The sequence below is a fragment of the Streptacidiphilus sp. MAP12-33 genome (genome assembly GCF_041261265.1).
In the GTDB taxonomy this organism is placed as follows: domain Bacteria; phylum Actinomycetota; class Actinomycetes; order Streptomycetales; family Streptomycetaceae; genus Streptacidiphilus.
This window is the reverse complement of sequence record NZ_JBGCCA010000010.1, coordinates 1-55,229: the sequence shown is the minus strand read 5'-3', so window position 1 is coordinate 55,229 and position 55,229 is coordinate 1. Positions and strand designations below refer to the sequence as shown.

At 73.4% G+C, this 55,229-nt stretch carries 56 protein-coding genes (1 of these 56 running past the window's edge); 31 read left to right on the top strand and 25 right to left on the bottom strand.

Going from position 1 to position 55,229, the window contains the following annotated elements:
* The 7 genes in view from ABH931_RS12320 to ABH931_RS12290 are tightly spaced (at most 37 nt apart) and all read left to right on the top strand, a layout consistent with a single transcriptional unit that may run on beyond the window.
* Positions 1–100, top strand: partial view of a 3-oxoacyl-ACP synthase III family protein gene (locus tag ABH931_RS12320; RefSeq protein ID WP_370112426.1) — the 3' end only. The gene continues 914 nt to the left of window position 1, outside the view; 100 of the gene's 1,014 nt are visible here — the last part of the coding sequence; its start codon lies off the left edge, out of view; it ends in the stop codon at positions 98–100.
* An 11-nt stretch (positions 101–111) separates the two neighbouring features.
* The gene (locus ABH931_RS12315; RefSeq protein ID WP_370112425.1) at positions 112–1,179 is read left to right on the top strand and encodes an alpha/beta hydrolase family protein; all 1,068 of its coding nucleotides are present in this window, start codon (positions 112–114) and stop codon (positions 1,177–1,179) included.
* A 37-nt stretch (positions 1,180–1,216) separates the two neighbouring features.
* Complete coding sequence (locus ABH931_RS12310) at positions 1,217–1,465, top strand: acyl carrier protein (protein ID WP_370112424.1); 249 nt, start codon at positions 1,217–1,219, stop codon at positions 1,463–1,465.
* A gap of 30 nt (positions 1,466–1,495) precedes the next feature.
* A complete protein-coding gene (asnB, locus tag ABH931_RS12305; protein ID WP_370112423.1) occupies positions 1,496–3,349 on the top strand; it encodes an asparagine synthase (glutamine-hydrolyzing) in 1,854 nt (617 codons plus the stop codon).
* A 15-nt stretch (positions 3,350–3,364) separates the two neighbouring features.
* A complete protein-coding gene (locus ABH931_RS12300) occupies positions 3,365–4,432 on the top strand; it encodes a MupA/Atu3671 family FMN-dependent luciferase-like monooxygenase (RefSeq protein WP_370112422.1) in 1,068 nt (355 codons plus the stop codon).
* Positions 4,429–4,968 (top strand): flavin reductase family protein, encoded by a 540-nt coding sequence (locus tag ABH931_RS12295; protein ID WP_370112421.1) that lies wholly within the window; start codon positions 4,429–4,431, stop codon positions 4,966–4,968. The genes ABH931_RS12300 and ABH931_RS12295 overlap by 4 nt, the downstream gene beginning before the upstream one ends.
* Before the next feature lie 16 nt (positions 4,969–4,984).
* Positions 4,985–5,734, top strand: coding sequence for a sulfite exporter TauE/SafE family protein (locus ABH931_RS12290; protein ID WP_370112420.1), 750 nt, complete (start codon positions 4,985–4,987; stop codon positions 5,732–5,734).
* Positions 5,735–5,792: 58 nt separating this feature from the next.
* Here the strand turns inward: ABH931_RS12290 and ABH931_RS12285 are convergent, their stop codons facing one another.
* From ABH931_RS12285 to ABH931_RS12265, 5 genes are all read right to left on the bottom strand, one after another.
* Positions 5,793–7,055: an amidohydrolase family protein gene (locus tag ABH931_RS12285; RefSeq protein WP_370112419.1), complete on the bottom strand. Its 1,263-nt coding sequence runs from the start codon at positions 7,053–7,055 to the stop codon at positions 5,793–5,795.
* Positions 7,052–8,362: an amidohydrolase family protein gene (locus ABH931_RS12280; protein WP_370112418.1), complete on the bottom strand. Its 1,311-nt coding sequence runs from the start codon at positions 8,360–8,362 to the stop codon at positions 7,052–7,054. The genes ABH931_RS12285 and ABH931_RS12280 overlap by 4 nt, the downstream gene beginning before the upstream one ends.
* A 195-nt stretch (positions 8,363–8,557) precedes the next feature.
* Positions 8,558–9,445, bottom strand: a complete 888-nt coding sequence (locus ABH931_RS12275; protein WP_370112417.1) for an SDR family NAD(P)-dependent oxidoreductase — start codon at positions 9,443–9,445, stop codon at positions 8,558–8,560.
* Between the two features lie 2 nt (positions 9,446–9,447).
* Positions 9,448–10,257, bottom strand: coding sequence for an acetoacetate decarboxylase family protein (locus ABH931_RS12270; RefSeq protein WP_370112416.1), 810 nt, complete (start codon positions 10,255–10,257; stop codon positions 9,448–9,450).
* 92 nt (positions 10,258–10,349) lie between these two features.
* Entirely contained in the window at positions 10,350–11,279 is a 930-nt protein-coding gene (locus ABH931_RS12265) for a DMT family transporter (RefSeq protein WP_370112415.1), read from the bottom strand.
* Here ABH931_RS12265 and ABH931_RS12260 point away from each other — a divergent pair.
* Positions 11,278–12,708 (top strand): PLP-dependent aminotransferase family protein, encoded by a 1,431-nt coding sequence (locus ABH931_RS12260; RefSeq protein ID WP_370112414.1) that lies wholly within the window; start codon positions 11,278–11,280, stop codon positions 12,706–12,708. The two genes, ABH931_RS12265 and ABH931_RS12260, sit on opposite strands and share 2 nt — an antisense overlap.
* A 235-nt stretch (positions 12,709–12,943) precedes the next feature.
* Here ABH931_RS12260 and ABH931_RS12255 read toward each other — a convergent pair whose 3' ends face one another.
* Both ABH931_RS12255 and ABH931_RS12250 read right to left on the bottom strand, forming a co-directional pair.
* A complete protein-coding gene (locus tag ABH931_RS12255; RefSeq protein ID WP_370112413.1) occupies positions 12,944–13,948 on the bottom strand; it encodes an alpha/beta hydrolase in 1,005 nt (334 codons plus the stop codon).
* Between the two features lie 57 nt (positions 13,949–14,005).
* The gene (locus ABH931_RS12250; RefSeq protein ID WP_370112412.1) at positions 14,006–14,656 is read right to left on the bottom strand and encodes a GntR family transcriptional regulator; all 651 of its coding nucleotides are present in this window, start codon (positions 14,654–14,656) and stop codon (positions 14,006–14,008) included.
* A 158-nt stretch (positions 14,657–14,814) separates the two neighbouring features.
* On the opposite strand from ABH931_RS12250, the gene ABH931_RS12245 reads away from it, so the two are divergent.
* Entirely contained in the window at positions 14,815–15,786 is a 972-nt protein-coding gene (locus ABH931_RS12245; protein WP_370112411.1) for an asparaginase, read from the top strand.
* Positions 15,787–15,797: 11 nt separating this feature from the next.
* Here the strand turns inward: ABH931_RS12245 and ABH931_RS12240 are convergent, their stop codons facing one another.
* On the bottom strand, positions 15,798–16,472 hold the full coding sequence (locus ABH931_RS12240) for an NAD(P)-dependent oxidoreductase (RefSeq protein WP_370112410.1): 675 nt from the start codon (positions 16,470–16,472) through the stop codon (positions 15,798–15,800).
* 99 nt (positions 16,473–16,571) lie between these two features.
* Between ABH931_RS12240 and ABH931_RS12235 the strand changes: the two genes are divergently transcribed.
* Positions 16,572–17,027, top strand: a complete 456-nt coding sequence (locus tag ABH931_RS12235; RefSeq protein ID WP_370112409.1) for a MarR family transcriptional regulator — start codon at positions 16,572–16,574, stop codon at positions 17,025–17,027.
* Positions 17,028–17,086: 59 nt separating this feature from the next.
* The gene (locus ABH931_RS12230; protein WP_370112408.1) at positions 17,087–17,776 is read left to right on the top strand and encodes a TetR/AcrR family transcriptional regulator; all 690 of its coding nucleotides are present in this window, start codon (positions 17,087–17,089) and stop codon (positions 17,774–17,776) included.
* A 42-nt stretch (positions 17,777–17,818) separates the two neighbouring features.
* Here the strand turns inward: ABH931_RS12230 and ABH931_RS12225 are convergent, their stop codons facing one another.
* Complete coding sequence (locus ABH931_RS12225) at positions 17,819–18,586, bottom strand: GntR family transcriptional regulator (protein ID WP_370112604.1); 768 nt, start codon at positions 18,584–18,586, stop codon at positions 17,819–17,821.
* Positions 18,587–18,847: 261 nt separating this feature from the next.
* Between ABH931_RS12225 and ABH931_RS12220 the strand changes: the two genes are divergently transcribed.
* The 3 genes from ABH931_RS12220 to ABH931_RS12210 all read left to right on the top strand — a co-directional run bounded on the left by ABH931_RS12220 (position 18,848) and on the right by ABH931_RS12210 (position 20,806).
* A complete protein-coding gene (locus ABH931_RS12220) occupies positions 18,848–19,333 on the top strand; it encodes an NUDIX domain-containing protein (RefSeq protein WP_370112407.1) in 486 nt (161 codons plus the stop codon).
* A 143-nt stretch (positions 19,334–19,476) separates the two neighbouring features.
* A complete protein-coding gene (locus ABH931_RS12215) occupies positions 19,477–20,262 on the top strand; it encodes an SDR family NAD(P)-dependent oxidoreductase (protein ID WP_370112406.1) in 786 nt (261 codons plus the stop codon).
* Positions 20,263–20,335: 73 nt separating this feature from the next.
* Positions 20,336–20,806: a MarR family winged helix-turn-helix transcriptional regulator gene (locus tag ABH931_RS12210; RefSeq protein WP_370112405.1), complete on the top strand. Its 471-nt coding sequence runs from the start codon at positions 20,336–20,338 to the stop codon at positions 20,804–20,806.
* A 51-nt stretch (positions 20,807–20,857) separates the two neighbouring features.
* Here ABH931_RS12210 and ABH931_RS12205 read toward each other — a convergent pair whose 3' ends face one another.
* Together ABH931_RS12205 and ABH931_RS12200 are read right to left on the bottom strand one after the other, a co-directional pair.
* Entirely contained in the window at positions 20,858–22,468 is a 1,611-nt protein-coding gene (locus ABH931_RS12205) for an amidohydrolase (protein WP_370112404.1), read from the bottom strand.
* 41 nt (positions 22,469–22,509) lie between these two features.
* Positions 22,510–24,000, bottom strand: a complete 1,491-nt coding sequence (locus ABH931_RS12200; protein WP_370112403.1) for an APC family permease — start codon at positions 23,998–24,000, stop codon at positions 22,510–22,512.
* 126 nt (positions 24,001–24,126) lie between these two features.
* On the opposite strand from ABH931_RS12200, the gene ABH931_RS12195 reads away from it, so the two are divergent.
* The 5 genes from ABH931_RS12195 to ABH931_RS12175 all read left to right on the top strand — a co-directional run bounded on the left by ABH931_RS12195 (position 24,127) and on the right by ABH931_RS12175 (position 30,099).
* Positions 24,127–24,762: a TetR/AcrR family transcriptional regulator gene (locus ABH931_RS12195; RefSeq protein WP_370112402.1), complete on the top strand. Its 636-nt coding sequence runs from the start codon at positions 24,127–24,129 to the stop codon at positions 24,760–24,762.
* A gap of 123 nt (positions 24,763–24,885) precedes the next feature.
* Positions 24,886–25,797, top strand: a complete 912-nt coding sequence (locus ABH931_RS12190; protein WP_370112401.1) for an Lrp/AsnC family transcriptional regulator — start codon at positions 24,886–24,888, stop codon at positions 25,795–25,797.
* Positions 25,798–25,956: 159 nt separating this feature from the next.
* Positions 25,957–27,417 (top strand): APC family permease, encoded by a 1,461-nt coding sequence (locus tag ABH931_RS12185; protein ID WP_370112400.1) that lies wholly within the window; start codon positions 25,957–25,959, stop codon positions 27,415–27,417.
* On the top strand, positions 27,414–29,063 hold the full coding sequence (locus tag ABH931_RS12180) for an amidohydrolase (protein WP_370112399.1): 1,650 nt from the start codon (positions 27,414–27,416) through the stop codon (positions 29,061–29,063). The genes ABH931_RS12185 and ABH931_RS12180 overlap by 4 nt, the downstream gene beginning before the upstream one ends.
* Positions 29,064–29,259: 196 nt before the next feature.
* Positions 29,260–30,099, top strand: a complete 840-nt coding sequence (locus ABH931_RS12175; protein WP_370112398.1) for an aldo/keto reductase — start codon at positions 29,260–29,262, stop codon at positions 30,097–30,099.
* Between the two features lie 28 nt (positions 30,100–30,127).
* Here ABH931_RS12175 and ABH931_RS12170 read toward each other — a convergent pair whose 3' ends face one another.
* From ABH931_RS12170 to ABH931_RS12155, 4 genes are all read right to left on the bottom strand, one after another.
* A complete protein-coding gene (locus ABH931_RS12170; protein WP_370112397.1) occupies positions 30,128–31,399 on the bottom strand; it encodes an MFS transporter in 1,272 nt (423 codons plus the stop codon).
* Entirely contained in the window at positions 31,396–31,965 is a 570-nt protein-coding gene (locus tag ABH931_RS12165; protein ID WP_370112396.1) for a helix-turn-helix domain-containing protein, read from the bottom strand. Before ABH931_RS12165 ends, ABH931_RS12170 begins: the two co-directional genes overlap by 4 nt.
* A gap of 97 nt (positions 31,966–32,062) precedes the next feature.
* Entirely contained in the window at positions 32,063–32,581 is a 519-nt protein-coding gene (locus ABH931_RS12160; protein ID WP_370112395.1) for a DUF664 domain-containing protein, read from the bottom strand.
* A 12-nt stretch (positions 32,582–32,593) separates the two neighbouring features.
* The gene (locus ABH931_RS12155) at positions 32,594–33,823 is read right to left on the bottom strand and encodes an MFS transporter (protein ID WP_370112394.1); all 1,230 of its coding nucleotides are present in this window, start codon (positions 33,821–33,823) and stop codon (positions 32,594–32,596) included.
* 94 nt (positions 33,824–33,917) lie between these two features.
* Between ABH931_RS12155 and ABH931_RS12150 the strand changes: the two genes are divergently transcribed.
* Both ABH931_RS12150 and ABH931_RS12145 read left to right on the top strand, forming a co-directional pair.
* A complete protein-coding gene (locus ABH931_RS12150) occupies positions 33,918–34,460 on the top strand; it encodes a CGNR zinc finger domain-containing protein (RefSeq protein ID WP_370112393.1) in 543 nt (180 codons plus the stop codon).
* A gap of 53 nt (positions 34,461–34,513) precedes the next feature.
* The gene (locus ABH931_RS12145; protein ID WP_370112392.1) at positions 34,514–35,275 is read left to right on the top strand and encodes a trans-aconitate 2-methyltransferase; all 762 of its coding nucleotides are present in this window, start codon (positions 34,514–34,516) and stop codon (positions 35,273–35,275) included.
* 16 nt (positions 35,276–35,291) lie between these two features.
* On the opposite strand, the gene ABH931_RS12140 is transcribed toward ABH931_RS12145, so the two are convergent.
* The gene (locus tag ABH931_RS12140) at positions 35,292–36,218 is read right to left on the bottom strand and encodes a LysR family transcriptional regulator (protein WP_370112391.1); all 927 of its coding nucleotides are present in this window, start codon (positions 36,216–36,218) and stop codon (positions 35,292–35,294) included.
* A gap of 181 nt (positions 36,219–36,399) precedes the next feature.
* Here ABH931_RS12140 and ABH931_RS12135 point away from each other — a divergent pair, with 181 nt between their 5' ends.
* Positions 36,400–36,963: a DUF6817 domain-containing protein gene (locus tag ABH931_RS12135; protein ID WP_370112390.1), complete on the top strand. Its 564-nt coding sequence runs from the start codon at positions 36,400–36,402 to the stop codon at positions 36,961–36,963.
* A 7-nt stretch (positions 36,964–36,970) separates the two neighbouring features.
* On the opposite strand, the gene ABH931_RS12130 is transcribed toward ABH931_RS12135, so the two are convergent.
* Entirely contained in the window at positions 36,971–37,510 is a 540-nt protein-coding gene (locus tag ABH931_RS12130) for a PadR family transcriptional regulator (RefSeq protein WP_370112389.1), read from the bottom strand.
* A gap of 106 nt (positions 37,511–37,616) precedes the next feature.
* Here ABH931_RS12130 and ABH931_RS12125 point away from each other — a divergent pair, with 106 nt between their 5' ends.
* Complete coding sequence (locus ABH931_RS12125; protein ID WP_370112388.1) at positions 37,617–38,399, top strand: alpha/beta fold hydrolase; 783 nt, start codon at positions 37,617–37,619, stop codon at positions 38,397–38,399.
* Between the two features lie 74 nt (positions 38,400–38,473).
* Here the strand turns inward: ABH931_RS12125 and ABH931_RS12120 are convergent, their stop codons facing one another.
* Positions 38,474–40,075 carry an MFS transporter gene (locus ABH931_RS12120; RefSeq protein WP_370112387.1) on the bottom strand — a complete coding sequence of 534 codons (1,602 nt, stop codon included), beginning with the start codon at positions 40,073–40,075 and terminating at the stop codon, positions 38,474–38,476.
* A 135-nt stretch (positions 40,076–40,210) separates the two neighbouring features.
* Here ABH931_RS12120 and ABH931_RS12115 point away from each other — a divergent pair, with 135 nt between their 5' ends.
* Entirely contained in the window at positions 40,211–40,585 is a 375-nt protein-coding gene (locus ABH931_RS12115) for a DUF488 domain-containing protein (RefSeq protein WP_370112386.1), read from the top strand.
* 139 nt (positions 40,586–40,724) lie between these two features.
* Entirely contained in the window at positions 40,725–41,360 is a 636-nt protein-coding gene (locus tag ABH931_RS12110) for a SnoaL-like polyketide cyclase (protein ID WP_370112385.1), read from the top strand.
* Between the two features lie 278 nt (positions 41,361–41,638).
* On the opposite strand, the gene ABH931_RS12105 is transcribed toward ABH931_RS12110, so the two are convergent.
* On the bottom strand, positions 41,639–43,186 hold the full coding sequence (locus ABH931_RS12105) for a long-chain fatty acid--CoA ligase (RefSeq protein ID WP_370112384.1): 1,548 nt from the start codon (positions 43,184–43,186) through the stop codon (positions 41,639–41,641).
* 195 nt (positions 43,187–43,381) lie between these two features.
* On the opposite strand from ABH931_RS12105, the gene ABH931_RS12100 reads away from it, so the two are divergent.
* Positions 43,382–43,642, top strand: a complete 261-nt coding sequence (locus ABH931_RS12100) for a hypothetical protein (RefSeq protein WP_370112383.1) — start codon at positions 43,382–43,384, stop codon at positions 43,640–43,642.
* On the opposite strand, the gene ligD is transcribed toward ABH931_RS12100, so the two are convergent.
* Positions 43,630–44,667: a non-homologous end-joining DNA ligase gene (ligD, locus tag ABH931_RS12095; protein ID WP_370112382.1), complete on the bottom strand. Its 1,038-nt coding sequence runs from the start codon at positions 44,665–44,667 to the stop codon at positions 43,630–43,632. The two genes, ABH931_RS12100 and ligD, sit on opposite strands and share 13 nt — an antisense overlap.
* 75 nt (positions 44,668–44,742) lie before the next feature.
* Here ligD and ABH931_RS12090 point away from each other — a divergent pair, with 75 nt between their 5' ends.
* Complete coding sequence (locus ABH931_RS12090) at positions 44,743–45,813, top strand: ATP-dependent DNA ligase (protein WP_370112381.1); 1,071 nt, start codon at positions 44,743–44,745, stop codon at positions 45,811–45,813.
* Here the strand turns inward: ABH931_RS12090 and ABH931_RS12085 are convergent.
* The gene (locus ABH931_RS12085; RefSeq protein WP_370112380.1) at positions 45,774–47,078 is read right to left on the bottom strand and encodes an MFS transporter; all 1,305 of its coding nucleotides are present in this window, start codon (positions 47,076–47,078) and stop codon (positions 45,774–45,776) included. The two genes, ABH931_RS12090 and ABH931_RS12085, sit on opposite strands and share 40 nt — an antisense overlap.
* Before the next feature lie 86 nt (positions 47,079–47,164).
* On the opposite strand from ABH931_RS12085, the gene ABH931_RS12080 reads away from it, so the two are divergent.
* Positions 47,165–47,605 carry a protein-tyrosine phosphatase family protein gene (locus ABH931_RS12080; protein ID WP_370112379.1) on the top strand — a complete coding sequence of 147 codons (441 nt, stop codon included), beginning with the start codon at positions 47,165–47,167 and terminating at the stop codon, positions 47,603–47,605.
* Here ABH931_RS12080 and ABH931_RS12075 read toward each other — a convergent pair.
* Positions 47,572–49,923 (bottom strand): ArnT family glycosyltransferase, encoded by a 2,352-nt coding sequence (locus ABH931_RS12075; protein ID WP_370112378.1) that lies wholly within the window; start codon positions 49,921–49,923, stop codon positions 47,572–47,574. The genes ABH931_RS12080 and ABH931_RS12075 overlap by 34 nt on opposite strands.
* 301 nt (positions 49,924–50,224) lie before the next feature.
* Here ABH931_RS12075 and thrS point away from each other — a divergent pair, with 301 nt between their 5' ends.
* On the top strand, positions 50,225–51,481 hold the full coding sequence (gene thrS / locus ABH931_RS12070) for a threonine--tRNA ligase (RefSeq protein WP_370112377.1): 1,257 nt from the start codon (positions 50,225–50,227) through the stop codon (positions 51,479–51,481).
* A 32-nt stretch (positions 51,482–51,513) separates the two neighbouring features.
* Here thrS and ABH931_RS12065 read toward each other — a convergent pair whose 3' ends face one another.
* The gene (locus ABH931_RS12065; protein ID WP_370112376.1) at positions 51,514–52,005 is read right to left on the bottom strand and encodes a copper-binding protein; all 492 of its coding nucleotides are present in this window, start codon (positions 52,003–52,005) and stop codon (positions 51,514–51,516) included.
* 287 nt (positions 52,006–52,292) lie between these two features.
* Between ABH931_RS12065 and ABH931_RS12060 the strand changes: the two genes are divergently transcribed.
* The gene (locus ABH931_RS12060) at positions 52,293–53,270 is read left to right on the top strand and encodes a serine protein kinase RIO (protein ID WP_370112375.1); all 978 of its coding nucleotides are present in this window, start codon (positions 52,293–52,295) and stop codon (positions 53,268–53,270) included.
* A 142-nt stretch (positions 53,271–53,412) separates the two neighbouring features.
* Positions 53,413–54,207, top strand: a complete 795-nt coding sequence (locus ABH931_RS12055) for a hypothetical protein (RefSeq protein ID WP_370112374.1) — start codon at positions 53,413–53,415, stop codon at positions 54,205–54,207.
* Between the two features lie 6 nt (positions 54,208–54,213).
* On the opposite strand, the gene ABH931_RS12050 is transcribed toward ABH931_RS12055, so the two are convergent.
* Both ABH931_RS12050 and ABH931_RS12045 read right to left on the bottom strand, forming a co-directional pair.
* Positions 54,214–54,762 (bottom strand): histidine kinase, encoded by a 549-nt coding sequence (locus tag ABH931_RS12050; RefSeq protein WP_370112373.1) that lies wholly within the window; start codon positions 54,760–54,762, stop codon positions 54,214–54,216.
* Positions 54,759–55,019, bottom strand: coding sequence for a hypothetical protein (locus tag ABH931_RS12045; RefSeq protein ID WP_370112372.1), 261 nt, complete (start codon positions 55,017–55,019; stop codon positions 54,759–54,761). Before ABH931_RS12045 ends, ABH931_RS12050 begins: the two co-directional genes overlap by 4 nt.
* Between the last annotated feature and the right edge of the window lie 210 nt (positions 55,020–55,229).

Sequence of the window (55,229 nt, the reverse complement as noted above, 5' to 3'; positions counted from 1 at the left end):
CCTGTACGACCAGCGGGGCGAGCTCGCCCCGGGCGACCTGGTGGCGCTGGCCGGCCTGTCCGGCGGAATGCAGTGGTTCTGCAGCCTGGTCCGGGTCTGAGGAGGACGACCATGACCGACGACACCACCCCGGAGCGCACTGACGAGCGCGTCGACGCGCTCCCGCTCGACCAGGGCCGCACCGCCGACCTGCGGCTGCCGCACGAGGCCGGGCCCGACCGACCCGTCCCGGCGGCGGTGCTGCTGCACCCCTTCGGCTGCTGGGACAAGGACGCCTTCCTGCCGGCCGAGGCGTCCGGGACCGTCCCCGTCCGTCTCTTCGGCGACCTGGGCACCGCCCTGGTCGGGGCCGGGATCGGCGCGGCCGTCTTCGACACCCGCTTCCTGACCGAGGACCCGGCCGGCGGCGCGGGCTCGGACCGCTTCACCTTCACCGGCCTGGTCGACGACGCGGTCCGGCTGGTCGAGGAGCTGCGCGCCCACCCCGACGTGGACGGCGACCGCGTGGTCCTGCTCGGCGTCTCGATGGGCGCCGAGGTGGCCCTGGCCGCGGCCGAGCGCCTCGGTGGCGACAGCCGGCTCGTGGTCGTCGCGCCCAGCGCCGAGGCGCGCCCGGTGTTCCAGCGCTGGATGGGCCTGGACCGGCGCCTGGAATGGCTGGTCGCGGGCGGGTTCACCGCCCCCGACGGCAAGGTCGACCTCGCCGCCGCGCGGGCCGACACCACGGGGCGCAGCGGCTGGTGGGACGAGTTCGACCTGGCCGACCGCTTCGGCGACAGCGCCGACCTCGAAGTGCTGCGCGCCGAGCTGGCGTTGGAGTACGACACCTGGGAGCGGCAGGCCCGGTCCCAGGGCGAGGAGTCGGCGCCCGCCTCGTACTGGAGCGACTGGTTCGCCCAACCCGCCCCGTACCTGCGGCTCGCCGGGATCACCGGCGCGATCAGCATCCACGTCGGCGCCGAGGACTGGACGACGCCGCCGCGCCAGGCCCACCTGCTGCACCACCAGGCCCAGGCCCACGGCCTGGACTCGCAGCTGACGATCCATCCGCGGCTGGGACATCTGATGTCGCCCCGCACCGCCGAGGGCCTGCGCACCTACGGGCCGTTCGACCCGGACTTCCAGCGCGCCCTCGTCGAGTCGGTCGACCGGGTGCTGCGTCCCGGCGCGTCCGGCTGAAACCCCTGAACCCCACCTGAGAACGAAAGGCCCTCCGATGGACAAGCTCACCCTTGAGGCCCTGATCGAGCTGCTCAACGAGTGCAACGACTGGGAGGACCCGATCGAGCCGTCGCCCGAGGTGCTCGACGCCACCTTCGACGCGCTCGGCTACGACTCGCTGACGCTGCTCAACGCGGTCTCGAAGCTGGAGCGCCAGTTCGGGATCGAGCTCCCGGAGACGGTGACCTCCGAGGCGAAGACCCCGCGCCAGCTGCTCGCGGTCGTCGACGCCTGCCTCGCGTAACGACGACTCGAAGAACGGAGAACACACGACGTGTGCGGAATCACCGGCTGGTTCGACCGCGAGCGCGGGCTCGAAGCCGATCACGAGCTCGTGCGGCAGATGACGCGGACCATGGAGTGCCGCGGGCCGGACGAGGAGGGGATGTGGATCTCCGGTCCGATCGCCCTGGGCCACCGGCGGCTGTCGATCATCGACCTCGAGGGCGGCAAGCAGCCGATGGTCGCCGACCACGACGGCGATCGCACCCTCGCGGCCCTCACCTTCTGCGGTGAGGTCTACAACTACCGTGAGCTGCGCGCGGAACTGGTCGCGCACGGCCACAGCTTCCGGACCGACAGCGACACCGAGGTCGTGCTGCGGGCCTACCTGCAGTGGGGCACGGACTTCGCCGCCCGCCTCAACGGCATGTTCGCCATCGGCATCTGGGACGCGGTGCGCCAGGAGCTGGTCCTGGTCCGGGACCGGATGGGCGTGAAGCCGCTGTTCTACTACCCCACGCCCGGCGGGGTGCTGTTCGGTTCCGAGCCCAAGGCGATCCTGGCCAACCCCCAGGCGCGCCGGACCGTGGACCGGACCGGCCTGTGCGAGGCCCTGGACATGGTCAAGACGCCCGGCGTCGCGGTGTTCAGCGGCATGCACGAGGTCGTCCCCGGCGAGATGCTCCGCGTCGACGCGAGCGGCATCAAGAAGTCCCGCTACTGGACCCTGGAAGCGGCCCCGCACACCGACTCCCGCGAGCAGACCATCGGCCACGTCCGGGAGTTGCTCGAGGACATCGTCGGCCGCCAGCTGATCTCGGACGTGCCGGTGTGCACCCTGCTCTCCGGCGGCCTGGACTCCTCGACGATCACCGCGATCGCCGCCCAGGTGCTCGAGCGCGAGGGCCGCGGCCGGGTGAAGTCCTTCTCCGTGGACTTCAAGGGCTCCGTCGACAGCTTCGAGCCCGACGCGGTGCGCGGCGCCCCCGACGCGCCGTTCGTGCGGGACCTGTCCGCGCACGTCGGCACCGACCACCGCGAGATCCTGCTGGACAGCGCGGAGCTGTCGCGTCCCGAGGTCAGGGCCGCCGTGCTGCGGGCCACCGACGTCCCGCCCGCGTTCTGGGGCGACATGTGGCCCTCGCTGTACCTGCTGTTCCAGGCGGTCCGCCGGCACTCGACGGTGGCCCTGTCCGGCGAGTCCGCCGACGAGCTGTTCGGCGGGTACCTCTGGTTCCACCGGCCCGAGGCCGTGGACGCGACCACCTTCCCCTGGCTGACCTCGGGATCGGCACGCTACTTCGGCGGGACCTCGCTCCTGGACGGCGGCCTGCGCGAGAAGCTCGACATACCCGGCTACCGGGCCGAGCGGTACGCCGAGGCCGTGGCCCAGGTGCCCACGCTGCCGGGCGAGAGCGACGTCGACCGGCGGATGCGCAAGGTGTCGTACCTGAACCTGACGCGCTTCGTGCAGACCCTGCTCGACCGCAAGGACCGGATGAGCATGGCCGTGGGCCTGGAGGTCCGCGTACCGTTCTGCGACCACCGCCTGGTCGAGTACGTCTTCAACACACCGTGGGAGACGAAGACGTTCGACGGCCAGGAGAAGAGCCTGCTGCGCGCGGCGGCCCGGGACCTGCTGCCGGCGTCGATCCTGGAGCGCAAGAAGACCCCCTACCCGGCGACGCAGGACCCTGGCTACGAGGCCGCACTGCGGACCGAGCTGGCCGAGGTGCTCGCCGACCCGAACGCGCCGGTGCTCCCGCTGCTGGACCGGGCCAAGATCGGCAAGGTCCTGGACCGCTCGCTGAGCGCGACCAGCCTGCCCTATAGCCGCGGCGGCCTGGAGATGGCGCTCTGGCTCAACCGCTGGCTGTCGGCCTACGACGTGACCCTCGACATCTGACGGGACGGCAAGACGATGGAGTTCAGTCTGTTCTACTTCGCCAACGAGCAGGAGGCGGAGACCGGCTCGACGGACCGGTACGGTCTGCTGCTGGAGGGGGCGAGGTTCGCCGACACCCACGGCTTCACCGCGGTGTGGACGCCGGAACGTCACTTCCACGAGTTCGGTGGCATCTACCCCAACCCGTCCGTGCTGGGCGCGGCCGTCGCGGCCGTCACCGAGCGGGTCGGCATCCGCGCGGGGAGCGTGGTGGCGCCGCTGCACCACCCCGTGCGCATCGCCGAGGAGTGGGCGGTGGTCGACAACCTCTCCGGCGGGCGGGTCGGCGTGTCCTTCGCCTCCGGCTGGCACCCGCAGGACTTCGCGCTGCGTCCGGAGAACTTCGCGGACCGCAAGGAGAAACTGACGCAGATCCTCGAGGAGGTGCGCGAGCTGTGGCGTGGCGGCGCGCTCGCCGTCCTCGACGGCGCGGGGGAGACGCAGCAGGTGCGCTCCTACCCGCGTCCGGTCCAGGCCGAACTCCCGGTCTGGGTCACCAGTTCGGGCGGTCCGGAGACGTTCCGGGCGGCCGGCCGGGCGCGGGCCGGGCTGCTGACTCACCTGGTGGGTCAGGACCTGGACGAGCTGGCGGAGAAGGTCGCCCTCTACCGCGAGGAGTACGCGGCCGCCTCCGGCTCCGAGCAGGACCGCGGCCACGTCGTGCTGATGCTCCACGCGTACCTGCACGAGGACGAGGAGGTCGCCAGGGAGACGGTCCGCGCGCCGCTCTCCGCCTACCTGCGCAGCTTCGCCGGGCTGACCATGAGCTCCGGTCCGAAGGGCCGCAAGATCGACCCCGCGACGCTCAGCCCGAGGCACTTCGACGCCATGGTCGACCGCTCCTTCGAGCGGTACTTCGACGAGGGCGGCCTGCTGGGCACGGTCGACAAGGCCGTCGACGTCGTCGAGCGGGTCAGCAAGGCCGATGTCGACGAGATCGCCTGTCTCATCGACTTCGGCGTGGCCAGGGAGAAGGTGGTGGCGGGCTTCGGCCTCCTGGGCAGGCTGCGCGAGGCCACCGCCACCGGCCAGGACCGCCGATGACCCGTACCGAGAGCGCGGACCTGGTGCGGCTGCCGGAGCACCCTCCGGGTGAGTTCCGGCGGTCGGCCGGCCGGTTCCCCACCGGCGTGACGGTGGTGACCTGCGTCCGCGACGGGGAGCTGCACGGCATGACGGTCAACGCCTTCGCGACCGTGTCGCTCGACCCGCTGCTGGTCCTGGCCGTCCTCAAGACCGGCTCCCGGACGGCCGGTCAGGTGCTCCGCGGCGACGGGTTCGCGGTGACCGTGCTCGGCTCCGGCCAGGAGCAGACGGCACGGTCGTTCGCGGACCCGACCCGGGCCCGGGGCAGCAGCGCGTTCTCCGGTGTCGCCCACGCACCCGCCCCCGGCACCGGCTCGCCGGTACTGGTCGACGGGATCGCCTACTTCGACTGCGTCGTCGAGTCCACCCACACGGCCGGGGACCACACCGTCCTCGTCGGCGCCGTGCGGGCCTTCGGCCAGCTGTCGCAGGAGCCCGCGTTGCTGTTCAGCCGCAGCCGCCTGGGAGCTGAACCGGATCTCGGGTGGGCATGAGGAGCGCGCGACACCCATGAACGGACTGGATCTCGGACTGCTGACCGTCGCCGCGACGGGGGCGGGCGCCGTGAACGCGGTGGTCGGCTCGGGGTCGCTGATCACCTTCCCCGCGCTGGTCGCGATGGGCTACCCGCCGATCCTGGCGACGGTGTCCAACAACGTCGGGCTGGTACCGGGCATGGGCAGCGCGGTGTACGGCTACCGTCGCGAGCTCGCCGGCCAGGGCGGGCTCCTGCTGCGGCTCGTGGTCGCCGCCGCCGGGGGCGCGCTGATCGGCAGCCTGTTGCTGCTCGTCCTGCCGAGCGCCTGGTTCCGCACGGTCGTGCCGGTGCTCATCGGCCTGGCCTGCGTCCTGGTGCTGGTCCAGCCGCTGCTGGCCCGCCGCCCGGCCACCGGGCGGCGGCACGGCGGCGCCGGGTTGTGGATCGGCGTGTTCCTCACCGGCATCTACGGCGGCTACTTCGGTGCCGCCCAGGGCGTCGTGCTCATCGGGCTGCTCGGTGCGCTCACCACCGGGCACCTGCAGCGGCTCAACGCCGTCAAGAACGCGCTGGCGCTGACGGTGAACCTGGTGGCCGCCGTCGTCTTCGTCAGCGTCACCACCGTCGACTGGGAGGTGGCGATGGTGATCGCCGCCGGCTCCACCGTCGGCGGACTGCTCGGCTCCCGCTACGGCCGCCTGCTGCCCCCGGCGGCCCTGCGGGGCGTGATCGCGGCGGTCGGTCTGCTGGCCATGGCCGACCTGATCGCCGGTTCGCGCTGAGGCGCGCGGGGCCGCTCCCTTCGGGGCGGCCCGGCGCGCATCCGGTCCTGGCGCTACCTCACCACACGCGCACCGAGGAGCCCTTGGCGAAGACCGGGCTCGTCGCGCCCGCCGGGACCTCGGTGAGCGGCCGGGCCACCTCCTCCACCAGCGGGCCGACCTTCGCCGCGAGCGCGTCGAGCGCGTCGAGGTCGAAGCCGTAGACACGGGCGGCATTGCCGCCCACCATCGCGGCGACCTCCTCGTACGGGACGCCCGCGAAGGAGGTCCGCAGCGCCTCGGTCGTGTACGGGAAGGTGCCCTCGTCGTGGGGGAAGTCGCTGCCCCACATGATCTTGTCGAGGCCGATCCGGTCCCGCAGCGGCACCTCGTGGGCGCGCATGAAGCTCGCGCCGACGAAGCAGTTGCGGTCCCACGCCGCGCGCGGGCCGTCGCCCATCAGGTCCGCCAGGCCCGCGCCGAACTTGGACTCCGCCGTCGCGGCCCGCGTCGCCGCGCCGACCAGGCGCCGGTGGTAGTACTCCAGCATGTCCAGCACGCCGGGGATCCAGCCGGATCCCTGCTCGGTGAGGACGAGCCGCAGCTCCGGGTTGCGCTTGAAGACCCCGCCGAACACCAGGTGCCACAGTGCCCGGTGGGAGAACCACGTGGTCTCCACCATGAACACCGCACGCGCCGCCGGCTCCTCGCCCAGCTGCGGACTAGCTGAGCCCGCATGGTGGTTGACGGGGACGCCCAGCTCCGCGCAGACCTGCCAGAGCGGCTCGTAGACGCCCGACCACAGCTCCGGCACCGGGGACCCCGGCGGCACGCCGGGCAGCACCAACCCGCCCGTCAGCCCGGCCGCGTGGCAGTGGCGGACCTCGGCGACGGCTGCGTCCATGTCGCCCAGCAGGATCTGGAAGGTTCCCGCCCGGCGGCCCGGGGCCTTGGCGCAGAAGTCCGCCATCCAGCGGTTGTGCGCCTGGAGCCCCGCCCAGCGCAGCTCGAACTCCTCCGCGGTCGGCTGCACCGCCGAGAGCGAGGTGCTCGGGAAGAACGGCGGCACGGTGTTCGGGAAGACGACCTCGGCGACGATCCCGTCCTGCTCCAGCTCGGCCAGGCGGCGGTCGGAGTCCCAGTTGCGGGTGGCCTCCGGCGCCATCAGGTCGGTGAACGGGTTGACGTACTGCGCCGCCCAGGCGTCGAACGCCTCGTGGTGGCGGCTGGACAGGTAGGGGCGGTAGTCGAGCAGGTCCGCGCCCGCGTGGCAGTCGGCGGAGACGATCGTGTACCGCTCGGGTCTGCCCGGGGTCTGCGGGGTGTCCGGCGTGGCAGTCACAGGGTGAGTCCCTCCGTGGGTGCGGCGGTGCCGAGGAACGGGAAGTCGTGGCCCGTCAGCCAGTGCCGGCCGACCTCCCGCGCCGGCGCCCACGCCGCCAGCACGGCGGACTGGTCCTCCGGCTGCCCGAGGTCCGCCGGACGTGGCCCGATCCGCTCCGCGATCGGTGCCAGCCTCGCGGTGTCGAAGCCGAACACCTCCGCGCAGTTGAGACCGAGCATACGACGGGTCTCCTCGATCGGGATGTCGTGGAACGTGGTGCGCATCCACTGCCGGGTGTTGGGCCAGGTGCCCTCCGGGTGCGGGTAGTCGCTGCCCCAGCAGATCGTGCCGACGCCGATCTCGTAGCGGTGCGCGAGCTCGCGCCGCTTGGTGTTGGTGGCCGCGATGAAGCAGTTGCGGTCCACGTAGGAGCTCGGCGCCATCGTCAGCTCGCTGAACGGCGAGAGCTTCTTGCCGCCGTGCGCGCCGAGGTAGAGCCGGTCCATGAACCACAGCAGGTTCGGCAGCCACCAGCACCCCGACTCCGCGACGCCGAACCGCAGCCCCGGGAACCGCTCGAACACGCCGGACCACAGCAGGAACCACAGCGGCCGGGACGGCCAGAACGTCACCTCGGTGACGTAGATGCCGAGATGGTCCCCGTACTCGTGGCGCGGCGCCGCGCCGGAGTGGGTCACGATCGGCATCCGCAGTTCCTCGCACACGGCCCAGACCGGGTCGTAGCGACGGTCGTGGTACGGCGCCTTGTCCACCCACATCGACGGGATCATCACCGCTCCGAGCCCGTCCGCGTGTGCGCGCCGCACCTCGGCGACCACGAGCTCCGGCTCCGCCGTGATCGGTAGCAGCGCGACGCCGCAGCGTCGTTCCGGGCTGCCGCCGGTGCGGATGAAGTCGGCGAGCCACCGGTTGTGGGCGCGCGCTCCGGCGAGACCGAGCACCGGGTCCTGGTCCCCGCTGAGCCCCAGGCCCACCCCGAACGGCGCGGCGGTCCGCGAGTCGACGGCGTCGGCGTCCGGGAACACCACCTCGGCGGCGACGCCGTCCCCGTCCAGCTCCTTGTCCCGCTGGGCGGCGTCCCAGCCGCCGCGCAGGCCCTCCTCGTGTTCCTCGAACCACTTCTGCGCGAACGCCTCGTTCCTCACCCCGAGCCGCGTCGCCTCGTCGCGCCGGGCCTGCGCCTGCGCGAGGAACTCGTCGAACGCACGGTGATGTGCGGCCTCCAGGTACGGCCGGTACTCCTCGGTCGGGAGCCCGGCGTGGCAGTCGGAGGAGATGACCAGGTACGGATCTTCGTAGGACATGAACTTTCCTCCCCTCAGAAGTTGCACTATGTGGGGGCGCGAGGCTCTGCCGATGTGCGGCTCCTCCCCCAGCCTTCGGCCGGGAGGTGCCCCCTGCGTGGGCGCGAGTAACCACCCTGTGCGGACGGCCCTGCTCAGTGGGGACCATCCGCACGTGGGTGGCTTGTCGCGCAGTTCCCCGCGCCCCTGCGGGGGCTAGTCGCCGAGGATGAACTTCTCCAGGTAGCCCGGGTTCTCCCGGTCCAGCATCGACTGCGAGCGCGCGCGGATCTGGCGGTCGCTGTGCTCGCTCGGCGGCAGCAGCCAGAAGCGGTCGGCGCGGATGCCCTCGGCGACGAACTCCGCGACCTCCTCCACCGGCGTGAACTCGATCTTCTGACCGGAGGCCTCCATCGCCGCCTCCCATTGCGCCAGCGACCGGTACGGCGTGCGGCGCGGCCGCTCCTTCGCGTAGCGGTCGGGGCGGTTGCGGTGGGACTCCCACAGGCCCGTGCGGAGCATGTGCGGGCCGGGAAAGAGGACGGACGCGCCGATCGGCGCGCCCTCGGCGCGCAGGTGGGCGTAGAGGGACTCGGTCATGGTGACCACCGCCGCCTTGGTGACCGCGTAGACGGACGCCGTCGGCAGCGGGGCGATGCCGCCGTCCCCGGACGAGGTGTTGACGACGTGCCCGGGCTCCCCGCCCGCCAGCATGCGCGGCAGGAACGCCTGGACGCCGTGGAAGACACCCCACACGTTGACGGCGAAGGCCCACTTCCAGTCGTTGGGCTCGTGCTCCCACATGCGCCCCTCGGCGCCCGAACCGACGCCCGCGTTGTTGCACAGCACGTGGACCGCGCCGAAGGCGCGGTACGCCGCCTCCGCGAGGGCCTCGACGCTGTCGCGCTCGGACACGTCCGCGAGCTGTCCGACAGCCTCCGCGCCGCTCTCCCGCAGCCCCGCGACGGCCTTGTCCAGTGCCGACTCCTCGACGTCCGCGAGGACGACCCGCAGGCCCTCGGCGGCGAAGCGCCGCGCCATCGCGAGCCCGATCCCGCTCGCCGCGCCCGTGACGACGGCGACCTGACCTTCCCTCAGTTCCACGCTCACGCCCCCCTCGAGGTCGGCGGCAGGGGTACCGAGTCCAGCACCTGGGCCGGGTCGTCGTAGCGCTGGTGCACGAACGGCAGCAGCGCCTGCGCGCTGACCCGCTCGACCACGCGGCCGCGCTGGTCGGAGGTCTTCTCGCCGATGGTGATCTCGACCAGCCGCCGCACCGGCAGGTCCGCGACCGGGTCGAAGGCGGACTCGCGCAGGATCACCTCCCCGCTGACCGCCTCCAGCTTGCGGACGCGCTCGACGCGCGTGCAGTACACCAGGACCGGGTCGAGGTCGAAGCCCTCGCCGTCCACCGCGGGCAGGAACTTGAAGTAGAAGTCCACCTTCTCGGCCGGCGCGGGCACCTCCAGTGCCCCACTCACGCGCCCGCTCACCTCGACGAAGTCGATGCCGTGGCGGCCCAGTCGGGCCGTGACCGCGTCGCCGTCCCGGGCGACCTCGACCTCGCCGAGCTTCTTCGGCTCGCCGAAGACCTCGCGGCCACCGATCAGCGCCCGTTCGGTGGTCATCGGCATGACCAGCGGGTACCAGCCGCTCTGCCCGCCGTGCTGCGCGGCCACCGCGAAGGAGCCGGCGCCGAGCGGGCTGCCGAAGATGTCGACCTGGCTGATGTTGACCCGTACCAGTGGCCGTTCGGTGGGCTTGAGCGGCGCGGGGAGCACCTGGGCGACCGCGTCGGGATCGCTCTCCCACACGGCCACCACCCCGGTGGACCAGATGTCGGGCAGGACCGATCGGGCCTGTTTGGCCGCGCGGATCTCGTCCTCCGTGCGCGGGCCGTAGCGTACGCGTGCCATGGCGGTGCCGTCCCTTCGCTCGTGCCGGTTCTCTGTAACGGTGTTACTTACTACTCCGAACCATGCGAAGGGTGAAGAGTCATGACGATGATTCAGTTCCTGTGTGCGGCACGCTGGGTGGCCGCGATGCAGGCGAGGACGAGCAGTGCGGCGACCGGCGCCGCGGCGGGTATCGCCTCGTGGAGCAGCAGGGCCGCCCACAGCAGGTTCAGCAGCGGTTGCGCGAGCTGGACCTGCGCGGCCCGCTGGACGCCGATCAGGGCCATGCCCCGGTACCAGGGGATGTAGCTGACGAACTGCGAGGCGCCCAGGAACAGCACGCCCGTCAGTGCCTGCGGGCCGAGGTGGACGGGCTCACTGCCCAGGGCCAGGAATGCCATCGTCGCCGTGACGGGCAGGACGGCCACCAGTGCCCAGGCGATCACCTGCCAGCCCGGCAGCTCCCTGGCCAGCCGGCCGCCCTCCGCGTAGCCGGCCGAGCAGACCAGCAGCGCGGCGAACAGGTACAGGTCGGCGCTGCTCGGAGCGCCGCCGTGCTGGAGCAGGGTGAACGCCGCGACGACGACCGCGCCCGCGACCGCGGCCAGCCAGAACGCGCGCGGCTGGCGGCTGCGGGTGCGCACGGCGGAGTAGCAGGAGGTCGCCAGCGGCATCAGCCCGATGACGACCGCGGAGTGCGCGGTCGTGGCGCTCCGCAGGGCCAGCGTGGTCAGCGCGGGGAACCCGACGACGCAGCCCAGGCCGACCGTCAGCAGTCCGGCCCAGTGCCGCCGTTCGGGCAGGCGGACCCGCCACGCTGCGAGGCAGACGGCGGCGATCAGGGCGGCGAGCGCGCCGCGCAGGCCGACGGTGCTCCAGGGGCCGAAGCCGCGCAGCGACCACTCGGTGGCGGCGAAGGAGAGCGAGAACAGCCCGACGCCCGACCCGGCCAGCGCCAGGCCCCGTCCGGTGCGGACGGGCGAGCCGGCGGACTCGGCGAGTGCTACCGGCCGAGAGATGATAGCGCTATTATGTACCTTCATGAACGACAGTAGCAGTGCCGCTGACCTTGTGGAAACCCTGCGCCGGGAGTGGGAGCGCTACCCGGGCGGGGAGAAGCTGCCGTCGAGCCGCGCGTTGATGGAGCGCTACCGAGTCAGCCCGGTGACCGTCTCCCGGGCCATCGGCGCGCTCGCCGCCGAGGGGCTGGTCGTCAGCCGTCCCGGGGCCGGGGTCTTCCGCGCCGAGCGGCGCGTCACGCACGCGGTGGCCGGGGACGTTTCCTGGCAGGAGGTCACCCTCGGCGCCCACGACGCGCTCGCCGAGCCGCGTGCGGACGCGGGCGGGCTGCTGGCCACGCTCACCCTGCCGCCCGCCGACGTGGTCGACCTCGGCAGCGGGTACCCGCACGCCTCACTGCTGCCCGAACGGGCTCTCGCCGACGCCCTCACCCGGGCCGCGCGCCGGCCCGAGGCGTGGGGCAGGCCGCCGGTCGAGGGTCTGACCGAGCTCCGCTCGTGGTTCGCCCGGCAGGTCGGGGGCCCCGAGGCCGGCCTGTCCGCGGCGGACGTGCTGATCACCGCGGGCGGCCAGGCCGCGCTCACCACCGCGCTGCGGGCCCTGGCCCCCTCGGGCGCGCCGGTGCTGGTCGAGTCCCCGACGTACCCCGGCATCCTCGCCGCCGCACGCGCCGCGGGCCTGCGGCCGTTCCCGGTGCCGGTCGACGGCGACGGCCTGCGCACCGACCTGCTGGCCGACGCCTTCGCGGTCACCGGCGCCCGACTGCTGGTCTGCCAGCCGCTGTTCCAGAACCCCACGGGCGCGACGCTCGCGGCCGACCGCCGCGGGGAGGTGCTGCGCCTGGCACGGGCCGCGGGGGCCTTCGTCGTCGAGGACGACTACGCCCGCCTCCTGGTCCACGCGGATGCGCCCGCGCTGCCGCGGCCGCTCGCCGCGGACGACCCCGACGGCGTCGTCGTCCATGTCCGCTCGCTCACCAAGGCGGCCTCCCCGAGCCTGCGCATCGCCGCGCTGACGGCGCGCGGCCCCGCGTTCGAGCGGCTGCGCGCCACGCAGACGGTCGACAGCTTCTTCGTGCCCCGCCCGCTCCAGGAGGCGACTCTCGCCCTGGTCTCCTCCCCGGCCTGGCCGCGCCACCTGCGTGCGCTGTCCGCCGCGCTCCAGGAGCGCCGCACCACCCTCGGCGCGGCCCTGGCCCGCCACCTCCCGGACCTTCCGCCCGCGCCACTGGCCCCCGGCGGCTACCTGGCCTGGCTCCGCCTCCCGCCGGGCACGGACGAGCGGGCCCTGGCCGCCTCGGCCTTCCGCGCGGGCGTCGCCGTCACCCCGGGCGCCCCCTACTTCGCCGCCGAACCCCCGGCCCCCCACCTCCGCCTGAGTCACGCCGCCGCCGTCAGCCCGCCCCAACTGGCCGACGGCGTCTCCCGCCTGGCCGCCGCCTGGCCCGCCTGAGTCACGCCGCCGCCGTCAGCCCGCCCCAACTGGCCGACGGCGTCTCCCGCCTGGCCGCCGCCTGGCCCGCCTGAGTCACGCCGCTGCCGTCAGCCCGCCCCAACTGGCCGACGGCGTCTCCCGCCTGGCCGCTGCCTGGCCGCCGCCTGGCCCGCCTGACCCGGCGGTCGCCGCGGTCGCATCCGCGCACCGGGCAGGGAGCAGGGCCGCGCCGCGCCTCGCGCCCGGGCCGAGGTCAGCGTTCCAGCAGGCGGCGGAGCCAGTGGGTGCGGGCGTCCTGGGCGGTGCGGCTGACCGCGGCCTGCGGGGCGATCGAGTCGAACCCGTGGCAGGCGCCCGGCCAGACGTGGAGTTCGGCGTCGCCGCCCGCGCGCCAGAGCGCGTGCGCGTAGGCGACGGCCTCGTCGCGGAAGGTCTCGGCCGAGCCGACCTCGATGTAGGTGGGCGGCAGACCGCCCAGGTCCGTCGCGCGGGCGGGCGCGGCGTAGGGGGAGACGTCCGCGCGGCCGTGGCGCTCGCCCAGCAGGGCGCGCCACGCGGTCGCGTTGGAGGTGCGGTCCCAGGTGTCGTGACCGGCCAACTGCTGCGCGGAGAAGCTGTCGTTGCGGTCGTCCAGCATCGGGCTGAGCAGCATCTGGCCCAGCGGCGCCGGTCCGCCGCGGTCGCGGTTCAGCAGGGCGAGCCCGGCCGTCAGGCCCGCGCCCGCGCTCTTGCCGCCCAGGACGAGGCGGTCCGCGTCCAGGCCGAGCGCGGCCGCGTGCTCGACCAGCCAGAGCAGTCCCGCGTGGCAGTCCTCCACCGGCTCCTGGTACTGCGCCGCCGGCGCCAGCCGGTACTCGACCGAGACCACCGCGAGCCCCAGCGGCAGCGCCCACTCCCGCAGCAGTCGGGGGAGCACCGACCAGGCGTTGCCCATGACCATCCCGCCGCCGTGGACGTAGTACACCACCGGCAGCGCGGTCGCCGCCGTCCGGGCCGGGCGGCCCTCGACGAGGACGACCTGGTGGCCGTCCTCCGTCGGCGCCTGCAACTCCCGTACGTCGAAGAGTCCATCGGCCCGCAGCGTCCCGAGCGTCGGCCGCGGCCGCGTCGTCACGTCCCGCTGCTGCCACGCGGCGAGGTTCTCCGCCGTCATCGGCTCCCCGGGGGCCCGGTTCGCCCCGCCGAGCGCCACGGCCAACTCCGCGTCGAGCGGCGGCACCCGCCGCCCCCTCGCCTCCCCACCCACCGGCACCACCACGACGTCCCCCTCTCCCGCAGGGCACCGGTCGGCGCCCGCGCGGACAGCCTGCCCCACCTACACCGCGGTGAGGTGCTCGATCATCTGCTGCCGGACCCGATCGAGATGACGTGCCATCACCTCGGCGGCAAGGTCGCCCCGGCCCTCCGTGATCGCCTCGGTGAGCTGCTCGTGGTCGGCGATCGACGCCTCGGTGTGCGAGACCGGCACGTTGTGCCGACTGCGCAGCACGCTGATCTGCTGGTGCACCCGTTCCACCTGCTCGGCGATGCGGGGGCTGCGGGCCGCGTCGAGCAGCGCGTGGTGGAAGTCGAGGCTGCTGCGGTGGGCGTACCGGCGCCCGCCCGCCATCAGTGCCCGGGACTGTTCGCACGCCCGGCGCAGGGCGGTCACGTCCTCGGGCTCGCGCCGCGCGGCGGCCAGACGGACGGCGGCGGTCTCCAGCGCCGTCCGCAACTCGAAGAGCGCCTCCACCTCCTGCGGTCCGGCCTCGAAGACGACGGCGCCCTTGTTGGGCACGTGCACCAGGAGGCCCTCGCTGACGAGCTGCCGGATCGCCTCGCGCAGCGGACCGCGGCTGATGCCGAGCTCGCGGGCGACCTCCACCTCGTTGATCCGGCTCCCGGACGGCAGCTCGCCGGTGAGGATCCGCTCGCGGAGCGTCCGCACCAGTTGGACGGGCAGTCCGCGCTGGAGGGTGTCGGGCATGCGTGGCGTCCGTCCGTTCGGGGCTGACCGCTGCTCTCGCCCGGCCAGGGGAAGTATCCCACCCCGTGGTGGCCGTCGACGCGGGCCACGCCAAAGTGATAACTGTTGACACTTGGAATGTCGATTCGGCCGCCGGCCGACGAGAAGGGGAGTGCCCTGTGTACGAGATCGTGGCCGAGGTCCGGCGAGGCGACTTCCTGGAGTCCGTGCACCACGGGACGGTGCTGGCGACCGGACCGGGCGGGCGGACCGTCCTGGACGTCGGCGACACCGCTCGCCCGATGTTCCCCCGGTCGTCCAACAAGCCGCTCCAGGCCCTCGGGATGCTCCGCGCCGGACTCGACCTGGACGGCGAACTGCTGGCCCTGGCCTGCGCCAGCCACTCCGGCGAGGCCTTCCACCTCGACGGTGTCCGAGCGATCCTCGTGCGGGCCGGCCTGGACGCCGGCGCCCTGCGGTGCACAGCAGGACTGCCCATCGGGGAGGCCGCGCAGCGGGAGTACCTGGCGGCCGGGGGCGTCCCCACCCCGCTGACGATGAACTGCTCGGGCAAGCACGCCGCGATGCTCGCCACCTGCGTCGCCAACGGCTGGGACACCGCCGGCTACCTCGCCCCCGGCCATCCCCTGCAACTCGCCCTGCGCGAGACCGTCGAGGAACTGGCCGGGGAGAAGGTCGCCACGACCGGCGTGGACGGCTGCGGCGCGCCCCTGTTCGCCCTCGGCTACCGCGGCCTGGCCCGGGCGTTCGCCCGGCTGGCGACGGGCCGCGCCGGAACGCTGGAACACCGGGTCGGCCAGGCCATGAGCCGCCACGCCGAGTACGTCGGTGGGACCGGTCGGGACGTGACCCGGCTCATGCGGGCCCTGCCCGGGGCGGTGGCCAAGGACGGAGCGGAGGGCGTCTACGCCCTGGGGCTCCCGGACGGCTCCGCCGTCGCGCTGAAGATCGCGGACGGCTCCACCCGGGCCCGCGCCGTGGTGATGGTCGCGGCCCTGCGGCGCCTCGGGGTCCCGGTCGACGCCCACGAGACCCTCACCGAGCTGGCCACTGTGCCCGTCCTCGGGCACGGCGAGCCGGTCGGCGCGGTGCGCCCGGCCGCGATCCTGCTGGACCCCTCGCGGGCCTGAGCCGGGCGGCGTCAGTACGCGACGCCGACCACCGCGCGCTCGGTCTCCGGCATCCCCACGGTGCGCAGCATCAGATCCGCCACGTCGGCGCGGGAGACGGTGAGGCCGCGGCGCAGGTTGTGGCCGAGGGCGGTGCGGTAGGTCCCGGTGTGCGGCTTGTCGGTGAGGCGGGGCGGGCGGACGACCGTCCAGGCCAGGCGGCTGGCGCGGAGCTCGTCCTCCATGGCGGCCAGGTCGGCGTAGTGGTCCCGCAGGGCGCGCTTGACCACGGGGTTGAGCAGGTGGCGCATGGCGAAGCCGTCGCCCTCGTCGTAGCGGGGCGGGTTGGGGCGCGCCGGGGAGGGGACCGTGCCGATCGGCGCGGCGCTGACCACGACCAGGCGCGCCGTGCCGACCGCGTCCATCGCCGCGATCAGCGCGCGGGTGCCGCGCCGGGCCACGCCGTGGTCGGCCTTGGTGCGGGCGCCGAGCCCGGAGAGCACCGCGTCGGCACCCGCGACGGCGTCCCGCAGCGCGGCGGCCTGTGCCTCGTCGGTGGAGGAGAGGTCGACGGCGACGGCGTTCACCTCGACGTCGAGCCGGGCGGGGTTGCGGACCACGGCGGTGACCTCGTGTCCCGCCGCGAGCGACTGCGCCAGGATGTGCCGGCCGATGCCGCCCGTGGCGGCGACGATGGTGAGCTTCATGGGACTTCCCCTGCCGGAGTGTGGTGTGGGTAAGGTTCCTTTGTAAGCCATACTCTATGGGGACAATAACCTATGAGTTCCAAACTACCTAGGAGTGAGATGCGCGACGGCCGACGCGAGGTCCGCGAGGGACTGCGCGAACTGGGCGTCCAGCTCGCACAGCTCAACCGCCGCGTCGGCGGGCGCCTCGGCCTGCGCGACGCGGACCTGGACTGCCTGGACCTGATCAGCCGAATCGGCCCGGTCGGCGCCAGCCACCTCGCGAAGGCGGCGGGCCTGCACCCCGCGACGCTGACCGGCGTCCTCGACCGTCTGGAACGCGCGGGCTGGATCGTCCGCGAGCGCGACACCGAGGACCGCCGCGCGGTCCGGATCCGCGCCCTCCCCGACCGCGGCAAGGAGGTCCTGGCCCAGTTCGCGGGCATGAACGGCGCGGTCCAGGAGATCTGCTCCCGCTACGACGAGGCCCAGCTCTCGGTCATCGCCGACTTCCTGACCCGCGTGGCCGAGGCCGGCCGGGTCGAGGGCCTGGCCCTCGAGGAGAGGAACCAGTAGCTCCCATCTGTGGCGCGTCAGTGCACAATTGGCTGTCCATCGGAAAGGGGCGCCCGGCGATGACGGTGAAGGACGGACTCAGCCGCACCGCGGTGCTCGACGCCGCCGCCGACCTCGTGCGCGCCGGCGGCCCGGGGGCGCTGACGATGCGCCGGCTCGCCGCGGAGCTGGGCTGCGCGGTCACGGCGATCTACTGGCACGTCGGCAACCGCGAGGCCCTGCTGGACGAACTGGTCACCCGGACGGTCAAGGAGATGGGCGAGATCCGCGCCGAAGGCCGGACCCCGGCCGAGCGCGCCGAGTCCGTCGCGCTCGCCCTGCGCCGCAAGCTGCGGGCCCGCCCGCACCTGATCGCCCTGGTGCACGAGCGCGGCCTGACCGAGGTGATGATGCTGCCCGCGCAGCGCGCCCTCGTGCACGAGGCCCACGCCGCCGGGCTGCGCGGGGTGGCCGCCGCGGAGGCGGTGCGGGCCCTGCAGTTCCAGGTCGTGGGCTTCGTCCTGGTCGAACGCAACCGCGAACGTGCCCCCGCCCAGCACCCGGGCGAGCCCGACCTGTGGACCGCTGCCACGGCCGAGCAGGATCCCGCCCTGGCCTCGGCGTTCGCCGCCGCGCCGGATCTCGACGCCCTCTTCCGCGCCACGGTGCGCGGACTGGTCGCCTCCCTGTGGCGCACTCCGGTGGTCGGGCCGGTGGTCGGGCAGGTGGTCGACGGGGTGGCCGGAACGCTGCCCGGGGCCCGAGGATGACCGACCTCAGCTACGACGTGGACCCGGCGGACCCGGCGGGCGTTACGCCTCGTCCGCCGTCAGGTGCGCGGTGAAGCTGAACCGGTCGCCGCGGTAGAGCGAGCGCACGCACTCGACGGGCCGGCTGTCGCGGTCCCGGGTCACCCGGTTCAGCAGCAGCATCGGCAGCGCCGGGGTGGTGCCGATCAGCTGCACCTCGCGGGGGGAGGCCAGCACGGTCTCGATCCGCTCGTCCGCGTCGGCGAAGACCACACCCGCCGCGCGCAGGTACGCGTACAGGGAGGTGCGCGGGTCGAAGTCGTCCGCGAGCGCCGGGAACCGGTCCGCCGACAGGTAGGTGCTCTCCAGGCCGACCCGCTCGGCGTCCGCCAGCAGCACCCGCTCCAGATGGATGACCGGTGCGCCGACCGTCACCTGCAACCCCGCCGCGAGCGCCTCGTCTGCGGCGATCCGCTCGAACACCACCAGCTCACGTCCGGGGCTGCGCCCCTGTCGGCGCACCCCCTCGGTGTAGCTGGCGAGGATCAGCGGCTGCACCATCTTCGGCCCGGCCGCCACCGTCGACCGCCCGCTGCGCCGGACCCGCCCCTCGAGGCGCAGCTCGCGGATCGCCTGCCGCACCGTCATCCGCGACACGCCGAACCGCTCGGCGAACTCCCGCTCGGTGGGCAGCGGAGTGCCCTGCCCCAGCTCGTCGAGGACCGCGTCGATCTTCTGCTTCACCTGGAAGTACTTCGGCGGCCGCCCGTGCTCGGGCACGCCCGCCCGCACGGCGGACAACGTCGCGGGCGGATCCACGGGCGGATCCACGCGCGGTTCCGGCGGCGAGGGCACGGGCTGCGGTTCGACGGGCATGCTGCTCACGGCCGCGAGCCTAGCCGAGGCGTCCTCTCCTCTCCGCGCCACCCGTCCCGCGCCGCCGGAGCGCTGCGCGTCGCCCCGCGCGCCCTCCGGGTGCGCCCGCACCCCGGCAGGTCCCGCCCGACCCGCGCGGACGGCGTCGCCTCCGGCCCGGGTCGGGCGCCGATACTGGCGGAACCGGCAGACCCAGTGCAGGGAGGGAAGCCCACGATGCTGGCACCGGAGCAGTTCGCCGCCCGGCTCCCCAGGCACGTCATGTCGGCGTGCGTCCTGGTCACCGATCCGGCCGACCGCATTCTGATGCTGCACCAGGCGCACGGCTACCCCGGCCACCCGCCCTGGTGGCAACTGCCCGGCGGGCTCGCCGACCCGGACGAGCGGCCGCACCAGACCGCGGTGCGCGAGGCGTTCGAGGAGAGCGGGATCGCCCTGCCCCGGGTGCCGCGCCTGCGGGCCGTGGACTACCGCTCGCCGGCGGACGGCTGGCCGCCGGTCATCGACTTCTGCTTCGACGCCGGCCACGTCCCGCCGGACACCCCGGTCGTCCTGAGCTCCGAGCACGACCGCGCCGAGTGGCGCCCTTTCGCCGCCTGGCAGTCCCACCTCCAGCCCGAGCAGCGCGACTGGTTCGCCTCGGTCTGGCGCGCCCGCACGGCGGGGACAGTACTGCACCTGAACGACGGCAGGGAGCCGTAGCGCTGTGCGGGCCGGCTGACCCTGCGTCAACACCCCTGCGTGTCGATCACCCTCGTCTCCCCGCACCGCGCCCCCGGCCTGGTTCGTTGAGCGAAGGACGGCCGGACGGCCGGATGGCCGGCGGCGTGCGAGGGAGCGGTGCGGTGACGCTGGTGGAGCTGACGGGGCGGTCGTGTCTGGTGACCGGTGCGGCCAGCGGGATCGGGCGGGCGACGGCGGAGCTGTTCGTGCGGATGGGTGCCCTCGTCGTCGGCTCCGACGTGGACGAGGCGGGCCTGGCCCGGCTCGGCGAGCGGCTCGCCGCCGAGGAGGCGCCCGGGCGGCTGGTGCCCGTCGTGGGAGACGTGTCCGTCCCCGCGGACGGCCAGCGGATGGTGGACGCGGCGGTCGCGTCCTTCGGGCGGCTGGATGTCGCGGTGGCCAACGCCGGCATCCTCCCGCTCTCCGACGTGCTGGAGACCGGCCCCGAGGACTGGGACAGGGTGATGGCCGTCGACGGTCGCGGCATGTTCCTGACCTGCAAGTACGCCATCGAGGCCATGCTGTCGACCGGCGCGCCCGACGGCGGCGGCGCGATCGTCTGCGTCTCCTCGATCTCCGGCCTGGCCGGCCAGGCCCGGCAGGCCGCCTACGGTCCCGCCAAGTTCGTCGCCTCCGGTCTCACCATGCACCTGGCGGTGGAGTGGGCGCCCCGGGGCATCCGCGTCAACGCGGTCGCGCCCGGCACCATCACCACGGAGCGCGTCCGCGCCCTCCAGGACGAGCCGGGCGGCCCGGAGTACCTGGAGGAGATGGCCAGGGCCCACCCCCTCGGCCGTCTGGGCCGCCCCGAGGAGGTCGCCCGCGCCATCGCCTTCCTCGCCTCGGACGCGGCCTCGTTCGTCACCGGCGTCGTCCTGCCCGTGGACGGCGGCTACCTGGCCCGCTGAGCGGCGGCGCCGCCCGACCCCTTCCGGTCCTGAGATACTGACCTGCAGGGACGAGGAATCGGAGACGGGCGCGATGGACAAGGCGGGGACGCCGGGCAGGCCCACGGAACTGATCGAGTACGAGATGATGGTGCTCGGCCGGCACGTCCACATGGGTGCGCCGAGCAAGCGCACCAGCGCGAACCTGGAGCGCAGCGCGTACATCCTGCTCAGCCGCCTCCAGGGCCAGGGGCCCATGTCCATCGGCCAGCTGAGCGAGGCCTTCGGCCTGAACGCCTCCACCCTCAACCGCCAGACCGCCGCGCTGGTCGCGGCAGGCCTCGCCGAGCGCATCCCGGACATGGACGGCGGCATGGCCCGCAAGTTCCGCATCACCGCCGAGGGCACCCGCCGCCTGGACGAGGCCCGCGCCGAACTGGTCTCCGGCCTCGACAAGGTCCTCGCGAGCTGGGACCCGGCGGACGCCGCCGCGTTCGCGGACTATCTCAAGCGCTTCAACGCCTCCATCGAGCACATCGACGGCCGCCCCTGGCCCCGCCCGTAGACCGACCGCGCCAGCCAGTGTGCCGTGGCTGCCCGGGCCCGCCGGTGGTGATCAACCCTGCCGGTGGGTCACCACCCCGTCCGACATGGTCAGCGCGACCGGAGCCTCGGCCAGTTCGTCCGGGTCCGCCGTGAGCGGGTCGAGCGTGAACGCGGTGAGGTCGGCGCGCAGGCCCGGGGCGATGCGGCCGGTCGTCTCCGCCTCGCCCGCCGCGATCGCGGCGTGGGTGGTGAAGCCCTCCAGCGCCATCAGCGGGGTGAGCGCCTGGTCCACGGCGACGGGCGGGGTGTCGGTGCCCGCGTGACGGCGCAACTGCGCGTAGGCGAGGATGCCGCGCGCGTCGAAGTGGGCGATCGGCCAGTCCGAGCCGAGCGCCAGGACCGCGCCCGCGTCGCGCAGGCTGCGGCAGATCCAGGCGCGCTCAGCTCGCTCGGTGCCGAGCCGCTGGGACCACTGGTCGGTGTGGTCGGCCCGGGTGTACGCGGAGTGCGTGGGCTGCATCGAGGCGATCACGCCGGCCTCGCGGAAGCGGGCGGCCTGGGCGTAGGGGAGGGTCTCGATGTGCTCGACGCGGTGCCGCATCCGCCCCTCCGTGCCCAGCGCGGCGACGGTGTCGAGGACGTGGCGGACGCCCGCGTCGCCGATGGCGTGGGTGGCCGTGCGCACGCCCGCGGCGTGCAGGTGGTGCACGGCCTCGGAGTAGGCGGCCGGGTCGAGCCAGAAGCTGTCTCGGCTCTGGCCGTGGCAGTCCGGGTGCTCCAGCCACGCGGTGCCGCCCTCGACGGTGCCGTCCATGAAGAACTTCACGCCGCCGACCAGCCAGTTGCGGCCCGCCTCGCGCTGAAGCGCGATCAGCTCGGCCAGTCCCTCCTTGTCGGTCCCCGGCATGCACCACGGGGCCAGCCGCAGGCGCAACGGCAGCGGCCGCTCCGCCTCGACGCCGCGCAGCAGCTCCAGCACGTCGCCGCCCGCGTCCATCACGTGCGCGCCGGTCAGGCCGGTCGCGGCCATGCCGGACAGCAGCGCGAGCAGCGCCTCGCGGCGCTCGGCGAGCGGGCGGCGCGGCATGACGTCGACGACCAGGTCCATCGCGGCGTGCTCGATCAGGTGGCCGGTCGGGGTGCCGTCCGGCTCGCAGACGACCAGCGCGCGCTGCGCGAACGCGCGCGGTCCGTCGACGCCGGCCAGGCGCAGCGCCGCTCCGCTGGCCAGGGCGGAGTGGCCGTCGTAGAGGCGGACGAACGCGGGGGTGTCCGGGCCGAGCACCGCCTCCAGGAGCTCGCGGTGGACGGGTCGGCCGCCGAAGACGTTGTGGTCGAGGCCCCAGCCGATCACCCACCCGTCCGTGCGCGGCGCGGCGGCGAGCGCGGCGCGCAGGCCGTCCAGGTCGCGGACGGCGCTCAGGTCGGCGCCGGTGGCGAGGTCGAGGCCGAGTACCGGGTGGCTGTGACCGTCGGTCAGGCCCGGCGTGAGGGTGGCGTCGCCGAGGTCGATCACCTCGGTGTCCTTGCCGCGCCACGCCCGCGCCTGCGCGGCGTCGCCGACCGCCGTGATCAGGCCGTCCTTGACGGCCACGGCCGTGACGGGCGAGCCGGGGGCAGGGTCGGGGGAGAGGGTGTGGATCCGTGCGGCGAGGACGACGGTGTCGGGCGCGGAGGACAAGGGTGTCTCCTTGGGTGAGGGAAGGCTGGGGAGAGGGCGGCTCAGGAGGTCGCGGCGGGTTCGGCCTCGGGGGCGGGCGCGGCGTCGGGTGCGGTCTCCTCGGTGGGTTCCGCCGCGAAGCGCGCGTACACCCCGGGCCGCCCCGCGCGCACCCGCAGCGCGTAGCCCAGGCCCAGCGCGAACGCCGCCGGGACGATCAGGACGAGTGTCAGGTTCACCGTCGCGGAGGCGCCGGTCAGCAGGCCGACGTTCGCGATCACCAGCCACAGCGCGGCACCCAGCAGCAGCGTCGCGACGGCGGGGGCGACGACGGTGCGCAGGACGCCCTCGCCGTGGGTGACGCGCCGGAAGTAGAGCGGCACGGCCACGGCCGCCAGCAGTTGCAGCGCGACCAGGGCGAGCATGCCGGGGGTGTTCACCCACAGCAGCAGCTGCGTGTAGGGGTCGGCCCCGGCGACGGCGAAGGCCACGACGACCACGACGGCGAGCACGCTCTGGGCGACACCGGCGACGTAGGGGGAGCGGTGCCTCGGGTGGATCCGCCCGAGCGCGGCGGGCAGCACGCCCTCCTCGGCCATGGCCAGGCCGTAGCGGTTGGTGGCGTTGTGGAAGGCGAGCAGCGAGGCGAGCAGGCTGGTGACGATCAGCACGTGCATCACGTCGGCGGCCCAGGGGCCGACGTAGCTGCCGATGGCGGAGAAGAACAGGCCTGTCGGGTCCTTGGCGGCGGCCGCCACCACGTCCTTGTCGCCGTAGGCCTGGATGATGGTCCACACGATGAAGGCGTAGAACAGGCCCAGGAACGCGACGGCGATGTAGGTGGCGCGCGGGATGGTCCGGGCCGGGTCCTTGGCCTCGCGCCGGTAGATCACGGTCGACTCGAACCCGGTGAAGGCGGCGAACGCCATCGCCAGCACGCCCGGCATGCCGCCGGCGCTGATCCGGCTCGGCGCGAAGGAGCTCAGCGAGAGGCCGTGGGCGCCGCCCTTGGCCAGTACGGCCACGGCGAGCAGGACGAGGATCGCGGTCTCGGAGAGCAGCAGCACGCCCAGCACCTTGGCCCCGAAGTCGATCGACCGGTACCCGCCGAACCAGATCACCGCGACGCCGAGCAGGGCCAGGACCGGCCAGGGCACGTTCCAGCCGACGAGTGACCGCAGGGTGTCGTGCGTGGCGGAGCCGAGCAGGCCGTAGACGCCGATGTTCATCGCCAGATAGCCGAGCAGGGCGAGCAGCGCCGCGCCGAAGCCGGCCGGACGGCCGAGCCCGCGGGTGATGTAGGCGTAGAAGCCGCCGCCGTGCCGGACGTGCCGGCTCATGGTGGTGAAGCCGACGGCGAAGACCGCGAGCGTGATGCCCGCCGCGAGATAGGCGGCGGGCGCCCCGATCCCGCCGACCAGCAGCGCCAGCGGGGCGACGCCCGCCATGACGGTCAGCGGGGCGGCGGCGGAGACGACGAAGAAGGCGATGTCGGCGGTACCGAGGGTGCCCCGGCGCAGGGTCGGTGCCGGGGGCGGTGTTGTGTCGGTCATGGGGGTGGTGCCTGCCTTTCTGCGGCGACAGCCATAAACCTAAAGGCTGATGGTTTCGGCACCTTAGACCGCGCGGCTACCCTCTGGGAAGACCCGAATCTCTCGATCACGCGGAGGGGATCCGCCATGGGGCGCCCCAGCAAGGCCCTGCTCGACCGGGAGCGGATCGCCGCGACCGCGCTCGACCTCGTCGACGCGGAGGGCGACTTCAGCGTGCCCAAGATCGCCCGTCGGCTCGGCGTGCAGACCGCCTCCGTCTACCACCACGTCGAGGGCCGCGCCGGGATCGTCGAACTGCTGCGGGTCCGCATCGCCGAGGACATCGACGCCACGACGCTCGACCTCCGGCCGTGGGACGCCGCGTTGGAGGCCTGGGCCCGCAGTTACCGCGCGGCGTTCGCCGCGCACCCGCGCGCCATCCCGCTGCTGACGACCTCCCAGATCAACGCGCCGGAGGTGCTGGCGCAGTACGAGCGCGGCGTGGCCGTGCTGTTGGCCGCGGGGTTCGCACTCCCGTCGGTGATGCCGGTGATCACGGCCCTGGAGAACATCGTCCTCGGCTCCGCGCTGGACCTGGCGGCACCGGAGGTCATGTGGGAGCCGGCCCCGGACGGCTCCACGCCGCTGCTGGCCCAGGCGCTCTCGGCCGCGCCGGGCCCTGGCCGTGCCGACCAGGCTTTCGAGATCGCGTTGCAGGCGTTCCTCGATCACGTCAGAGGGACGTTGCACTCACCCCAGGGGCGCGGGGAACTGCGCGAGTAGCCACCGGCGTGCGGATGCCCCGCGCGTTGCTGACCATCCGCATGTGGGTGGCTACTCGCGCAGTTCCCCGCGCCCCTGGGTAGTGCAACTGCCTGGAGGAGCAGATCCGAAACGGAGTTGCCCATGCTGGACGCCACTGACGCGGCACTCGTTGCCGCGCTGCAGCGGGATGGACGCGTCAGTTTCCAGGAGCTCGCCGTGCAGACGGGCATCTCCCGGGAGGCCGCGCGGGCGCGCGTGACGCGGTTGCTGGAGCGGCGGGAGGTGCGGGTCGTCGGGATCGTCGCACCGGACGTGCTGGGGCTCGGCGCGCTCGCGCACGTCTCGGTGGAGGTGGCCGGCGACAGTGCCGTGGTCGCGCGGGCGCTCGCCGGGCGGGACGCGGTGATGTTCCTGTCCCGCACCGCCGGCCGGCGCCAGCTCGTCGCGGACATGCGGGCCCGGGACGCGGCCGCGCTGGACGGCGAGCTGACGGCGATCCGGGCCGTGCCCGGTGTGCGCGGGATCGAGGTGTTCCGCTGCGTCGAGCTGGTCAAGGACGCGTACTCCTCGGCGGGTCCCGAAGTGCCGCCCCGCTCGTCCGCGGCCGCGCCGCCGGACGACCGGGACCGCGCGCTGCTCGCGCTGCTCCAACGCGACGGGCGGATGAGCTACACCGATCTCGCCGAGCGCGTCGGCCTCTCCCAGGCGGCCACCCGGGCGCGCGTGCTGCGGTTGATCGAGTCGCGCGCGGTGCACGTGACGGGCCTGGTCGCCTCCGCCGCGGTCGGAGTGCGGGAGGCCGCCGGGATCGGGCTGGGCGTCGACGGCGCCGCCGCGCCCGTCGCGCGCGCCGCCGCCGCGCTGGAGGGCGTCAACTTCGTCATGACCGGCCACGGCCGGTTCGACCTGGTCTGCGGCGTGGACGCGCCGGACCGTGGGCGGCTGCTGGACACCCTGGAGCGGCTGCGCGCGCTGCGCGGCGTGGTGCGCTCGGAGAGCTGGGTCCACCTGGAGATCGCAAAGGAGGACTACGCCCAGATTTCGCCGGTCTGACGGGCCCTTCCATGGCAGTGGAGCGGGGCGGCAAATGAATCGCCCAAGTCATGGCTGTCGACCTGCAAATCCATCTCTGACCAGCCTTGACGCCGTCTTTTCGCCTGCCCTCTAATGGCCGGACCACCCCGTCCGCGTCCAGCAGAGAGCCCGATACGGATGACGTCCCCCAGCCCCACCTCACCCCCTGCCGCCGCCGCGGAACTGCCGAGATCCCTCGGCGTCTTCGGCGCGGTCATGCTGACGCTCTCCTGCGTCACCCCCGCCTCCTCGCTCTTCATCGTCGTCCCGCCGCTGCTCATGACGCTCGGCAGCGGAACGGTCCAGGCCCTCGTCATCGCCGCCGTGCTCTCGCTCGGCGTCGGCCTCTGCTACGCCGAGCTCGGCACGCTGGTGCCGAGCGCCGGCGGCGAGTACTCGATCGTCGGACAGCTGCTCGGCCGGATGACCGGCTGGCTGGTCTTCGTCATCTCGATCGTCTCGCTGGTGGTGATCCCGCCGATCATCGCGCTGGGCACCTCCGCCTACATCGGCTCGATCGTCCACGTCGACGCCCGCTACGCGGGCGCGGTGGTCATGCTGATCTCGGTCTGCGTCGGCGTGCTGGACATCAAGTCGAACGCCCTGATCACCGGCATCTTCCTCGGCATCGAGGTGCTCGCCGCCGGGCTGGTCAGCGTGCTCGGCTTCGCGCACGCCAAGCAGCCGCTGTCCTCGCTGCTGCACGCGGGCGTCCCCGACGGCCACGGTCACACCTCACCGCTGACCGTCGCCCTGCTGGTCTCCGGCCTCGCGGTCGCGCTGTTCACCTACAACGGCTTCGGCACCGCGATCTACCTCTCCGAGGACCTGGTCGACCCGCGCCGTTCGGTGGCCCGCACCGTGCTGTGGTCGCTGCTGGCCGGTGTCGTCGTCATCACCGTCCCAGTGACCGCGATCTGTCTGGGCGTCAGCTCGCCCGACCAGCTCGCCGCGGGTGACCTCGTCGCGATCGTCGACTCCTGGGCGGGCACCGGCGTCGGCACCTTCGTCAGCCTGTGCATCGCCGCCGCGATCCTCAACGCCGTCATCGTCATGGTGCTGCAGAACGGCCGCGTGCTCTTCGCCTCCGCCCGCGACCGCACCTGGCCCGACCCGGTCAACCGCGCGCTCGGACGGATCCACCCGCGCTGGGGCTCGCCGTGGGTCGCCACCCTGGGCATCGGGCTGCCGGGCGTCGTCCTCGCACTCGCCGTCGACATCAACCAGCTGCTCGGCTTCACCGGAGTCGTCGTCGCCGTCATCTACCTGCTGCTGGGCGTCGCGGCGCTCACCGCGCGCACCCGGCGTCACCGCGCCACCCGCGCCTGGCGGATGCCGCTGTGGCCGGTGGCGCCGGTGGTCACCGTCGCCTCGCTGGCCTACGTGCTCACCCAGCAGACCGCGCACGACCTGATCATCACCGGTGTGGTGCTGGCTGTCGGAGCCCTCTACTGGCTCTGCTACCTGCGCCCCCGTGCCGCCACCCACTGGCAGCTCAGCCTCCCCGCCGACGAGCGCCCGGCGGAGGCCGACGCCCCCGCAGCCGCCGGCCCGCTCACCGCAAGCACCGCCAGCACCGCACGCTCGGAGTTCCTGTGATCCGCCACGCCGACCTGATCGTCCACAACGCCCACGTCCACACCGTCGACCCGGACCTGCCGCGCGCCGAGGCCGTCGCCGTCCGCGACGGCGAGATCGCCTGGGTCGGCGCCGAGGACGGCTGGACCGCCTGGCGCGGTCCGCAGACCGAGGTGGTCGACGCCCGCGGCCGGCTGCTGCTGCCCGGGTTCGTCGACGCCCACAACCACGTGCGCCTCGGCTCCGACTCCGCCTGCGTCCAGCTCGCGGGCGCCCGCACGCTGGAGGAGATCGGCGCCCGGATCTCGGCCTGGCTGGGGGCGAACCCGGACGCCGAGTGGGTCGAGGCCGAGGCCTTCGACTACTCCGCGATCCCCGACGGCCGGATGCCCACCGCCGCCGACCTCGACGCGTTCACCGGCGACCTCCCGGCCTTCGTGCTCAGCTACGACGTCCACACCGCGTGGCTCAACACCGCCGCCCTGCGCCGCCTCGGGATCGACGCGAGCGTCGAGCAGACCCCTTACGGCACTGTGGCCAAGCACCTGGAGACCGGCGAGCCGACCGGTTTCCTGACCGACTTCGCCGTCCGCGGCCTCTCCCGCGAGGGACACCGCGCCCTGCGCGCGGCGGGCGTGCCGTGGGCGCACCCGGACCGGCAGTACCGACGGCTGTGCGGCAGCCTGGACATGGCGGCGGAGTACGGGATCACCACCGTCGTCGAGCCGCAGAACTCCCTCGACGACCTGGAGCTGTTCGAGCGGGCGGAGGCCGAGGGCCGGCTGCGGTCCCGGTTGGTGGCGGCGCTCTTCCACCCCCGCGGCACGGGCGAGGCGGACCTCGCCGAGTTCGCCGCGGCTGCCCGCCGCCACGACGGCGACCGGATGCGGGTCGGCCCTCTCAAGCTCTACATCGACGACGTCGTCGAGCCGCACACGGCGGCGCTGCTGGAGCCGTACGCGGGCCACGCCCACCACCGGGGCGAGACCTTCTACCCTCCGGCCGAGTTCGCGGAGACCGTCGCCGCGCTGGACGCGGCGGGCTTCCAGCTCTTCGTCCACGCCACGGGAGACCGCGGGATCCGCACCGTGCTCGACGCCTTCGAGTACGCCCGCACGGTCAACGGCCCGCGCGACGCCCGCCACCAGGTCGTCCACGTCGAGTGCCTGGACCCGGCCGACGTGCCGCGCTTCGCGCAGCTCGACGTCGTCGCCTGCATGCAGCCCCGGCACTGCGCGCCGGACATCGCGGGGCCGGGCCAGGACTGGGCCGAGGCGGTCGGCAAGGAGCGCTGGACCAAGGCGTGGCCGATGCGGACGCTGCGCGACTCGGGTGCGCGGCTGGCCTTCTCCAGCGACTGGAACGTGGCGGAGATGGACCCGATGGTGGGCCTGTTCACCGCCGTCACCCGCCAGGGCCTGACCGGCGGTCCGGCGTGGATGCCGGACGAGACCGTCGACCTGGCCACTGCGATCCACGGCTACACCATGGGCAGCGCCTGGGCCAACCACCTGGAGCGGCGCCTCGGTTCGGTGACCGTGGGCAAGCAGGCCGACCTCGTGCTGCTCTCCCGGGACCTCTTCGCGATCGAGGACCCGCGCGAGATCCTGGACACCGTGGTGGACCTGTCCACGGTGGGTGGCGAGGTCGTCGTGCGGCGCGCCTGACGCGCTCTTCTCACCAGGTCCAACGGCGGGGATCCAACGACTCGTTCCCGATCCGCCTGTGACGTTCCCCTTGCCGTCCCACCCTGTCGCCGCACCCGCTGACCTCGGCATACTCCACCACCGGACACATCGACGGTGAGGGGACGCAGTGGTCGGCGCGGCGGCGGCAGGAACGTGGAAGCTCGGGGATCTGGAGGTGAACCGCGTCGGCTACGGCGCGATGCGGCTGACCGGCAACGGCATGCTGGGCAATTCGGACGGCACGTCGATCGACCGCGAGCACGCGGTCCGCCTCCTGCACCGCGCCTTCGAGCAGGGGGTGAACCACCTCGACACCGCCGCGTTCTACTTCTCGCCGATCCGCTCGGCGAACGAGCTGATCAACCGGGCGCTCGCCACCTGGCCGGGCCGCGACGAGATCGTCGTGACCACCAAGGTCTGGCCGGGCCGGGACGCCGCGGGCGAGTGGTACTGGGGCCGACCGGACCAGTTGCGCGGCCAGGTCGAGGAGAACCTGCGCCAGCTGGGCCGGGACCACCTCGACGTGGTGAACCTGCGCCGGAACTTCGCGGATTCGATCGCCGAGCACTTCGGCGTGCTGGCCGACCTGCGCGAGGCCGGCCTGATCCGGCACCTCGGGATCTCCAACGTCAAGCCGAAGCATGTGGCCGAGGCCCAGGCCATCGCCCCGGTGGTCTGCGTGCAGAACTCCTACAGCCTGGACTGGCGGCGCGCCGACGAGTCCGGGATGGTCGACCTGTGCCGGGACCAGGGCATCGCCTTCGTCCCGTATTTCGCCGTCGCGGGCCTGCGCCGCGAGGCGGCCGTGACCGAGGAGCAGGACGCCCGCGTCCTGACCGTCGCCCGCGCCCACGGGGTGACGCCGGCCCAGGTGCGCCTCGCCTGGACGCTGCACCGCGGCCCGCACGTCCTCGCCATCCCCGGCACCACGAGCCTCGCCCACCTCGACGAGAACATCGCCGCGGGCGCACTCCACCTGAGCGTGGAGGACCTGGCCCTGCTCGGTCAGGCCTGACGCGAGCCGGGCTGAGCCCGGCGCCCCGTCAGACCGCGGCCGGGACGGCGGCGGCCGCCTCCCGCGCGGTCGCCGCCTCGGTCAGGGCGGCATCGATCCGGGCGTTGCTGGTGAAGCGCGCCGCGACGACCACCATGGTGCCCAGCACCCCCGCGCCGAACAGGAACGGAGCACGCAGCCCGGCCACGGTGGCCAGCCAGCCGCCGAACAGGGCCCCGGCCGGGCCCGCGCTGCGCGAGAGCAGGCGGGACGCGGCGGTCACCCGTCCCATCAACGCGTCGGGGACGATCGCCTGCCGGGTCGAGCCGCCGAGCACGATGGTGGCGCCCATGGCCGCGCCCAGCACCGCGAACCCGGCTCCCGCTGCGATCGCGCCCGGTGCCAGCCCGATCCCGAGCAGGGCCACCGCCTCGACCGCCGCCGTCAGCGTCAGCGTCCCGCCGGTGCCGAAGCGTGCCGAGAGCCGGCCCGCGAGCAGCGTGCCGGACAGGCCGCCGACCGCCTCGGCGGTCAGGAACACGCCGTAGAGGGCGGGGGCCAGATGCAGGGTGTCGTGCACGTAGAGGGCCAGCACGGCTCCCACGCCCACGAAGGCGAAGTTGCCGACGGCGGGCCGCAGCGCCAGGCCCAGCAGCAGGCGGTGCCGCAGCAGGTAGAGCGCGCCCTCGCGGGCCTCCGCGAGGACGGAGGCGCGCTCGGCCGGACGCGGCCTGGCGGGCGTGGGCGGCAGGGAACGGATCATCAGCGCGCTGAAGAGGAACGTCGCGGCGTCGACGACGATCGGCACCGCCCGCCCGAGCGCGAAGAGGAAGCCGCCGACCGGTGGGCCGACGAAGCCCTCGGCCACTTGACCGGCGCCCTGGAGGCGGGAGTTGGCCCGCTGGAGGGCCACCGGTTCGCGCCCGAGCAGAGTGGGGAGGTAGGCGCCGGAGGCGCTGTCGAAGAAGATCTGGCCGATGCCGAGCAGGAACGCGGTCGCGCACAGGACCGTGATGCTCGCCGCGCCGAGGGCCGCGACGACCCCGAAGGCGACCATCAGCGCGAACCGGGCGGCGTCGGTCACCCACAGCACCCGGCGGCGGTCCCAACGGTCCACCAGGGTGCCGCCGATCAGGCCGAGGAAGAGCCACGGCAGCAGCGCACAGGCCTCGACGGTACTGAAGACCATCGGATCGTGCGTCAGCCCGAGGGCCAGCAGCGGGAGCGCGGTGTAGTAGATGCCGTCGCCGAGGGAGGAGACACCGGAGGCGGCCCATATCCGGTGGAACGAGGGCGGGAGCGGAGCCTTGCGCACGGTCATGCGTCCTCGTCCTCGTTCTCGGGCGTGGTGCCGGTGGTCCCGGTGCGCTCCGCGGCCAGCGGGTCGTTGGGCCGGTAGAAGGCCATCAGCAGGTCGGCGGCCGCCTCGCCCGGATCGCTGATCGAGGCCAACTCCTCGACCAGTGCCCTGAGTCTGTCGTTGAACTCGGCGAAGGCCGCGTGGCTGAGCCGCACGTGCTTGAGCGAGACGAAGCGCTGCTCCACGTTCGGGGAGGACTCCATGTCCGCCAGCGCGTGGCGGACCAGGTGCTCGGTCGTGTCCCCGGCCGCCCGGGGCAGCTTGATCGCTTTGGCGACGATCGCGTAGTAGCGCTCGGTCACCCCGCGGACCTGGCGGGTCTCCACGACGTGGATCAGCCCCGCCTTGGCCAGCACCTTGACGTGGTGGTTCGAGCTGCCCTTGGCGATGCCGAGCCGCTCGGCGATCTGGGTGATGGTCGCCGGGCCGTCGCGCAGCACGCGCAGCACCCGGTGGCGGGCGAGGCTGCCGACGGCGCGGAGCTGCTCGTCGGTCTCGACCTCGAAGACGTCTGGTTCATCGGTCACAGCGACTATGGTCAAGCATTCTTGACCGCCAGTCAAGAACTCTTGACCATTCCGCTCGGGATCAGGCTCGGCTCAGCCCTGCGGGATCAGGCTCGGCTCAGCCCTGGGCGCGCTCCAGGAGTCCGCGGACGTAGGCCGCCTGGCCCGCGTGCTGGAGGTCGTCGCAGACCACGCTGATCAGCCGCACCGCCGCCGTGACCGGCGGGTTCCAGCGGGTGTCGACGATCCGGTCGAGGTGCGCGATGCCCGGCCCGGCCAGGAACGACAGCGTCGCGGCGTGCACGGCGTCGTGGTACCCCAGCAGCAGCTCCGCGCCGATCCCGTGGACCGCGCCGACCTGACGCGCGCTGTGACCGTAGCCGGTCGCCCCGGGCCCGAACGGCAGGCCGAAGCGCTCGTGCCACCCCTGCTCGGTCCACACCTGCGGGCCCTGGGCGAGGTCGGCGATGTGGTCGTCCTGAATCCGGGTCAGGTGCCAGACCAGCCAGGCGATCGAGTTCGCCCCGGGGTCCGGCCGGTAGGCGAGCTGTTCGGGGGTGAGGTTGTCGACACTCTCGTGGACGACCTCCCTGACCCGGTCGAAGGCGTCGGTGAGCAGTTCGGTCGCGATGGTCAACGTTCTCTCCCGTCAGCCGGGCCCGTCCCCCGGAGCGACCATAGCCCGGGGTGACCGTGTGCGCGCGGCCGGTTGGGCCGGATCGGCGGGCCGCGCGTCCCGGGTGAGCCGGAGGTGTGCGGCGGCCAGCACCACGCACAGCCCGGCGGTCGTCGACCAGAGCGTGGTCGTGCCCGCGTGTGCGAGCAACTGGGTGCCGAGCACCGGCGCGAGCGTCGCCGCGACGCCCCAGCTGGTGCCGAAGACGGCGAGGTGGCGGCCGCTCGCGCCGGGCGGAGCGAGGTCGGCGACCAGGGCGTAGGCGCGGCCCATGACGATCAGGTCCCCCACGCTCCAGACGGCGGACGCGGCCACGAGCGCGGGCAGGGAACGCGCGACGGCGTAACCGGCGAGCCCGCCGGCCAGCAGCAGATGGGCCAGGGCCAGGGCGACGCCGGGGCGCAGTCGCGTCAGGCGGCGTGCGCGGACCAGCGGCTGGGCGAGCACCGTGGTCAGGCCGGCGGCGGTGAAGAGCAGTCCGGCGTCCGCGGCCGGGTGGCCCTGGCGGGCCAGTGCGAGCGGCAGTGACATCACGGTCTGCTGGTTGACCAGGGCGTAGGCGGTGCCCAGGGCGAGGAGGCTCAGCAGTGCGCGGTCGTGCAGCGGGCTGGTGCCACAGGTGTCGGCGCGTCGCCCCGGCGGTTTGTCGCGGGGGAGCGCCAGCCGGACGAAGAGCGCGCAGAGCAGGCAGGTGACGGCGTCGGCGACGAACAGCAGACGCAGATCCCAGCGGCCGAGCAGCGCGGCGATCAGCCCGGCGCCGATCGCCCCGGCGGCGAGTGCGCCGCTGAACAGGCTGAACGCCCGCACCCGCTGTGCCGCCGGCACCACCTCGGCGATGATCGCCTGGCTCGGCGGCTCGTACAGCTCGAAGGCCAGCCCGAGCAGCACGGCGCCGACCACCGTCCAGGTCAGCGACGCCGCGAGGGCGATCGACAGCTGCGCGACGGCGCACCCGCACAGCCCCAGCACGATCGTCGTGCGCGCCCCGACCCGGTCGGCGAGCCGGCCGCCTGCGAGCCGGGAGGGGATGGTCGCCAGCCCGAAGGCCGCGGTGACCAGTCCGGCCGTGGTCAGGCTCGCGCCGTGGGCGGTGTGGACCAGTGCGGTCAGGAACGGCAGCGAGAAGGCGCCGAGCCGGTTGACCACGCGGGCGAGCAGCAGCAGGCGCACCGTACGGGGGAGCGGCTCGGGACCTCGCACGGCATGCCTTCCGTCACTGGTGAATCGAGTATGGTCAGTGACAAGGACGGTAGATCGGCGAGAGGTAACTGGTCAAGTGTTGTTCGACAGTCACATGCGCACCTTGCTGGACGCCTCGGTCGCCCTCGTCAACGCCCTCACCGACGGCGAGGCGCGCGGCCGCGACTACCTCGCCCCGGTCGGCACCGAGCGCGTCGGCGCGGTCCGCGCCGTCCTGAACGCCGGTCCCGACCTCGGCCGCGACGCCGCCGACCGCCTCGCCGCCACCGCCCACGCGCTGCGCACCGTCTTCGAGGCCGTCGCCGCCGACCGCCTCGACGACGCGGCCCACGCGCTGAACGCGCTGCTGCGCGACACCGGAGCCCGACCGCAACTCGACCGCGCCCCCGGCGAGCCCTGGCAGGTCCACTTCCACGGCGCCGACGACTCCTACGCCGTCGGCTGGAGCGCCGGCTGCGCTACCGGCCTCGCCATGGCCGTCGGTGGCGACTACGCCGGCCGCCTCGGGCTCTGTGCGGCACCGCGCTGCGACCGCGTCTATGTCGACACCTCCCGTAACGCCGGCCGCCAGTTCTGCTCGACGGCCTGCCAGAACCGCGTCAAGGCCGCCACCTTCCGCGCCCGCCGCGCCGGCTGATGCCGCCGGAAGTCGCTCGTCCCGGTCCCGGCGCTCATGTCAGGATTCCCGGCATGACTGCTCGTGCCTTGAGCTTCGGCGCGATCGCCGAAGCCTACGAACGCTTCCGTCCGGGATACCCCGACCAGCTCCTCGGCCTGGTGGTGGGGTACGCGGGCGGGCCGGTGGGGACCGCGCTGGAGATCGGCGCGGGCACGGGCAAGGCGACCCGCCTGTTCGCCGCCCACGGGATCGCGGTCACCGCGACGGAGCCGGACGAGGCCATGCTCACCGAGCTGCGCAGGGCGGTTCCGGACGTGCGCACCGTCCGGGCCGGGTTCGAGGACCTGGAACCCGGCGACACCTACCAGCTGGTCTACGCGGCGGCGGCCCTGCACTGGACCCGCCCGGACGGCCGGTGGCCCCGCGTCGCCTCGCTCCTGGAGCCGGGCGGGGTCTTCGCCTCGTTCGGCGGGCCGTTCGAACTGGCCGACCCGGCCCTCGCGCAGGCCGTGCGGGCGGCACGGGCGCCCTTCCTGGAGAGCGACGACATCCCCTCGCCCGACGGGACCGATCCGGCGGCACCGATGCAGTGGCCGGGCACGGAGCTCCAGCACTCCGCGCTCTTCTGCGACGTGCGGCAGTCGGTCATCGAGCGGCGGGTGACCATGCCCGCGGCCGACTACCTCGGCCACCTGTCCACCGTCTCGGCCTACCTCCAACTGCCGCCCACCGTCCGGGAGCAGGCGTTCGGCGCGATCGCCGCAGTGCTGCCCGAGACGGTCGAGCTGACGGCCGACCTGACCGTCCACCTCGCCCGGCGCCGCGACGCGTAGCGCCTGTCCTGCGGGCTCACCCGACCGTCGGCCGGGCGACGGCTGTCGCCGTGCGGCCCCGACCGCAGTGGTGGGCGACGGTGTCCGCGAAGGCGAGCGCCAACGGGGAGAGGGCGTCCCAGCGTCGGGCCGCCCAGCCCGCGGTGAGGGCGGGGAGCGCCGGGAGGGGGATCAGGCGCAGGTCCGGATGGTCGGGACCCAGCCAGGCGGGCAGGACGGGGACGACCGCGTGACCGAGCCCCAGTTCGGCCAGCAGGATCGCGGTGTCCCAGTCGGCGACACTCGTGTCGAAGACGGGCGTGATGCCGGATTCCGTCAGCCAGGCGCCGAGTTGGCGACGGGAGGTGGAGTTCCTGGGGAGCCCGATCAGCCGGGCGTCCTGGAGGTCGCCCGGGTCGACGGACGCCCTGCCGGCCAGCGGATCGGTCGCACAGACGGCCAGCGCCCAGGGCAGTTGGACGACGGCGCGCTGTTCGACGGTGCCGGGTGCGGGGCCGAGAGTGATCCACGCGAGGTCGACGCCGCCCGCTGCGAGCGCGTCGAAACAGCCGCGGCTCGAGGTCTCGGTCTGGAACTCCAGGCCGGCCCGGGGAAAGCGCCGACGGAAGTCGGCGACGGCCGCGGACATGAAGTGCCGGACCGTCGTGGCCCCGGTGGTGACCCGCACCGTTCCCGCGTCGCCCTGCGTCAGCTCGTCGAGCCGGCGCAGCGCGTCGTCGATGCCCCCCAGGCCCTCGGTGACCGCCGCCTGCAGCAGGCGTCCGGCGGGAGTCGGCGCGACCCCTCGGGTGTGTCGTTCGAGCAGGGTCTGACCCACCTCCCGCTCCAGCCGCTTGACGTGCTGGCTGACGGCGGACTGCGTGCAGGACAGCTCGCGGGCGGCCGCGCTGAGCGAGCCGGTCCGGCAGACGGCGGTGAAGACACGGAGGTCGTCCAAGGTCATGGTGATCCAAGGTATTGCTTGGATCTGTGCCAGCAAACCCCTGGATTGACTTGGGTTTCCCGGATGCTCGACGATCGTCGCAGGGCCCAGGGCGGCAACCCGCCCGCCGGCTCCACCCGTTCCGGACGCGGTGGATCCATGGCGGGTGGGTGCCGACCCGTCCGGCGCGTCAGGAGGCGCGATGCACCAGTCCACCCCCGCCGCCACGGAGTTCCTGCGGCAGCGCGGCGCGGCGCGACTGCCGCACCCCGGCGGCACCCTGCTGACCCACCTCCTGCGCGTCGCGCGGCTGCTCGACGCGTGGGGTGCGGATCCGGACGTGCAGATCGCGGGCCTGTGCCACGCGGCCTACGGGACCGACGGGTTCGACCAGGCGCTGGTCGAACCGGCCGAGCGCGAGCTGCTCGTGGAGCTCATCGGCGAGCGGGCCGAGGCGCTCGTCCGCCTCTACGCGGGCTGCGACCGCGGCTTCGTGTATCCGCAGGTGGGCGGCGGGCGGCCGGTCGTCTTCCGCGACCGGTTCACCGGCCGCGAGTTCGTCCCGGCCGAGCCGGAGCTGCGGGGGTTCTGGGGGATCACCGCCGCCAACGAACTCGACGTGCTCGCGCACAACCCCGAGCTGGCCGACCGCTACGGATCGGCCCTGTGCGGGCTGTTCGCCCGCGCGGGCGAGCTGCTCCCGGCCCCGGCCCGGGAGGCCTGGGCCCGACAGCTCGGCGCCCCGGACGGGCCCTGCGCCCGCTGAGCCTTCGTCAGTCGGTCCCGGTCTGCCCGCGCAGCCGTGCCAGCGTCGCGTCGAGCCAACCGAGCTCCGCCGCGCTGGTCGCGCGGGCGATGGTGAGCAGGCCCTGGCGGAAGGGGTCGTCGAGCTCCTCGGCGCCGAGCGGGCGGTCGCCCTCGTAGAAGAAGCTGCTCGGCTCGCGCAGGAACGCGAGGCGGCGGTCGAGGACGGCGGCCTGGTCGGCGGGGGAGTCCAGGTGACGCAGGAAGGCCAGGACGGTGAACCAGTGGTTCTCGTCGCTGATCTCCACCCCGTCGGCCTCGCGCAGGCGGCGCCGCAGCTCGGCGCGGCCCGGCGCGGTGAGGGTGAGGGTGTGGCGCGGGGCGGCCCGGGTGCCGGGTTCCGTCTGGCGGGTGAGCCAACCCGCCTTCTCCAGGCGCTTGATCGCCGGATAGAGCGTGCCGTCGGCGATCGGCCGGACATGGCCGGTCAGATGCGCCACGCGCCGCTTCAGCTCGTAGCCGTGCAACGGCAGCTCGTAGAGGAAACCCAGGATCGCCAACTCCAGCACGGGAGTATTCTGCCTCATGGTCGCTATACATCGATCTCTTAGTATAGTCTTCACGAGGTAATAACGAGGCCATGAGGCCGAGAACGCCGACAGACGTGGGGGAGCCGTGCGCGACGCAGCCGTGACCGCCAAGGACGACCGGATCCGCTGGATCGAACTCCCGGGGAGCACCGAGAGCCGCCCCCGGGTCTACCTGCACGGGCTCGGCGCGTCCTCCGGGCCGATGTTCACGGCCGCTGCGGTCCATCCGGCGCTGGCCGGCCCCCGCGCCCTCCTGCTGGACCTGCTCGGCTTCGGCATCAGCGACCGCCCTGAGGACTTCCCGTATACGCTGGAGGCGCACGCCGACGCGGTCGCCGTCGCGCTCGAGGCGGCCGGCGTCACCTCCGCCGACGTCGTCGCCCACAGCATGGGCGGCTCCGTCGCGATCGTGCTGGCGCACCGCCACCCCTCGCTGGTCACGCGCCTGGTGCTCGTCGATGCCAACCTCGACGCCCAGGTCCCCGATCGTGGACGCCCGGGCTCCAGCGGGATCGCCACCTACACGGAGGAGGAGTTCCTGGCCGGCGGCCACCGTGAGGTCCGCGACCGTGTCGGCCCGCACTGGTGGGCCACGATGCGGCTGGCCGGACGGGTCGGCCTGCACCGCAGTGCGGTGGCACTGGCCCGGGGGAGCGAGCCGGTCATGCGGGAGCTGCTGCTCGGGCTCCGCGTGCCGCGGACGTTCCTGTACCCGGAGGCGGACGGCGCGCCGGGCCGCGCGGAGGAGCTCACCGCGGCCGGGGTCTCGCTGGTGGCGGTCCCCGACTGCGGGCACAACATCATGCTCGACAACCGCGAGGCGTTCGTCCGGGCGACGGCGGGGGCCCTGCGCGAGCCCCGCGGCTGAGCCGCGGCCCTGAAGACGCCGAGGGGGCACGAGGCGTGACGCCTCGTGCCCCCTCGGCGGGAAGCAGATCCCGGTCAGGTGGCCGCGTCCGCCACGGGCGCCTGCTCCGGCTCAGCGCCTGACTCCGCCGCGGCCTGGACGCCGCCCTTGAGGCCGACCAGCGCGACCAGCGCGGCGAGGGCCATCAGTCCGGACATGATGTAGAAGACGTACTGCACGCCGTGCGCGAAGTCCTGCTGGATGAAGAGCGGGATCTTGGCCGAGGAGCCGCTGCCCGAGCCGCCGCCGCTGTTGAAGGCGCTGGTGCCCGCGGCCGCCGCGTTGTTCGCCGCGGCGCGCGGCACACCCTGCTGGACCAGCGAGTCCGCGACCTTGGACTGGAAGATCGAGATCATCACCGTGCCGAGCACGGCGAAGCTGAGGCTGGAGGCGTAGTTGCGGACCGTCTGGGTGATACCCGTCGCCTCGCCGTAGGAGAGGCTGGAGGCGCGGTTGACGGCGTCGGTGTTCGACGGGCCGACCATCATGCCCATGCCCGCGCCGGAGACGACGATGGGCCAGGTGAGCTGGCTCATGTCGAGCGCGGTGACCTTGCTCGCCCACAGGTAGAACCCGACCGCGGCGATCACCGAGCCCATGAAGACCGGACGCTTCGCGCCGACCTTGTCCAGCAGCCGGCCGCCGATCTGCGAGGTGACCATGAAGCCGAGGAAGAAGTAGAGCAGCGTGATGCCGGACTTCTGGGTGTTCTGGCCCAGCGAGACGGCCGCGTACTCGCTGGCGAAGAAGAACATCGGCAGGAAGACCGCCATGGAGATGCCCAGGATCAGGCACTGCACCAGGAACGCCCGGTTGCTGAAGATCGCCACGTCGATCAGCGGCGCGGTCCGCCCGCGCTCGTAGCGGAAGAAGACCACCAGCAGCGCCGCGCCCGCCGCGATGGACAGGCCGATCGCCGGGTTGTGCCAGCCCCAGATGTGCGACTGCTGGAATCCGAAGACGCTCAGCGCCACACCGACCGCAATGAGCGCCAGGCCGACCCAGTCGATGGGCGCCGGGCGGTACTTGGTCTGCGGGCGGGCGATCGCGATCAGCAGCAGCGAGATGAGGGCGACCGGGATGTTGACCCAGAAGATGCCGCGCCAGGTCCACTCGGTCAGGTAGCCGCCCAGCACCGGGCCGACGGCGGTCAGGCCGCCCGCGATGCCGAAGAACAGCGCGAGCGCGCGCCCGCGCGAGCGCAGGTCGAAGGTGTTGACGACGATCGCCAGCGCGGCGGGGTACATCAGCGCGCCGCCGAGGCCCTGCACCGCGCGGAAGACGATGATCCACGCCTGCGCGAGCGAGCCGTTCGGCGTGAGCCCGCACAGGGCGGACGCGCCGGCGAAGACGACGACGCCGATGACGACCATGCGGGTGTGGCCCAGCGTGTCGGACAGGCGCCCGCCGAGGGCGAAGAAGGCGGCCATGGCCAGCAGGTAGGAGGTGATGGCCCACTGCACGCCGGTGCCGCTCAGGTGCAGCTCGGACTGGATCTTCGGTGCGGCGATCGACACGATGGTCTGGTCGATGAAGGTCATCGCCACGGCGCAGATCATGGCGGCGAGGACGAGACCCTTACGTCCTCCGGCGGATGATGATCCCGCGTCAGAATTGAAGCCGGTGGTGGCACTCATGCCCGTCGTTCCCCCTGGATGTTTCGTTTCGGCGCGCAGACCCTAGCACCAGGTACGTACCCCGCGGGAGCGCGCGACGCGCGGGTCATGGCCTGCGTACCGGCTGACACGTGCTGCCCGGGCGAGACTGCCCCCATGACCCACGCCGCCGGTAGCAACCCCCGTGTCCGCCGCGTCTACGACCCACCGGAGCCGGACGACGGCGCGCGCGTTCTCGTCGACCGCCTGTGGCCCCGCGGCCTGGCCAAGGCCGACGCGGAGCTGGACGACTGGCCCAAGGCGCTCACCCCCTCGACGGAGCTGCGCCGTTGGTACCACGCCACCGACCAGGACGAGGCCGCGTACGCGCGGTTTCGCACGCGCTATCTGACGGAGCTCGCGGAACCCGAGGCGGCGGCTGCGCTCGCCGCGCTGGCGGAGCGCGTCGCGGCGGGCCCGGTCACGTTGCTGACGGCGTCGAAGTATCCGGAACGCAGCCACGCGTCGGTGCTGCGGGAGCGTCTTGCCTGAGTAATCCAGCAGAAGAGGTTCCGCTCCGTCATGTGGGACGCCTCTTGTGGCTTCGGCACGTGTGCGAAATGATCCCACCCGTTCAAATTCGGAAGTGATGCATCGTCAAATTGTCATAAATATAGAGAGGTTGTGCAGAGTGACCGAGACGCCCCTCTGGCTCCAGGGCCGCGAGGCGGTCATCGCCGCTGCCCCCGAGGAGGTCTGGCGCGCCGAGACGCCGGACTACCACTTCTCGCACGAGATCATGCCCGGGCAGCGCACCGCCACCTTCGACCCGGGCTCGCTGGAAGCCGTCGTCGAGGGCATCGTCCAGGTCTTCGAGATGGAGGTCTCGCACAAGAAGGACCCGGCCACCTGGGTCTCGATGGTGACCGAGCACTTCCGCACCCGCGTCAACGGCGGCGCCTGGGCCTCCGCGCAGGACATCGTCGAGCAGGGCAGCTACAACATCCTGGTCGGCGACAGCGCCTTCTATCCGAACGTCGACTTCGACGGCTCCCACGAGGTCTTCCACGACGCGTTCCCGCGCGGCTTCTTCTGGGAGGTGCTGGAGGTGCTGACGCCTCCGCCGGTGGTGACCTTCAAGTGGCGCCACTGGGGCTCTTTCGAGGGCGAGTACGTCGGCCACAAGCCGGACGGCAAGCTCGTCGAGATGTTCGGCGTCAGCATCGCCAAGGTGAGCGACGACCTCAAGCTGCTGGAGGTCGAGCACTTCTACGACCCGAACGCCTTCCTCGGCAAGCTCACCGGCGGCTGCCCGATAGCCCGCTGACCGGAGCGGCCAGGGCGGACCAGGCCGAGGCCCACCCGCCCCGGCCCACCCGGCCGAGCACGCCCGGCTCGCGGCAGGCCGCGACCCGGCGGCGGGCCGCTCGGGCACGCTCGGCCGGTGCCCTCACCTTCGCGCCGCGAGTCTCACCCGGCTGACCCCTGACTCCACCGCCGTCGGCTGCTCCCACGGCCCGGCCCGCACCGGCCCGGACGTCGATCGCTTCCACCACTGGCTCGCGGGGCTCACCGAGCAGCCCGCCTGATCGCACCCGGCAGGGGTCAGCGGAGCTCGCGCTTGAGGATCTTGCCGGTGGCGGTCATCGGCAGGGAGTCGACGATCTCCACGATGCGCGGGTACTTGTAGCCGGCCATCTGCTCCCGGCTCCAGTCGATCAGCTCCTCGGGGGTGGTCCGGGCCGCGGGTTCCAGGATGACGAGCGCCTTGACCTCCTCACCGTGGCTCGCGTGCGGCACGCCCACCACCGCCGCCAGGCTGATCGCGGGGTGCGTCATCAGCACCTCCTCGATCTCCCGCGGGTAGACGTTGAAGCCGCCACGGATGATCATGTCCTTGGAGCGGTCGACCACGTAGTAGAAACCGTCCTCGTCCCTGCGGGCCAGATCCCCCGTGCGGAACCAACCGTCCCTGAGCACCTCGGCCGTGGCCTCCGGTCGGCGGTAGTAGCCCCTCATGACGTTGTGGCCCTTGACCGCGATCTCGCCGATCTCGCTGGCGCCGGTCACCTCGGACCAGTCGTCCGCGATCAGCCTGACCTGGACACCCCAGATCGGCACGCCGATCGAGCCGGGTCGCGGATCCCGGTCCGGGTCGCTGAACGTGACGACGGGGCTCGTCTCGGACAGCCCGTAGCCCTCCAGGATCTGCACGTGGAGCCGCTCCCGGACCTGGTGGATGATCTCGACCGGCAGGCTGGCCCCGCCGGAGACACCGATCCGCAGGTTCCGGGCGATCCGGTCCACGTCGACGTCCTCGGAGAGCGCGGAGAGCAGCCCCCACCACATGGTCGGGACCCCGGCGAAGAAGGTGATCTCCTCGGTCTCCATCAGGCGCACGGCCTGCCGTGCGTCGAACCGGGGCATCAGGTGCAGGGTGGCGGCCATCGAGAAGCCCGCGTGCATCTGGATGGTCGCGCCGAAGGTGTGGAACAGCGGCAGACAGAGCAGGTGGCTGTCGGTGGCGGGAGTGCTGCGGAACATCCGGTTGCAGGCCAGCACGTTCATCATGGTGCTCGCGTGGGACAGTTCGGCACCCTTGGCCTGGCCGGTGGTGCCCGAGGTGTAGAGGACGATCGCGGTGTCGTCGGCCTCGGTCGCCACCGCGTCGAAGACCGGGCTCCGGTCGGCGAGCGCCGCCCCCAGGGTCTCCGCGCCCTCGATCGGGCTCGGTCCGGCCGGATCGGCGGTGACCAGGAAGAACTGCCCGACCGTCCCGACCTCGCGAAACGCCGCCCAGCCCTCGGCGCCCATCGCCAGCTCCGGGGTGCCCTCGAAGCAGAAGTACGCCGACACCTCCGCGTCCCGCAGGTGGTAGGCGATCTCACGCGACTTCAGCAGCACGTTCAGCGGGACGACCACCGCGCCGGCCTTCAGGACGCCGTAGTAGACGATCGGGAACTGCGGCAGGTTCGGGCAGCTGAGCGCCACCTTGTCGCCGGGCCGGATGCCGCGCTCGGCCAGCAGGTTGGCGACCTGGTTCGAGGCGGCGTCGACCTGCGCGTAGGTCAGGCGTGTCGGCCCCAGCACCACCGCGTCGCGATCCGGATGCGTGCGGGCGGCGTCCTCGAGCAGGACCGACAGGTTCAGCATGCTTCCTCCGTGCGGCGAGCGGGTCAGCGGTGGGGATCCGCCGGTCAGCCTGCCACGAGGCGCTGTGGGGCGTCGACGAGGGGCCGCATCCCGCCGCTCTGCCCGTCCGGCCCGGCACGGTGCACGGCCGCGTGACCACCCGGACATCGTCGCCGTCCACGACGTGGTCGTCCAGGACGGCGTGCCCTGGAGGTGATGCGACTCGTGCAGGGGGTGTCCCTGGAGCGCCGCACGGCCGAAGGGAAGACCTCGCTCAAGCAGGTCACAGCCGTCGCGGTCGCGGTGCTGCGGGCGCTGGGCGCGGTGTATCAGGCCGGGATCGTGTGCCGGGACGTGAAGCCGGCGGCATCCTGCTCACCGACTTCGGGATCGCCGTCGACGCCCGTGACAGCCCTGGACCCGGCCACGGGGACGCAGGCGAACCGGCTTGCCCCGGCCGGGTCTCATTCCGGGTGAGCGGCTCCGGCTTCGTCTGTCTCGTGGCGGGCGCGGCTGGGTTGGACGCGCTTGGGTTCGCCCGGCATCTTCGGGTACTCCGGCGGGTAGGGCATGTCGCCCAGGCCGCGTTCGTCGAGGTCCTGCTGGTACAGCGCCAGGGCAGCGGAGATGTCGTGCTGTTCGGCATCCATCTCCGCGTGGACGTCCCCGAGTTCGGCAAAGCGGGCCGGCATGGTGGTGATGTCGAACTGCTGGGGCCGCACCTCCGGGACTTCGTCCCAGTGCAGTGGCGCGGAGACGGGTGCGTGGGGGAACGGCCGGATGGAGTACGCGGCCGCGATGGTCCTGTCGCGCGCTGTCTGGTTGAAGTCGACGAAAATGCGCTCGCCGCGTTCCTCCTTCCACCACGCCGTGGTCACCCGGTCGGGCATGCGGCGCTCGAGTTCGCGGCCGATCGCGATGACGGCGTGCCGGACCTGGATGAAGTCCCAGCGCGGCTCGATCGGGACGAAGACGTGCAGGCCGCGTCCGCCGGAGGTCTTCGGCCAGCCGGTCAGGCCCAGCTCCGTCAGGACCTTGCGCAGCTCCAGCGCCGCGTGGGCGGCGTCGGTGAAGTCGGTGCCGGGCTGCGGGTCGAGGTCGATGCGGAGCTCGTCCGGGTGGTCGGTGTCGGCCGAGCGCACCGGCCAGGGGTGGAAGGTGAGGGTGCCGCGGTTGACCGCCCACAGGACGGCGGCCTCCTCCGTCGGGCACATCTCGTCGGCCGGGCGGCCGCTGGGGAAGCTGACCCGGGCGCTGGGGATCCAGTCGGGCAGGTCGCGCGGGACGCGCTTCTGGTAGAAGGCCTCGCCGCCGATGCCGTCGACGAAACGCTGGAGGGTGGTCGGCCGGTCGCGCACCGCGCGGAGCGCTCCCGGGGCCACCGCCTCGAAGTAGCGGGCCACGTCCAGCTTGGTGAACCCGGTGTCCGGGAAGTACACCTTGCTCGGATTGGTCACCCGGACCGTCCGCCCGCCGATCTCCAGTTCCATCGCCTCGCCCATGCTGCTCACCGTAGGCCGGACCCGCGCGGGGCGCCCGTCGGGCGGGGCACGGTCCGCCGCCGCAGAATCGAGGGCATGGACCTGCCCGTGATGCCGCCCGTCAAGCCGATGCTCGCGAAGTCCGTGGCCAAGATCCCGCCCGGGATGCTCTACGAGGCCAAGTGGGACGGCTTCCGCGCGGTGGTCCACCGCGACGGTCCGCAGACCGTCATCGGCTCGCGCACGGGAAAGGAGCTGACCCGCTACTTCCCCGAGGTGGTCGCCCAGCTGGAGGCGCAGCTGCCGCAGCGCTGCGTCGTCGACGGCGAGATCGTCCTCGTCCGAGACGGTCACCTCGACTTCGACGCGCTGACCGAGCGGATCCACCCCGCCGCCTCCCGCGTCCGGCTGCTGGCCGAGCAGACGCCCGCGTCGTTCGTCGCCTTCGACCTGCTCGCACTCGGCGACGACAGCCTGATGGACGCGCCGCAGCGGGAGCGCCGGGCCGCGCTGGAGCAGGTCTTCGCGCCGGTGGAGCCACCGCTGTACCTGGCGCCCGCGACGCTCGACCCGGCGGAGGCCCAGCGCTGGTTCGACCAGTTCGAGGGCGCGGGCCTGGACGGGGTCGTCGCCAAGCCGCTCGAGGCCGCCTACGCGCCGGACCAGCGGATCATGTTCAAGATCAAGCACGAGCGCACCGCCGACTGCGTCGTCGCCGGCTACCGCGAGCACAAGAGCGGACCGATCGTCGGCTCGCTGCTGCTCGGCCTCTACGACGACAGCGGACGTCTGCAACACGTCGGCGTGTGCGCGTCGTTCCCGATGAAGCGCCGGGCCGAGCTCGTCGAGGAGCTCGCGCCGCTGCGGATGGAGGCGGGGGACGGGCACCCCTGGGCCGAGTGGGCCGACGAGCAGGCACAGGCGAGTTCGCGGATGCCCGGCGCGACCAGCCGCTGGACCGGCACCAAGGACCTGTCCTGGGTGCCGCTCCGGCCCGAGCGGGTCATCGAGGTCGCCTACGACCACATGCAGGGCGACCGCTTCCGGCACACCACGCAGTTCCGGCGCTGGCGCCCGGACCGCGACCCGTCCAGCTGCACCTACGGGCAGCTGGACGAGCCGGTCCGCTACGACTTGGCGCAGATCCTCGGCTCGGGGTCCGCCTGAACCGCGTTCGCCTGAACCGCGTCCGCCTGGGCGGGCGCCGTCGCGATCGGGGTGCGGGCCGGGTCGGCGTGCGCACGGGTCCACCGCTCGTGGCCCAGCGCCAGCAGGGCGAGCACCGTGCCGATGACCCCGGCGACGGCGAAGCCCCACGCGGGGGAGAAGCGGTCGATCACCGATCCGGCGAGCGGCGCGCCCAGCGAACCGCCCAGCGTCAGTGCCGCCGCCTGCAGGCCCATCGCCTGCCCCCGCGCGGACGCCGGGACCGCGGCGGAGATCGCCTCCGCCGTCGAGGCGATCGTCGGCGCGCAGACGAACCCGGCCGGGATCAGCGCGAGCGCGATCCACTGCCAGCCCAGCCCGCCGATCACGCCCACCGGGATCGTGCCGAGCCCGAGCAGCAGCATCAGCACGGGCAGCCGGCGCGGCCGCGCCGTCGAGCCGTGCCAGAAGCCGCCGACGAGCGAGAACGCGCACCAGGCGATGATCGTCAGGCCCGCCCACTGGGTCTGTCCGTGCTGACGCAGGCTGGCGACGACCGAGACCTCGGTGCCGGACAGGGTGAGGTTCGCCGCCGTGCACATGGCCAGCACCAGGACCAGGCGCGGGTTCAGCCAGGTGCCGCGCGGCAGCTTGGCGCGCTTCTGGGCGCGCGGGTCCGTTCCGGCAGGGGAGTGGTGGCGCGTCAGGATCCGGCCCAGCGGCCACATGCCCGCGACCGAGCCGAGGGTCAGCGTGGCGATCGCGTACATCGACGGCGAGGCGGTGTGCAGACCGGTCACGGCCACGACGGCCACGGCCGGGCCGACCATGTAGGCGAGCTCGACGATCATCGAGTCCAGCGCGAACGCCTGCCGCCGCAGCTCGCCCGGCACATGGGCGGCGACCGCCTGCCGGATCACCGGGAACACCGGCACGGACACCAGCCCGCCGAGGAACGTCGCCCCGACCAGTACCGGGTAGGAGAGGGAGGGCGTGACCAGCCAGTAGAGGAACTCCGCGACGCCCGTGACCACCAGCACCGGCCGTAGGCCGTGCCGGTCCACGAGTCGCCCGGCGAGGGGCGAGCCGAGCGCGAACCCGAGGGTGAGCGCCATGGCCACGATCCCGGCCGCGCCGTAGCCGCGGTGCTGGTCGAGGACGACATGCAGCGTCAGCAGCATGCCCTTGGCGGTGCCCGGGACACGGGCGAGAAGCGCGACGGCGAACAGAGCTCGGCTGCCCTGGATGGCGAAGACGGACCGGTAAGGGCCGAACAGACGGTGCATGGGTTATCCCTCCGCGGGGATCATTGCAGATTGCACAGCTTTCGCGCCTTCCGATATCACCCCCACCGGGTCGGTAGCCTGGCCCGATGCATCGGACCTGGGACCCGGACGCCCCCGGCGTGCTCCTGCTGCCGTCGGGACGGACCGTGCGGGGGAGAGGGCTGCGCGATGCGCTGCCCGCCGGGCCGCTGCCCGAGTTCGGCCTGTACCTGCAGGGCGAGGCGCCGCCCGCCACCGCCTGGGAGCAGTGCTGGCTGCGCTGGCCCGACTTCCGGCTCCCCGCCGACAAGGACGCCGCCGCCCGCGCCCTGCGGGATGCCTGGGCGCGGGCGGCGGCGTCGCGGGTCGAGGTGGCGTGCACGGCGGGGCGCGGGCGGACCGGAACCGCGCTGGCCTGCCTTGCCGTGCTGGACGGGGTGCCGGCCGAGGAGGCGGTCGCCTATGTGCGGACGCACTACTCCCGGCACGCCGTCGAGACGCCGTGGCAGCGGCGTTACGTGGAGCGCTTCACCGCGCCGCAGGAGTAGAGCGTCTGCGCGTTCCGGCCGGTGTCCGAGGTGCCTCCGTACGCGGACGCCGGGACGACGCCGCACGACTGACGGACCCAGTCCTGCACCGCGCCGCCCTGCGTCCGACCCGCCCCGGAGCCGGAACCCGGGCCGGCACCGGTGCCGGCCCCCATGCCCATGCCGCCGCCCAGGAGGACGAAGCGGAGCTGGTGGGTGGTGACGAGCCGCTGGAACGTGGCCAGGGTCGGGCTCGGGACCGCGCCGGTGAAGCCGCCCATCGGCATCACCTCCTTGCCCGTGGCCAGGATGTAGGGCGAGGCCGTGCTCCAGCTGGAGGTCGCCATCAGGTAGTGCGCGCCTGCGTCCTGGGAGGTGACGTAGTCGAAGAGCCGGCGCTGTGCCGCCGTCAGCGTCGTCGAACCGCTGAACCCGCCGAAGCCGCCCGCGCCGCCGGTGCCGCCCGCGCCGCCGGCGTGGCGGCCACCGCCCCCGAACGCGGCGTAGCCGCCCGCGTCGTGCCGGCCCCCGCGTTGCGTGCCCCCGCCGAACGCGGCACCGAAGCCGGCGAACCCGCCACCGAACCCGCCACCCTTGCCGCCGCGTGCGGCCGGACCGACGGACCCCATCATCGACGCCATTGCGCCACCGCCCGGACCGCCGCCCAGGACGGAGGTCGCCCACGCGGCCGGGGTGACCGCCACAGCGAGCAGGCCCGCCGCCAGACCGACCGCCGCGAGCCGGGGACGCGCCAGGCGCGGGACGCGTCCGACCGCGAGCAGCGCGACCGCGACGGCCGCCGCGGCGATGGCGAGCGGAACCGCCCACGGGCGGAACGTCGGGAACGGATGCGCCAGCCACGCCGCCCACGCCGCCGAGACGGCGACGGCCGCCGGAAGGACGAAGGCGACACGCCCGCCCGCGCGGTACTCGCGCCACATCCCGACCACGCCCGCGCCGCTGAGCGCCGCCAGCGGGGTGGCGACCACGCCCATGTAGTAGCTGTGCCCGCCGACGCTGCCCGCGCTGAAGGCGAGGAAGAACATCGCCAGCCAGGAGGCCCACATCAGGTACCCCGCCCGGAGCCGGTCGGTGCGGGGACGGCGGCCGCGCCGGACGACGCCGAAGAGGAGGGAGAGTGCCGCGAGTGGGTACAGCCAGCCGGTCTGCGAGGTGATGGCAGAGCCGAACATCTTGCCCCACCCGCCGTCGCCCCCGCCGCCACCGAGGACGGCGGCCCGCGCTGCCAGGGACTGCGCCGACGACGCCCCGGCGGCACCGGCCGCCCCGGCCGCCGCCCCCGAGGTGCCCGGCGCGCCGCCGAACCCGGGCGCGCCGGCGAAGCCCGTGCCACCCCCGCCTGTGCCACCACCGCCCGCGCCACCGAGGCCCTGCCGTGCCCCCGCACCGCCTCCGCCGCCGCCTCCGCGCACGGCCTGCACGCTGCCGGTGTCCGACGCGTTCACGCCCACCGCGGAGAACCGGTTCAGGAAGTTGTAGCCCACGACCATGCTGTAGGCGGAGTTGTCCGTGGTGCCGTCCACGTACGGCCGGTCCTTCGCGGGCGTCAGGGTGACCAGCGCGATCCACGACGCGGAGACGGCGAGGGTGACCACACCGGCCACCGCGAGATGCCAGAGGCGCCGCCGCAGCGTCGCGGGCGCGGCCAGCAGGTAGACCAGCGCCAGCGCGGGCAGCACGGCCCACGCCTCCAGCATCTTGGTCTGGAACGCCAGGCCGACGAAGACGCCCGAGGCGAGCAGCGTCCGCAGCCGGCCGGTCGTCGCGGCGCGCTGGGCCGCCTCCGCCGCGCAGATCAGCAGCAGCGTGAACGCGGGGTCCTCCACCGAGGTGCGGAACAAGCCGGCGACCACCGGCGTCAGCGCGAAGAGCCCGCAGGTGAGCAACGCCGCGTTGGCGCCGGCCCACTGACGGACCGCCTTGTAGAGCACCAGCACCGCCAGAACGCCCTCGACAGCCTGCGGGAGCGCCACCGACCAGGCGTGGAAGCCGAAGATCCGCGCGGACAGCGCCTGGGGCCACACGAAGCCCGGCAGCTTGTCCAGGGTGATCGTGCTCGCGGGGTCGAACGAGCCGAAGACGAAGGCCTTCCAGCTCTCCGAGCCGCTGCGCGCGGCGTTCGCGTAGAAGCCGTGGAAGGAGGCCTGGTCGATCCGCCAGAAGAAGAGCAGGGCCGCGAAGGCGGTGATCCCGAGCAGCGCGGGCCGTGCGTAGCGGGGTTGGTCGGCAGGGGACCGCCACGGACGGTAGCGGCCTGCGCGTCGGACGTTCGGTGAATCCGCAGGCGTGGTGAGGACGCCGGTGACACTTGGAGCCATGTCGCTGACAGTGGGTGACAAACCTGTGAAATCGCCCGATTCGTGTGCGACGCGCCGTCACTCATAACCAGTTCTGCCGAGCGTCTTGCCGGGGACACATAAATCCCGTGCAGACGCACGGTCGTCCTGTTAGCGTTCGTTCCATGCAGCTCGCAGCCGTTTCCACGACGACGCCGGACCCAGTCCCGGCGCGCTGAAAGCTGCTTTCGCAGAACTCCAAGCCCCGGGCGAGTGCCCGGGGCTTTCGTCATGCGGTCACTCGTCCTCCCGTTCCACGCGACGCGACCACGAGGTGACCACGATGAACGACCACCACGACGACCACCGCCACGACCACCGCAACGACCACCGCAAGCTCGGACGTGAGCTCGGCCTCTTCGACACCGACCCGCTGATCGGCGCCGGCCTGCCCTACTGGCTGCCCGACGGCGCCGTCGTCCGCCACGAACTGGAGGAGTACGTCCGCGACCTGGAGCGCCGATCCGGCTACCAGCACGTCTACTCGCCGGTGCTCGGCAAGGTCGAGCTCTACGAGCGGTCCGGCCACTGGGCGCACTACCGCGAGGACATGTTCCCGCCGATGCGGCTCGGCTCGGAGGAGGTCGTGCTGCGGCCGAGCCTGTGCCCGCACCACGCGGTGATGTACCGGTCACGTGCCCGCAGCTACCGCGAGCTGCCGCTGCGGTTCGCCGAGCTCGGGGGCATGTACCGGTCCGAACTCTCCGGTGTGCTCGGCGGGCTGACCCGGGTTCGGGCGATCCAGCTCAACGACGGTCACGTCTTCTGCACCCTCGACCAGGTCGCCGAGGAGGCCGCGAAGGCGCTGGAGCTGATCCGGGAGGCTCATCGCGTCCTGGGTGTCGAGCCGGTGCGGTACCGGCTCTCCCTGCCCGGCGCGGGCGGCAAGTACGTGGCGGCGCCCGAGCTGTGGGAGCGCTCGGCGAAGCTGTTGACCGAGGTGCTGGACGCGTCGGGGCTGCCCTACGAGGCGCAGGAGGGCGAGGCGGCCTTCTACGGGCCCAAGATCGACGTCCAGATCGCCGATCCGGCGGGACGCGAGGCCACCCTCTCCACCGTCCAGGTCGACTTCCACCAGCCCGAGCAGTTCGGGCTGGAGTACGTCGGCGCCGACGGCGGCCGGCACCGCCCGGTGATGGTGCACCGGGCGGTCATCGGCAGCGTCGAGCGGGCCGTGGCACACCTGATCGAGCTCTACGGCGGCGCCTGGCCCGCCTGGCTGGCTCCGGTGCAGGTGGCCGTCCTGCCGCTGTCCGCGGCGGAGGAGGACGCGGCGGCCGCGCTGGTCGACCGGTGCGTGGCGCTCGGCCTGCGCGCGCAGCTGTTGGGGCCCGAGCAGGGCACCCTCGGGGCACGCGTCCGCGCCGCGCGGTCGGCGCCCTACCAGGTGGTGATCGGCGCCAGGGAGGCCGCGGACGGCCTGGTCGCCCCGCGCCTGCGCGACGGCTCCCGTCCGGCGCCGTTGCCCGCGGAGGAGTTCCTCGCCCGGGTGGCGGCGGGCGTCGCCGCCCGCGACCGCGAGCCGCGGCTGGACGGGTGAGGCCCCGCCACTTCGGGTGCGGGGCAGGAGAGTCAGGAGACGGTGATGTGGGTGTCCATGCCCAGGCTCTTGTGGCTGTCGACCGGGCACCACAGCTCGTAGCTGCCCTTCTGGAGCGTGACCGACAGGTTCGCGCTGCCGCCCGGGCCGATCGTCGCGGTCTGGGCGGTCGGCACGCCGGGCCCCGAGATGGCGAGGGCGTGCGACACCTGCCCGGAGTCCTTCGCCACGAACGTGTAGGCGCCGGGGGAGAAGGTGGACTGCGAGAGGTGGAGCGCGAACTCGGTCTCCGTGACGGTGACCGTCGTGGCTCCACCGCTCGTGCTCGCGCTCGCTGCCGCACTGGCGGCCATGCTCGCCGCTGTGCTCGGGGCCATGCTCGCAGCCGTGCTCGGGGCCGCGCTGGTCGCGGCCGGTGGGGAGGAGACGGCCGAGGAGGTGCTCTTCGACGAGCTGCAACCGCTCGTCGCGAGGGCCACCACGAGCGCACCGGCGAGGATTCCGGGAGAGAGAAGACGTGCCATGCCCAGGTACCTATCAGTCCTCGGCGCGAGCGCCGCGCCGCCGCGCGGCACGCCCGAGGTCGTCGTATTTAATTCGGTTGCGCCGTCTCGCGAGCCCGTTAGAGTGGTCGCGTTGCCGCTTGTTCGGCCCTGACGAGAGTGGAGGTGTGCAGACATGGTCGCCGTGATGACGCGGCGCGCGTTCCGCTGCGCGCCAGAAGCCTCCTCTTGTCACCCGCTCGCCGGTTGAGACTCGCGTCCCTGTAGCTGACGCGCTCCGGCGGGCCCTCCCGCTGGAGACTCCTCCCTTGCGCAAGCGTTTCGCCGACAGCGATTCCTTTGTCCGTATCAGCCCCAAGGGCGGCAGCCGTCGTGGCCGCCGTTCCGACCTCGCCGACGACGCCTTCGACCACGTCGAGTTCGACTGGTTCCCGGAGGGCGACGGCGCCTTCGACGACGCCGACGACGCGTCGATCCCCACCGCGACCGGGGCCGACGCCCCGCCGCAGGGCGACCGCTGGTCCACCTGGGACCAGTCCACGCCCACCGAGAAGGGCCCTGAGCCGCGTCCCGACTGGGTGGTGACCGAACTCGCAGCCGTCGACACCGAGTTGGGCATCGTCAAAACCGGCAAGGAAGCCGACGTCTTCCTCGTCGAGCGGTCCGTGCCCGGCACCGGCCGTCGCACGCTCATGGCCGCCAAGCGTTACCGCGACGGCCACCACCGCCTTTTCCACCGCGATTCCGGCTACCTGGAGGGCCGCAGTCACAAGGAGTCCCGGGTCAGCCGGGCCATGGCCAAGCGGACCGAGTTCGGCAAGCAGGCCATCGCCGGCCAGTGGGCCGGGGCCGAGTTCGCCGCGCTCTCGCGGCTCTGGCTGGCCGGTGCGGCCGTGCCCTACCCGGTGCAGATCCTCGGCACCGAGATCCTGATGGAGTTCGTCGGCGACGAGTCCGGCGCCGCCGCCCCGCGCCTGGCCCAGGTGCGGCCCGAGGACGCGGACCTGGACGATCTGTGGAGCCAACTCGGCCACAGCCTCTCGCTGCTGGCCCGCGACGGCTACGCCCACGGTGACCTGTCCGCGTACAACATCCTGGTCCACGAGGGGCGGCTGGTGATCATCGACGTGCCGCAGATCGTCGACGTCATCGCCAACCCGCGCGGCCGCTCCTTCCTGGAGCGCGACGTGCGCAACGTCGGCGCCTGGTTCACGGCCCGTGGCCTGCCCGAGCGCAGGGTCGAGGAGCTGGCCGCCGAGCTCGCGTTCGACGCGCGCCTCGACTGAGGGGCGCGCGAGAGTAGCAGGCGAACGGGGCCGCTGCGGGGAGTTTGCCAGACCCTCCACAGCGGCCCCGCCACAGCTGCGACGGTGGCGAAAGGTCCGGTATCCGCCGGTTCCTTGTCCGATGCCGCCGTCCGGAGGACCCGTGAGGTACTGCCCGACCTGCCGCCGTTACGTCAACGGCGCGTACTCCTGCGCCGGTTGCGGTATCGACGCCACCAAGCTCCCCTACGTCGGCCCGGACGAGCCGCTGACGCGTCGTCAGCCGGTCCTGCCCGCGCTCGCGGAGTCGGTGCCGCAGAGGGAGCCGGAGACGGTGGCGTCGCCCGCGCCGCCGGAGCGGTCGAGGCGGGTGACGGCCACCCACGCCGTGGTCCCGCTCGCCCGCCGCCCCCGCGCCGGGCGGCTGGCCCCGGCGCTGCTCGTGGCCGGGCTCGGTTTCGCGGGCCTGTGTGCGGTGGCGGGCAGCGCCGCGCCCGGCGGCTCGGCTGCCGCGCAGGGCTCCGCGCCGCTCAGCGCGCCGACGCTGGGCGGCCTCGGTCAGTGGGGCGGCGGCCAGGGCAGCCCTGTCGGCGGCGCCGCCGCACCGGGCCTGCCCGGCGGCGGTGCGACCCCCACCAACGCCCCGACCGGGGAGCCGGGTGCGGCCGGCGACACGGTGCCGGTGGCCGCGGTCGCCCCGGCCTCGACGGACCCGGCGGCCCCGACCGCCTCGACCGTCTCGACGACGGGCTCGTCCCCCTCCCTCGCCCCGCTCGCCCCGGTGGCGGACACCTCGCCGGCAACGGCGCCCGGCACCCCGGTCACCACACCGACCCCGGCCACACCGACCACCACGGCGACCTCCACCCCGACGACCCGCTCGGGGCCCACCCCGGCCCCTGCCGCCGCGCCCGCTCCGACCTGCGCCCTCCAGCTCCTCGTCCTCTGCCTGGGCTGACGCGCCTCAGAGCGCGATGCCGCCCTTGCCCGGACCGGAGTCCGTCTCGGACTGCACCTTCGTCCGCAGTTGGTCCAGCCACTCGGCCGCCTCCGCCGCGGGGACACGCTGGAGCTTCGCCTCGTTCCGCTTGGCGATGGTGTCGACGGCACGGGGGTCGGACTCCACCATCTCCGCCACCAGCAGGCAGGTGCCGGGGTCGACCCAGGCGGTCAGCCCGATCAGGGCGTCCGTCCCGACCTCCGCCTCCTCCCCGTCGGCCAGCACGCCCAGGCCCGCGCCGAGCGCGATGCCGATGGCGGCGCCGAGCGGGCCGATGAACAGGCCGAGGACGGTGCCGACCGCGCCGAACCCGACCATCGCGCCGCCGGCGCGCGGGTCGTAGTCCTGCGGGACGGTCACCTTGCCGTCCGTGTCCCGTTCCAGCAGTGCCGCGCGGGTCACCGTCGGCAGCTCCGTGACGTCCGCGAACGCGGCGTCGGCCTTCGCGCGGTCGGTGAGGGTGAAGAACAGGACCTTGTCGTCGTTCTCCATGTCGGAGGACATGTCCTTCACGACGCGCCACCGCCCTCGCCCTGCTCGCGCTCCGTGCGCTCCTGCGCCGCCCAGGCCTCCTCGTTCTCCTGGACCTTCTCCAGGGCGTGCGAGGCCTCCTCCTCCGTCGCGAACGGGCCCAGCAGGAACCGGGCCGGGCACTGGTGGCCCTGTTCGGGGCGGTGGTGGCGCAGGCAGAAGTACCAGGGGTCCGGCTTGCCGAGCTGCGCCTCGTCGAGACCCTCCCGCAGTTCGTCACCGGCGTCCGGCCAGCTCACCTCAGGTCACCTCCGCGCAGGTTCCCCGGGCCGCGGTCGCGGCCGGGTCTCCCCGTCATCCTCCATCGGAAGCGGCCGCCGCGCGGGGGGGGCCCCCCCCCCCGGGGGGGGGGGGGGGCCCCCGCGGGGGGGGGGGGGGGGGCCCCCCGGCCCCGCCGGGGGGGCCCCCCGGGGGGTGGGAGGCGACCGCAGCCGCGAGCGCGGGGAGAG

Coding starts and splice junctions, on each gene's coding strand:
- ABH931_RS12315 (WP_370112425.1), top strand. CDS start 112: ATGACCGACGACACCACCCCGGAGCGCACTGACGAGCGCGTCGACGCG.
- ABH931_RS12310 (WP_370112424.1), top strand. CDS start 1,217: ATGGACAAGCTCACCCTTGAGGCCCTGATCGAGCTGCTCAACGAGTGC.
- ABH931_RS12300 (WP_370112422.1), top strand. CDS start 3,365: ATGGAGTTCAGTCTGTTCTACTTCGCCAACGAGCAGGAGGCGGAGACC.
- ABH931_RS12295 (WP_370112421.1), top strand. CDS start 4,429: ATGACCCGTACCGAGAGCGCGGACCTGGTGCGGCTGCCGGAGCACCCT.
- ABH931_RS12290 (WP_370112420.1), top strand. CDS start 4,985: ATGAACGGACTGGATCTCGGACTGCTGACCGTCGCCGCGACGGGGGCG.
- ABH931_RS12280 (WP_370112418.1), bottom strand. CDS start 8,362: ATGTCCTACGAAGATCCGTACCTGGTCATCTCCTCCGACTGCCACGCC.
- ABH931_RS12270 (WP_370112416.1), bottom strand. CDS start 10,257: ATGGCACGCGTACGCTACGGCCCGCGCACGGAGGACGAGATCCGCGCG.
- ABH931_RS12260 (WP_370112414.1), top strand. CDS start 11,278: ATGAACGACAGTAGCAGTGCCGCTGACCTTGTGGAAACCCTGCGCCGG.
- ABH931_RS12265 (WP_370112415.1), bottom strand. CDS start 11,279: ATGAAGGTACATAATAGCGCTATCATCTCTCGGCCGGTAGCACTCGCC.
- ABH931_RS12250 (WP_370112412.1), bottom strand. CDS start 14,656: ATGCCCGACACCCTCCAGCGCGGACTGCCCGTCCAACTGGTGCGGACG.
- ABH931_RS12240 (WP_370112410.1), bottom strand. CDS start 16,472: ATGAAGCTCACCATCGTCGCCGCCACGGGCGGCATCGGCCGGCACATC.
- ABH931_RS12235 (WP_370112409.1), top strand. CDS start 16,572: ATGCGCGACGGCCGACGCGAGGTCCGCGAGGGACTGCGCGAACTGGGC.
- ABH931_RS12230 (WP_370112408.1), top strand. CDS start 17,087: ATGACGGTGAAGGACGGACTCAGCCGCACCGCGGTGCTCGACGCCGCC.
- ABH931_RS12220 (WP_370112407.1), top strand. CDS start 18,848: ATGCTGGCACCGGAGCAGTTCGCCGCCCGGCTCCCCAGGCACGTCATG.
- ABH931_RS12210 (WP_370112405.1), top strand. CDS start 20,336: ATGGACAAGGCGGGGACGCCGGGCAGGCCCACGGAACTGATCGAGTAC.
- ABH931_RS12200 (WP_370112403.1), bottom strand. CDS start 24,000: ATGACCGACACAACACCGCCCCCGGCACCGACCCTGCGCCGGGGCACC.
- ABH931_RS12195 (WP_370112402.1), top strand. CDS start 24,127: ATGGGGCGCCCCAGCAAGGCCCTGCTCGACCGGGAGCGGATCGCCGCG.
- ABH931_RS12190 (WP_370112401.1), top strand. CDS start 24,886: ATGCTGGACGCCACTGACGCGGCACTCGTTGCCGCGCTGCAGCGGGAT.
- ABH931_RS12185 (WP_370112400.1), top strand. CDS start 25,957: ATGACGTCCCCCAGCCCCACCTCACCCCCTGCCGCCGCCGCGGAACTG.
- ABH931_RS12170 (WP_370112397.1), bottom strand. CDS start 31,399: ATGACCGTGCGCAAGGCTCCGCTCCCGCCCTCGTTCCACCGGATATGG.
- ABH931_RS12150 (WP_370112393.1), top strand. CDS start 33,918: ATGCGCACCTTGCTGGACGCCTCGGTCGCCCTCGTCAACGCCCTCACC.
- ABH931_RS12145 (WP_370112392.1), top strand. CDS start 34,514: ATGACTGCTCGTGCCTTGAGCTTCGGCGCGATCGCCGAAGCCTACGAA.
- ABH931_RS12140 (WP_370112391.1), bottom strand. CDS start 36,218: ATGACCTTGGACGACCTCCGTGTCTTCACCGCCGTCTGCCGGACCGGC.
- ABH931_RS12135 (WP_370112390.1), top strand. CDS start 36,400: ATGCACCAGTCCACCCCCGCCGCCACGGAGTTCCTGCGGCAGCGCGGC.
- ABH931_RS12120 (WP_370112387.1), bottom strand. CDS start 40,075: ATGAGTGCCACCACCGGCTTCAATTCTGACGCGGGATCATCATCCGCC.
- ABH931_RS12115 (WP_370112386.1), top strand. CDS start 40,211: ATGACCCACGCCGCCGGTAGCAACCCCCGTGTCCGCCGCGTCTACGAC.
- ABH931_RS12105 (WP_370112384.1), bottom strand. CDS start 43,186: ATGCTGAACCTGTCGGTCCTGCTCGAGGACGCCGCCCGCACGCATCCG.
- ABH931_RS12100 (WP_370112383.1), top strand. CDS start 43,382: ATGCGACTCGTGCAGGGGGTGTCCCTGGAGCGCCGCACGGCCGAAGGG.
- ligD (WP_370112382.1), bottom strand. CDS start 44,667: ATGGGCGAGGCGATGGAACTGGAGATCGGCGGGCGGACGGTCCGGGTG.
- ABH931_RS12090 (WP_370112381.1), top strand. CDS start 44,743: ATGGACCTGCCCGTGATGCCGCCCGTCAAGCCGATGCTCGCGAAGTCC.
- ABH931_RS12085 (WP_370112380.1), bottom strand. CDS start 47,078: ATGCACCGTCTGTTCGGCCCTTACCGGTCCGTCTTCGCCATCCAGGGC.
- ABH931_RS12080 (WP_370112379.1), top strand. CDS start 47,165: ATGCATCGGACCTGGGACCCGGACGCCCCCGGCGTGCTCCTGCTGCCG.
- ABH931_RS12075 (WP_370112378.1), bottom strand. CDS start 49,923: ATGGCTCCAAGTGTCACCGGCGTCCTCACCACGCCTGCGGATTCACCG.
- thrS (WP_370112377.1), top strand. CDS start 50,225: ATGAACGACCACCACGACGACCACCGCCACGACCACCGCAACGACCAC.
- ABH931_RS12065 (WP_370112376.1), bottom strand. CDS start 52,005: ATGGCACGTCTTCTCTCTCCCGGAATCCTCGCCGGTGCGCTCGTGGTG.